53 protein-coding genes and 1 riboswitch (1 of these 54 cut by a window edge) are annotated in these 56,012 nt (G+C 60.1%); of the genes, 18 read left to right on the forward strand and 35 right to left on the reverse strand.

From position 1 onward, the window contains the following. Positions 1-146: 146 nt before the first annotated feature. From dxs to xseB, 3 genes are all read right to left on the reverse strand, one after another. On the reverse strand, positions 147-2,042 hold the full coding sequence (dxs, locus tag QZW03_RS04880; protein WP_296508815.1) for a 1-deoxy-D-xylulose-5-phosphate synthase: 1,896 nt from the start codon (positions 2,040-2,042) through the stop codon (positions 147-149). A 63-nt stretch (positions 2,043-2,105) separates the two neighbouring features. After that, positions 2,106-3,053 (reverse strand): polyprenyl synthetase family protein, encoded by a 948-nt coding sequence (locus QZW03_RS04885; protein WP_296508817.1) that lies wholly within the window; start codon positions 3,051-3,053, stop codon positions 2,106-2,108. Then, positions 3,050-3,301, reverse strand: coding sequence for an exodeoxyribonuclease VII small subunit (xseB, locus tag QZW03_RS04890; protein WP_296508974.1), 252 nt, complete (start codon positions 3,299-3,301; stop codon positions 3,050-3,052). Before xseB ends, QZW03_RS04885 begins: the two co-directional genes overlap by 4 nt. Before the next feature lie 198 nt (positions 3,302-3,499). On the opposite strand from xseB, the gene QZW03_RS04895 reads away from it, so the two are divergent. Both QZW03_RS04895 and QZW03_RS04900 read left to right on the forward strand, forming a co-directional pair. Next, entirely contained in the window at positions 3,500-4,675 is a 1,176-nt protein-coding gene (locus QZW03_RS04895; protein WP_296508819.1) for an aromatic ring-hydroxylating dioxygenase subunit alpha, read from the forward strand. A gap of 78 nt (positions 4,676-4,753) precedes the next feature. Beyond that, positions 4,754-5,641, forward strand: coding sequence for a DMT family transporter (locus QZW03_RS04900; protein ID WP_296508821.1), 888 nt, complete (start codon positions 4,754-4,756; stop codon positions 5,639-5,641). Positions 5,642-5,739: 98 nt separating this feature from the next. On the opposite strand, the gene QZW03_RS04905 is transcribed toward QZW03_RS04900, so the two are convergent. The 4 genes from QZW03_RS04905 to QZW03_RS04920 form a co-directional block, all read right to left on the reverse strand. Further along, complete coding sequence (locus QZW03_RS04905) at positions 5,740-5,964, reverse strand: BrnA antitoxin family protein (RefSeq protein WP_296508822.1); 225 nt, start codon at positions 5,962-5,964, stop codon at positions 5,740-5,742. Next, positions 5,961-6,248, reverse strand: a complete 288-nt coding sequence (locus tag QZW03_RS04910; RefSeq protein ID WP_296508825.1) for a BrnT family toxin — start codon at positions 6,246-6,248, stop codon at positions 5,961-5,963. Before QZW03_RS04910 ends, QZW03_RS04905 begins: the two co-directional genes overlap by 4 nt. 180 nt (positions 6,249-6,428) lie before the next feature. Then, positions 6,429-6,893: a hypothetical protein gene (locus tag QZW03_RS04915; protein ID WP_296508827.1), complete on the reverse strand. Its 465-nt coding sequence runs from the start codon at positions 6,891-6,893 to the stop codon at positions 6,429-6,431. Positions 6,894-6,994: 101 nt separating this feature from the next. Continuing rightward, complete coding sequence (locus QZW03_RS04920) at positions 6,995-7,531, reverse strand: hypothetical protein (protein WP_296508830.1); 537 nt, start codon at positions 7,529-7,531, stop codon at positions 6,995-6,997. A gap of 873 nt (positions 7,532-8,404) precedes the next feature. Between QZW03_RS04920 and QZW03_RS04925 the strand changes: the two genes are divergently transcribed. Continuing rightward, positions 8,405-9,274: a sulfurtransferase gene (locus QZW03_RS04925; RefSeq protein ID WP_296508832.1), complete on the forward strand. Its 870-nt coding sequence runs from the start codon at positions 8,405-8,407 to the stop codon at positions 9,272-9,274. 23 nt (positions 9,275-9,297) lie between these two features. Further along, positions 9,298-11,469 (forward strand): PAS domain-containing sensor histidine kinase, encoded by a 2,172-nt coding sequence (locus QZW03_RS04930; protein ID WP_296508835.1) that lies wholly within the window; start codon positions 9,298-9,300, stop codon positions 11,467-11,469. 25 nt (positions 11,470-11,494) lie between these two features. Here the strand turns inward: QZW03_RS04930 and QZW03_RS04935 are convergent, their stop codons facing one another. From QZW03_RS04935 to polA, 10 genes are all read right to left on the reverse strand, one after another. After that, entirely contained in the window at positions 11,495-12,073 is a 579-nt protein-coding gene (locus tag QZW03_RS04935; protein WP_296508838.1) for a TMEM165/GDT1 family protein, read from the reverse strand. A 7-nt stretch (positions 12,074-12,080) separates the two neighbouring features. Next, a riboswitch (yybP-ykoY riboswitch) is annotated at positions 12,081-12,254 on the reverse strand. 13 nt (positions 12,255-12,267) lie between these two features. Further along, positions 12,268-15,366 (reverse strand): efflux RND transporter permease subunit, encoded by a 3,099-nt coding sequence (locus QZW03_RS04940; protein ID WP_296508840.1) that lies wholly within the window; start codon positions 15,364-15,366, stop codon positions 12,268-12,270. A gap of 91 nt (positions 15,367-15,457) precedes the next feature. Further along, entirely contained in the window at positions 15,458-16,651 is a 1,194-nt protein-coding gene (locus QZW03_RS04945; protein WP_296508842.1) for an efflux RND transporter periplasmic adaptor subunit, read from the reverse strand. Positions 16,652-16,705: 54 nt separating this feature from the next. Beyond that, positions 16,706-18,154 (reverse strand): efflux transporter outer membrane subunit, encoded by a 1,449-nt coding sequence (locus tag QZW03_RS04950; protein ID WP_366481358.1) that lies wholly within the window; start codon positions 18,152-18,154, stop codon positions 16,706-16,708. Next, complete coding sequence (locus tag QZW03_RS04955; RefSeq protein ID WP_296508844.1) at positions 18,151-18,882, reverse strand: CerR family C-terminal domain-containing protein; 732 nt, start codon at positions 18,880-18,882, stop codon at positions 18,151-18,153. Before QZW03_RS04955 ends, QZW03_RS04950 begins: the two co-directional genes overlap by 4 nt. 67 nt (positions 18,883-18,949) lie before the next feature. After that, entirely contained in the window at positions 18,950-19,348 is a 399-nt protein-coding gene (locus QZW03_RS04960; protein ID WP_296508847.1) for a hypothetical protein, read from the reverse strand. A gap of 14 nt (positions 19,349-19,362) precedes the next feature. Continuing rightward, complete coding sequence (locus QZW03_RS04965; RefSeq protein WP_296508848.1) at positions 19,363-20,187, reverse strand: ZIP family metal transporter; 825 nt, start codon at positions 20,185-20,187, stop codon at positions 19,363-19,365. Further along, complete coding sequence (locus QZW03_RS04970; protein ID WP_296508850.1) at positions 20,184-21,092, reverse strand: dienelactone hydrolase family protein; 909 nt, start codon at positions 21,090-21,092, stop codon at positions 20,184-20,186. The genes QZW03_RS04965 and QZW03_RS04970 overlap by 4 nt, the downstream gene beginning before the upstream one ends. A gap of 89 nt (positions 21,093-21,181) precedes the next feature. Beyond that, on the reverse strand, positions 21,182-22,972 hold the full coding sequence (locus tag QZW03_RS04975) for a methyl-accepting chemotaxis protein (protein WP_296508852.1): 1,791 nt from the start codon (positions 22,970-22,972) through the stop codon (positions 21,182-21,184). Between the two features lie 110 nt (positions 22,973-23,082). Continuing rightward, a complete protein-coding gene (gene polA / locus QZW03_RS04980; protein WP_296508854.1) occupies positions 23,083-25,878 on the reverse strand; it encodes a DNA polymerase I in 2,796 nt (931 codons plus the stop codon). A 154-nt stretch (positions 25,879-26,032) separates the two neighbouring features. Between polA and QZW03_RS04985 the strand changes: the two genes are divergently transcribed. From QZW03_RS04985 to QZW03_RS04995, 3 genes are read left to right on the forward strand one after another with little or no spacing between them, the layout of a single operon-like run. After that, on the forward strand, positions 26,033-27,028 hold the full coding sequence (locus tag QZW03_RS04985; protein WP_296508855.1) for a homoserine kinase: 996 nt from the start codon (positions 26,033-26,035) through the stop codon (positions 27,026-27,028). Then, positions 27,025-27,798, forward strand: a complete 774-nt coding sequence (locus QZW03_RS04990; RefSeq protein ID WP_296508857.1) for a BPSS1780 family membrane protein — start codon at positions 27,025-27,027, stop codon at positions 27,796-27,798. Before QZW03_RS04985 ends, QZW03_RS04990 begins: the two co-directional genes overlap by 4 nt. A 2-nt stretch (positions 27,799-27,800) precedes the next feature. After that, complete coding sequence (locus tag QZW03_RS04995; RefSeq protein ID WP_296508859.1) at positions 27,801-28,559, forward strand: iron dicitrate transport regulator FecR; 759 nt, start codon at positions 27,801-27,803, stop codon at positions 28,557-28,559. 21 nt (positions 28,560-28,580) lie between these two features. Here the strand turns inward: QZW03_RS04995 and QZW03_RS05000 are convergent, their stop codons facing one another. Then, entirely contained in the window at positions 28,581-29,024 is a 444-nt protein-coding gene (locus tag QZW03_RS05000; RefSeq protein ID WP_296508861.1) for a tetratricopeptide repeat protein, read from the reverse strand. 130 nt (positions 29,025-29,154) lie between these two features. On the opposite strand from QZW03_RS05000, the gene QZW03_RS05005 reads away from it, so the two are divergent. Beyond that, positions 29,155-31,371 carry a PhoX family phosphatase gene (locus QZW03_RS05005; protein ID WP_296508863.1) on the forward strand — a complete coding sequence of 739 codons (2,217 nt, stop codon included), beginning with the start codon at positions 29,155-29,157 and terminating at the stop codon, positions 31,369-31,371. A 104-nt stretch (positions 31,372-31,475) separates the two neighbouring features. On the opposite strand, the gene QZW03_RS05010 is transcribed toward QZW03_RS05005, so the two are convergent. Together QZW03_RS05010 and QZW03_RS05015 are read right to left on the reverse strand one after the other, a co-directional pair. Beyond that, positions 31,476-31,796 carry an antibiotic biosynthesis monooxygenase gene (locus QZW03_RS05010; protein ID WP_296508864.1) on the reverse strand — a complete coding sequence of 107 codons (321 nt, stop codon included), beginning with the start codon at positions 31,794-31,796 and terminating at the stop codon, positions 31,476-31,478. Between the two features lie 36 nt (positions 31,797-31,832). Beyond that, the gene (locus QZW03_RS05015; RefSeq protein WP_296508865.1) at positions 31,833-34,274 is read right to left on the reverse strand and encodes a UvrD-helicase domain-containing protein; all 2,442 of its coding nucleotides are present in this window, start codon (positions 34,272-34,274) and stop codon (positions 31,833-31,835) included. A 222-nt stretch (positions 34,275-34,496) separates the two neighbouring features. On the opposite strand from QZW03_RS05015, the gene QZW03_RS05020 reads away from it, so the two are divergent. Then, positions 34,497-35,474: a GMP reductase gene (locus QZW03_RS05020; RefSeq protein WP_296508866.1), complete on the forward strand. Its 978-nt coding sequence runs from the start codon at positions 34,497-34,499 to the stop codon at positions 35,472-35,474. Between the two features lie 106 nt (positions 35,475-35,580). Further along, positions 35,581-36,450, forward strand: a complete 870-nt coding sequence (locus QZW03_RS05025) for an NAD(P)-dependent oxidoreductase (protein WP_296508867.1) — start codon at positions 35,581-35,583, stop codon at positions 36,448-36,450. A 98-nt stretch (positions 36,451-36,548) separates the two neighbouring features. Here QZW03_RS05025 and QZW03_RS05030 read toward each other — a convergent pair whose 3' ends face one another. Both QZW03_RS05030 and orn read right to left on the reverse strand, forming a co-directional pair. Beyond that, on the reverse strand, positions 36,549-38,456 hold the full coding sequence (locus QZW03_RS05030; RefSeq protein ID WP_296508868.1) for a DEAD/DEAH box helicase: 1,908 nt from the start codon (positions 38,454-38,456) through the stop codon (positions 36,549-36,551). 234 nt (positions 38,457-38,690) lie between these two features. Next, a complete protein-coding gene (orn, locus tag QZW03_RS05035; protein ID WP_296508869.1) occupies positions 38,691-39,272 on the reverse strand; it encodes an oligoribonuclease in 582 nt (193 codons plus the stop codon). Between the two features lie 36 nt (positions 39,273-39,308). Here orn and QZW03_RS05040 point away from each other — a divergent pair, with 36 nt between their 5' ends. Genes QZW03_RS05040 through rsgA form a run of 3 tightly spaced genes read left to right on the forward strand, consistent with a single transcriptional unit; the run spans position 39,309 to position 41,901 of the window. Beyond that, entirely contained in the window at positions 39,309-40,622 is a 1,314-nt protein-coding gene (locus QZW03_RS05040) for a M48 family metallopeptidase (protein WP_296508870.1), read from the forward strand. Positions 40,623-40,631: 9 nt separating this feature from the next. Continuing rightward, entirely contained in the window at positions 40,632-40,961 is a 330-nt protein-coding gene (locus tag QZW03_RS05045; RefSeq protein ID WP_296508871.1) for a 4a-hydroxytetrahydrobiopterin dehydratase, read from the forward strand. 10 nt (positions 40,962-40,971) lie between these two features. Then, a complete protein-coding gene (gene rsgA / locus QZW03_RS05050; protein WP_296508873.1) occupies positions 40,972-41,901 on the forward strand; it encodes a ribosome small subunit-dependent GTPase A in 930 nt (309 codons plus the stop codon). 36 nt (positions 41,902-41,937) lie between these two features. Here the strand turns inward: rsgA and QZW03_RS05055 are convergent, their stop codons facing one another. The 6 genes from QZW03_RS05055 to rpsP form a co-directional block, all read right to left on the reverse strand. Further along, entirely contained in the window at positions 41,938-42,855 is a 918-nt protein-coding gene (locus tag QZW03_RS05055) for a cobalamin biosynthesis protein (protein WP_296508874.1), read from the reverse strand. A 29-nt stretch (positions 42,856-42,884) separates the two neighbouring features. After that, the gene (locus QZW03_RS05060) at positions 42,885-43,571 is read right to left on the reverse strand and encodes a CoA pyrophosphatase (RefSeq protein WP_296508875.1); all 687 of its coding nucleotides are present in this window, start codon (positions 43,569-43,571) and stop codon (positions 42,885-42,887) included. Between the two features lie 70 nt (positions 43,572-43,641). After that, the gene (gene rplS, locus QZW03_RS05065) at positions 43,642-44,016 is read right to left on the reverse strand and encodes a 50S ribosomal protein L19 (RefSeq protein WP_296508876.1); all 375 of its coding nucleotides are present in this window, start codon (positions 44,014-44,016) and stop codon (positions 43,642-43,644) included. Positions 44,017-44,129: 113 nt separating this feature from the next. Continuing rightward, a complete protein-coding gene (trmD, locus tag QZW03_RS05070; protein ID WP_296508877.1) occupies positions 44,130-44,876 on the reverse strand; it encodes a tRNA (guanosine(37)-N1)-methyltransferase TrmD in 747 nt (248 codons plus the stop codon). Between the two features lie 10 nt (positions 44,877-44,886). Beyond that, the gene (rimM, locus tag QZW03_RS05075; protein WP_296508878.1) at positions 44,887-45,456 is read right to left on the reverse strand and encodes a ribosome maturation factor RimM; all 570 of its coding nucleotides are present in this window, start codon (positions 45,454-45,456) and stop codon (positions 44,887-44,889) included. A gap of 50 nt (positions 45,457-45,506) precedes the next feature. Continuing rightward, positions 45,507-45,758, reverse strand: coding sequence for a 30S ribosomal protein S16 (gene rpsP, locus QZW03_RS05080; RefSeq protein ID WP_296508879.1), 252 nt, complete (start codon positions 45,756-45,758; stop codon positions 45,507-45,509). 117 nt (positions 45,759-45,875) lie between these two features. Here rpsP and QZW03_RS05085 point away from each other — a divergent pair, with 117 nt between their 5' ends. After that, a complete protein-coding gene (locus tag QZW03_RS05085; protein ID WP_296508880.1) occupies positions 45,876-46,409 on the forward strand; it encodes a GNAT family N-acetyltransferase in 534 nt (177 codons plus the stop codon). Next, positions 46,406-46,873: a TM2 domain-containing protein gene (locus tag QZW03_RS05090; protein ID WP_296508881.1), complete on the forward strand. Its 468-nt coding sequence runs from the start codon at positions 46,406-46,408 to the stop codon at positions 46,871-46,873. The genes QZW03_RS05085 and QZW03_RS05090 overlap by 4 nt, the downstream gene beginning before the upstream one ends. Here the strand turns inward: QZW03_RS05090 and QZW03_RS05095 are convergent. The 7 genes from QZW03_RS05095 to QZW03_RS05125 all read right to left on the reverse strand — a co-directional run bounded on the left by QZW03_RS05095 (position 46,854) and on the right by QZW03_RS05125 (position 54,340). Then, on the reverse strand, positions 46,854-47,864 hold the full coding sequence (locus tag QZW03_RS05095; RefSeq protein ID WP_296508882.1) for an inorganic phosphate transporter: 1,011 nt from the start codon (positions 47,862-47,864) through the stop codon (positions 46,854-46,856). The two genes, QZW03_RS05090 and QZW03_RS05095, sit on opposite strands and share 20 nt — an antisense overlap. Before the next feature lie 22 nt (positions 47,865-47,886). Further along, on the reverse strand, positions 47,887-48,534 hold the full coding sequence (locus QZW03_RS05100; protein WP_296508883.1) for a DUF47 domain-containing protein: 648 nt from the start codon (positions 48,532-48,534) through the stop codon (positions 47,887-47,889). Positions 48,535-48,636: 102 nt separating this feature from the next. After that, the gene (locus QZW03_RS05105) at positions 48,637-49,005 is read right to left on the reverse strand and encodes a DMT family protein (protein ID WP_296508884.1); all 369 of its coding nucleotides are present in this window, start codon (positions 49,003-49,005) and stop codon (positions 48,637-48,639) included. Positions 49,006-49,098: 93 nt separating this feature from the next. Continuing rightward, positions 49,099-51,681, reverse strand: coding sequence for a bifunctional aconitate hydratase 2/2-methylisocitrate dehydratase (gene acnB / locus QZW03_RS05110; RefSeq protein WP_296508885.1), 2,583 nt, complete (start codon positions 51,679-51,681; stop codon positions 49,099-49,101). Between the two features lie 68 nt (positions 51,682-51,749). Beyond that, positions 51,750-52,268: a hypothetical protein gene (locus QZW03_RS05115; protein WP_296508886.1), complete on the reverse strand. Its 519-nt coding sequence runs from the start codon at positions 52,266-52,268 to the stop codon at positions 51,750-51,752. Then, a complete protein-coding gene (locus QZW03_RS05120) occupies positions 52,268-53,326 on the reverse strand; it encodes a CoA ester lyase (RefSeq protein ID WP_296508887.1) in 1,059 nt (352 codons plus the stop codon). Before QZW03_RS05120 ends, QZW03_RS05115 begins: the two co-directional genes overlap by 1 nt. Before the next feature lie 27 nt (positions 53,327-53,353). Beyond that, the gene (locus tag QZW03_RS05125; protein WP_296508888.1) at positions 53,354-54,340 is read right to left on the reverse strand and encodes a malate dehydrogenase; all 987 of its coding nucleotides are present in this window, start codon (positions 54,338-54,340) and stop codon (positions 53,354-53,356) included. Between the two features lie 187 nt (positions 54,341-54,527). Here QZW03_RS05125 and QZW03_RS05130 point away from each other — a divergent pair, with 187 nt between their 5' ends. The 3 genes from QZW03_RS05130 to sdhD all read left to right on the forward strand — a co-directional run. After that, complete coding sequence (locus QZW03_RS05130) at positions 54,528-55,325, forward strand: GntR family transcriptional regulator (protein ID WP_296508889.1); 798 nt, start codon at positions 54,528-54,530, stop codon at positions 55,323-55,325. 104 nt (positions 55,326-55,429) lie between these two features. Beyond that, positions 55,430-55,873, forward strand: coding sequence for a succinate dehydrogenase, cytochrome b556 subunit (gene sdhC / locus QZW03_RS05135; protein ID WP_296508890.1), 444 nt, complete (start codon positions 55,430-55,432; stop codon positions 55,871-55,873). A 26-nt stretch (positions 55,874-55,899) separates the two neighbouring features. Further along, a protein-coding gene (gene sdhD, locus QZW03_RS05140) for a succinate dehydrogenase, hydrophobic membrane anchor protein (protein ID WP_296508891.1) crosses the window boundary here: on the forward strand, positions 55,900-56,012 show its 5' end (the start). The gene runs 253 nt beyond the window's last position; the window shows 113 of its 366 coding nt (coding positions 1-113); it begins with the start codon at positions 55,900-55,902; its stop codon lies beyond the right edge, outside the window.

Genomic DNA, 56,012 nt, shown 5'->3' on the forward strand with positions numbered 1-56,012 from the left:
AAGGACTGTGATAGTCAAGCGCGATTGTAGGAACGTGGGTGCAGCGAATCGTGGGGGTTTTCCCTCGACAAGTGCCCTCTTCACACGGGGTCTTCAGCTTCTTGCAAGCCTCGTACAGACCCCTGTGTGGCTAACTGACTGACAACTTACACAACACGCACCAAATGGGTGAGCAAGCTGCCGAAACGCTGGCGGATGGAGGCCTGGATTCCGTCTGCATCCAAACCCTGCAAACGCAGCAAATGGGCAGGGTCGCCATGCTCAATAAATGCGTCCTGCAAGCCCAGTTGCAACACCGGTAAATTCACGCGGGCGGCCTGCAAAGCCTCTAAAACCGCAGAGCCAGCGCCGCCCATGGTGGCACCCTCTTCCACGGTCACCAGAGCGCTGTGGGTCGCGGCAATCTGCAACAGCAAATCGACATCCAGCGGCTTGGCCCAACGCATATTCACCACGGTGGCACCCAAGGCCTCGGCCGCGGCAAGTGCAGGCTGAAGCAGGGTGCCGAAGGCCAGGATTGCAATTTCGCTGCCCTGCTTGCGGATCTCACCTTTGCCGAAGGGCAGGCCCTCCAACGAGTTATTCACCGCGACACCGGCACCGCTGCCCCGGGGGTAGCGCACCGCCACCGGGTGGTTTTGGGCATAGGCCGTGCTCAGTAGCTGACGGCATTCGTTCTCGTCCGCAGGGCAGGCAATGCTCATGTTGGGAATGCAGCGCAAGAACGGAATGTCGTACGCACCCGCGTGGGTGGCGCCATCGGCTCCGACCAGGCCCGCCCGGTCGAGCGCAAACACCACCGGCAGGTTTTGCAGCGCAACGTCGTGGATCAACTGGTCATAGGCCCGCTGCAAAAACGTGGAGTAAATCGCCACCACCGGCTTGAGGCCCTCGGTCGCAAGCCCGCCAGCAAAGGTGACTGCGTGTTGCTCGGCAATGCCCACGTCAAAGTAGCGAGCAGGAAAGCGCTTTTCAAACTCCACCATGCCAGAGCCTTCGCGCATGGCAGGGGTGATTCCCACCAGGCGCTCGTCCGCCGCAGCGGTGTCGCACAGCCACTGACCGAACACTTGGGCGAACGTGGTTTTGCCGGGGGTAGCGGCCTTGACCAATCCGATGGCAGGGTCAAACTTGCCGGGGCCGTGGTAAGCCACCGGATCAGCCTCGGCCAGCTTGTAGCCCTGGCCTTTTTTGGTCACCACATGCAGGAACTGCGGGCCCTTGAGTTGCTTGATGTTCTCCAAGGTCGGAATCAAGGACTCGAGGTCATGGCCATCGATGGGGCCGATGTAGTTGAAGCCGAATTTCTCAAACAAGGTGGCCGGAACCACCATCCCCTTGGCCTGCTCTTCGAGGCGCTTGGCCAACTCAAACAAGGGCGGCGCGCCTTTGAGCACGCTTTTACCCACATTTTTGGCAGCCGCATAAAACTGCCCGCTCATGAGCTGGGCGAGGTAGCGATTGAGCGCGCCCACCGGCGGGCTGATGCTCATGTCGTTGTCATTCAAGATGACCAGCAAGCGGCAGTCTTCCACCCCGGCGTTGTTCAGGGCCTCAAAGGCCATGCCGGCTGTCATTGCGCCATCGCCGATGACTGCCACCGAATAGCGGTCCTCCCCCTTGATGCGGGAGGCGAGCGCCATACCCAGCGCCGCGGAAATCGAGGTGCTGGAGTGGGCGGTGCCGAAGGTGTCGTATTCACTTTCCTCGCGGCGGGGAAAACCGGAGAGCCCGCCGAACTGGCGCAGGCTGTGCATGCGGTCACGCCGGCCGGTCAGGATTTTGTGCGGGTAGGTCTGGTGACCCACGTCCCACACGATGCGGTCATCCGGCGTGTTGAACACATAGTGCAGCGCCACCGTGAGCTCTACCGTGCCGAGGTTAGAGCTCAGGTGCCCACCGGTGCCCGCTACGCTGTGCAACAGGTAGTGACGCAACTCATCGGCCAGGGTCTGCAACTGCGGGCGCTGCAGCTTGCGCATGGCTGCGGGGCTGTCAATGGTCGGCAACAAGGGCGCAGCAGAGGTGTTATGTGGTGACATTTGCTATTCTTTTAGTAGCTACTCGCGCACTATTGATAGGCGCCAGAGGCATTTTTTACATATTTAGTGGGCCCGGTCCACCACCATGTCGGCCAAGGCACGCAGCGCAGCCGTGTCCTGCAGGCCGCTGGCGTCCAGCGCCTGGAGTGCCTGGCGGTGGAGGTCCTGCGCATAAGCACGGCTGGCCTCCAGCCCCATGAGGGACACGTAGGTGGGTTTGTCGTTGTCGGCGTCTTTGCCGGCGGTTTTGCCCAGGGTGGCGGAGTCGGCGGTGACATCCAAAATATCGTCCACCACCTGAAACGCCAGCCCGATGGCTGCGCCATAGGCCTCCAGCGCGGCCAGCACATCAGCAGGAGGTTGTGCGCATTGCGCCCCCATCACCACACTGCCCTGCAACAAGGCGCCGGTTTTGAGCTGGTGCATTTCGCGCAACTGGATTTCAGTCAGGGGCAAGCCTACGCTGGCCAAGTCAATCGCCTGCCCGCCGGCCATGCCTGCGCTACCGGCGGCACGGGCCAGCAAGCCGCACAAGCGTGCCTGCACCACGCAGGGCACCGAGCCGTCGTTTGGCGTCAAAAACTCAAAGGCCAACGCTTGCAAGGCATCGCCCGCCAGCAAGGCTCTGGCTTCGCCAAACTGCACATGCACCGTAGGCTTGCCCCGGCGCAACACATCGTTGTCCATGCAAGGCATGTCGTCATGCACCAGCGAGTAGGCGTGGATCAGCTCCACCGCGCAGGCTGCCCGCAAGGCGCCTGCATCACAGCCATGCCCCAGCGGCGCAACCGCCTCGTGCGCAGCCAAGACCAACAAGGGGCGCAATCGCTTGCCACCGTCGAGCACTGCATAGCGCATGGCGTCGACCAGCGCCGCCGGGGCACCGTGGTCTTCGCCTTGGGGCACATCGGCGGTAATCCAGGCCTCCAGCGCGCGCTCCACGCGGTCGAGGCGCTCGCGCATCCAGGCGTCCAGCCCGAAGCCGGTGCAGAGTTCGGTGGTCGAGTTCATTGTGGTTTCCAGGGTTTCAAGACCCCGTCGTCCAGTACTTTGATTTGCTCTTCTACCGCCTGCAGTTTGTCGCGGCAGTGTTGCAACAAGGCTGAGCCACGCTGGTAGCTGGTCAACAGCTGGTCCAGTGGAAGGTCGCCAGACTCCAGCCGGCCCACCAGCGCTTCAAGCTCCGCCATGGAGGCTTCATAGGTGTCCGGCAGTGGCGGCTTCACAGTGTCGCTAGAGGGGGGGCTGGCCTTGGGCATGAAAGAGGTGTTTATAAACAAAGCGCGATTTTAGGCGCATCAGACCGGAGCAACCGGCACTAGGGATGGGAGCCTAGCGCGCGGGACGGGTACAATCGCGCCTCCCGCTTCCGGCCACCCGCTTCTGGGATGGACGGCTCCCATTCACCGCGCATTTGGGCGCATCCCCCTGTGGGGAGTCTTTAGGTCAGGTCACCCATGTCTGATTTAAGTCTTCAACTGCAGCAGGCGAACAGCCAACTACCAGTTTCAAGCTACTTTGACCCGGCGCTTTACGCGCTTGAAATGCAAAGTATCTTTCAGCAAGGGCCCCGTTATGTGGGGCACTCTTTGAGCGTCCCCCACGTCGGGGACTACTACGCCCTGCCCCAAGAAAAAGAAGGCCGGGCGCTGGTGCGCAATGCCGGCGGTATTGAGCTCATCTCCAATGTATGCCGCCACCGCCAGGCCATCATGCTCAAGGGCAGCGGCTCACTCACGCACAGCGGCACCCAAGTGCAAAGCGGCAACATCGTCTGCCCCTTGCACCGCTGGACTTATAGCGGCGCCCATGCCGGCCACAACGGCAGCCAAAGCGGCACGCTGATCGGCGCGCCCCACTTCGCCCACGACCCTTGCCTGAACCTCAACAACTACAAGCTGCAAGAGTGGAACGGCCTGCTGTTTGAAGACCACCGCGCCCAAGGCGGCGTGGATGTGGCGGCGCAGTTGGCCCACATGGGCCCGCGTGCCGACCTGAGCTTTGAAGGCTATGTGCGCGACAAGGTGGAGATGCACGAGTGCAACTACAACTGGAAAACCTTCATTGAGGTGTATCTGGAGGACTACCACGTAGGCCCCTTCCACCCCGGGCTGGGCCAGTTTGTGACCTGTGACGACCTGCGCTGGGAATTCAAAGACAACTACTCGGTGCAGACCGTGGGCGTGGCCAACCGGCTGGGCAAGGCCGGCAGCCCGACCTACGAGCGCTGGCACAAGGCCCTGCTGGGCTACCGCAACAACGTGCCCCCGCAGTACGGCGCCATCTGGCTCACCTACTACCCCCACATCATGGTGGAGTGGTACCCGCATGTGCTGACCGTGTCCACCCTGTTCCCCATGGGCCTGAACAAAACCATGAACATGGTGGAGTTTTATTACCCCGAGGAAATTGCAGCGTTTGAGCGCGAGTTTGTCGAGGCCCAGCAGGCCGCCTACATGGAAACCTGCATCGAGGACGACGAGATCGGCGAGCGCATGGACGCAGGCCGCCGCGCCCTGTTTGAGCGTGGCGACAATGAGGTAGGCCCCTACCAAAGCCCCATGGAAGACGGCATGCAGCACTTCCACGAGTGGTACCGCGGCAAGGTAGACCTCTCGGGCCTGACGGCCTGAGCCCACAGCACTATTGTTTTTATAGCAGCTCGCGCAATAGATGCGCGGGCTAGAGCCCTATTTGACTGAATAATACCCATGCAAGCCTTGTGGATGGTTCTGGCCTCGTTCTGGTTTGCACTCATGGCCGTGGGCATCAAGTACGCGTCCAACAGCTTTGGCACGCTGGAGCTGGTGCTGTACCGGGGCCTGGTCAGCATGGTGTTTATGGCGATTGTGGTGCGCGCCCGTGGCGCCACGCTGCGCACCCCCGTGCCCATGATGCACGTGTGGCGCAGCACCATCGGCGTGCTCTCGCTCAGCGCCTGGTTTTACGCCATTGCCCACCTGCCGCTGGCCACCGCCATGACGCTCAACTACATGAGCGGCGTGTGGGTGGCCGCCTTCATTGTGGGCGGCGCCCTGCTGTATGGCGACGCCCAAAAGCAAGGCCCATTGCTGGGTACGGTGTTGCTCGGGTTTGCGGGCGTGGTCATGACGCTGCGCCCCACCATTGACCAGAACCAGCTGTTTGCCGGTGTCATCGGCCTGCTCTCGGGCATGGGCGCGGCACTAGCTTATATGCAGGTCACGGCGCTGGGCAAAGTGGGCGAGCCCGAAGAGCGCACCGTGTTTTATTTCTCAGTGGGCACCGCCATCGTCGGTGCGGTGGGCCTGCTGTTCACCGACGTGACGCCCTGGGCGCAAGTGCGCCTGCAGGACGCCCTGTGGGTCATCCCCATCGGCATTTTGGCCTCGCTCGGCCAGTGGTGCATGACCCGCGCCTACCGCAAGGGCGCCACGCTGGTAGTGGCCAGCATGCAGTACTCGGGCATTGTGTTCGCCGCCCTGTTCAGCCTGCTACTGTTTGGCGACAAGATCGCGCCCATGGGCTGGCTGGGCATTGCAGTCATCGTGATCAGCGGAGTGCTGGCAACGGTGTTGCGCTCGCGGGCTATGCCGAATACGCCGGCGGAAGAGCATTGAGCAGCTGGATTTGCTTCGGGCTGTTGACAGTTGCTTAGTCAATACTTAGTTAGCAACGTCAAAACAACCGCGCCGCAGGCTGCGTGTTGATTGTCATGTTAAGCAGCTTGTGGCCATTTGATTTGTACTTTTCGGCTATTGGCAAGACAGTCGCGCAGGTACAAGTTAATCAGACTCTGATAAGGGACTCCCGATTCATCGGCCATTCCCTTGAAGTAGTCCACGACATCCTCTGAAAGACGCATGGTCACAGGCTTCTTCAATTTGGACGCGTATGGATTTTTACGGGACTTCAGTTTGGAAAGATCGTATTCTGCTTTCATGATTGCCCACCTCGATAAAACGCGCTTTCGCGCTTGGTTGCTTTGCGTGCAGAGATGAGGCGAATAACTGCTCCATGCTCTCGTTCGCAATGACAGACGATGAGCAGCTTTGCCCCCGAACTCATACCCAGCATCAGAAAGCGCGCCTCGTCAGATGAGTGATCCTCATCAAAAAACTGAACGCCAAATTCGTCGAAAAATACCGACTTGGCTTCTTCAAAAGACACCTGATGCTTTTTGAGATTTGCAGCGGCTTTGAGCTCATCCCATTCGAACTTAATCATACGTACATTGTATTTACCGTTTGAGGCAAGTCAAGCTGTGAGAAGTGCAGCGGTTTAACGCCTGAGTTAAGCCGCCCCGCAGCGGGGCGGCGGACGCGTGCTAGCGGTAGCGTATGCACGTGGCCGATGCCACGATGCGGGGTCGGCTTGAACGAATTGTTAGGTGCCGCCATGAGAGCGTTACATGGTAAAGGCATAAACAAATATTCTTCCGTCCGGCGAAACTGCTACCCACCCGTTATTGCGCCCGGTCATAGTCATAGGATTGTAAAAGGTAAGATCAAGAAATTCGCTTTGGGTTAGCCACCAAGTACGAATCTTCTTGGGGGTGTAATAGGTGATAGTTGTGCTCTGCGAGTCGATAGGCGTCAGGGCTGAGCGCCATGCGGTGAGGTCAGCAGGTGCTACTTTCAGCGAATAGAAGCCAAAAAAGTCCGACGGCCCCATCATTCCGTCTCCTATCTTCTCCTCAATGAAGTAGGCATCTATTAGCGGAGTTGGCAGCGGAAAGCGTTTCGATAGAATTTTTGAAACTTCAGCAACCCGTTGGGCTTGAGTGCCAGATGCCTCGTATGTTGACTCTGCAGGATGTCTTGGGCTGCAGGCAGTCAAAAAGCAAAGGAGTAAAACAGAGAATAGTTTCATTGCTGAGTGCGCCACCTAACGTTGGAGGCCACCGGCACGCAGCAACTGCCGCGCAGCGGCAACCTGCTGCTGTGTGTCCGAGTGGGCCGACATGTTAGAGCTCACTTTAGACTTTCTCTATTCTTGGAAATCGCAGGTTTTTTCTCAACGGCCCGATACCTTGTCGCCCACGCCTCTCCTTCTAGAGTCATCTCCTTTTGGAGCAAGGCCTTGCTTACGTCCAGATGGTGATCACCTCGCTTTTGCGCGGCGATGCCTCGCTGCGTTTGCGCGTCCAGTAACTCCGGGTTGCACTTGAAGCCGCGTTCAAGTGACGCAACTGGGTCAGGAATGAACGGATTGGGGCCTGGCTCATACATTCCGATGAGAGTGTTCTGCCGATCGAAGACGTAGACCGTGTTCTCGGTCTTGACCATACAGTCACGCACGATCGGTCTATCTGTGGGGTAGGTCAGGGCGAGTGCGAACTCATTCCGCGTGTAAAAGTCTTTTGGGAGGACTTTGTAGAGTTCCATCCGAGTTTGATCTACATCGGTAGTTAGGTGCGGCTTTGGTTTGTGCATGGCCGACCAGACTAGCAGGACATTCACGCCGATAGAAAGGGCAAGAAGCAGACGCAGTCTTAAAACTTGTGTCATGGCAGGGAGCAGCTTGTGAGCTCTAACGTTTGAGCTGAGGGGCCGGAACCGGCATGGTGCTTGGCCCGCGAAGCGGATGATGATAGCGAGCGCTTCGCGGGCCAAGTGCCATGCCGGTGGAGGTCCCTGGCTCGAGCGAAGGGTTAGGCCGCACTGGGAGAGCAGGGCGCGAGCCGGTAGTGTGTGCCGCAAAGTGCATGCCCATGGGTAGGGAACTTCTTGCTCAGCCGGCCTTCGGGTTGCGACGCTTGAACAATGCGTAGGCAATCCATCCGACAACCATTGGCCCAAGGCTTGTCAGTACGCTCAGTGGGCCGAGTCCTCCGACTAGTAGCTCGGTCTCCGAGACGCCGAGTACTCTTGCCACACCCTGCTCCAAGAAGTGACCGGCGATCGCAAGCAAAGGTGGGCCTGCAAGTGCGACGCAGATCCATTTGACGAATTGCTTGCTCTCTCGGTCACTCCAGCGCCAGATCAACACTGGCGGCACAAACCAGCAGGCAACGAAGATGAGTATCCCGAGAACGACGCCCATGTGGTGGTGCGGCCTAACGTGTTATGGACATCAAACAGGTCTTATGAACAACTTTGCGACTCACCATGACCACCTCCCAGCGTTTTGTTTAAGTACTTGATTTATAACTGACTTTGGGAGGTCGGCAGCGAATGCCCACCAACGAAAATGCCGACAAACCCTGCAAACCTGCTTATGAACAAAACCGCTGTCTGATGAACAGGTTCGCGGACGAGTTACTAAAGCAATGATTCCATTTGGTTTTTTGAATGCGGCTCTGTTATCGCCAGGATTAAAAAACCCCGCAAACCCTGCAAGCGTTCTTCTTTATGGTGATGCAAATACATAATCTCCACACCATGCCCTACACCACCCTGATCTCCGTCGCCCAACTCCAAGCCCTGCAAGCCAGCGCCACACCCGCCGTGGTGTTCGACTGCAGCTGCGACCTGATGCAGCCCGCGCAAGGCCCGGCGCAGTATGCAGAGAGCCACATTGCTGGCGCGCTGTATGCGCACCTCGACGACAACCTCAGCGCCAAAGGCGACCCGGCGGTGACCGGTGCTGCCTCCGGCGGGCGCCACCCCCTGCCCTCGCGAGGCAAGTTTGCCGCCTGGCTGGGCAGCGTGGGGCTGAAGAACACCGACCAGGTGGTAGTGTATGACCGCCAGGGCGCCAACTACTGCGGCCGCCTGTGGTGGATGCTCCAATGGCTGGGCCATGCGAATGTGGCGGTGCTCGACGGTGGGTTTCAAGCCTGGCAGGCAGCCGGTGGTGCGGTGGCCAGCGGTGCCGAGGCGCCCCGCGCAGCCACCACTTTTGCCGTGGCCGACCCGCTGGTGACGCTGGTCGGTGCTGACACCGTGCTGCGCAATTTGGGACGCAAGCACCAGCACATCATCGACGCGCGCGGAGCACCGCGCTTTCGGGGTGAGGTGGAGCCTATCGATCCGGTAGCGGGCCACATCCCCGGTGCGCTGAACCGCGTGTTCAGCAGCAACCTCGGCCCCGACGGCCTGTTCAAGCCCGCTGCAGTATTGCGGGCCGAGTTTGAAGCCTTGCTGGGCGAGCGCCAGCCTCAGGACGTAGTGCACCACTGCGGCAGCGGCGTGAGCGCCGTGCCCAATGTGCTGGCCATGCAAATTGCGGGCTTGGGCAACACAGCCTTGTTTGCCGGGAGCTGGAGCGAATGGTGCAACCGGCCGGGCTTCCCGGTAGCGCAAGGCTGAACCACGGCTTACACTGAGCCGCCATGAGCCTGCTCAAACTCAGCCTCCCCGCCCAGCGCATGGCCACCGATGTGGTCCTGTGTGTGGCCTTGGCATCGGCAGGCCTGATGATGACCGCCACGGTCTACGACTACCTCCACGAGGCGGCTCTGCTGCGAAACTTCGAGCAACGCAATGCACTCGCGGAAACCGTAGTAGCGGCCCTGGACCGGGACGCCACGGCGACCCTAGAGGCGGTGCGCGGTACTGCGCTGCTCGCAGAAATGATGCCTGGCATGACAGGCCTCCAGTTCGAGGCCTACACCCGCAGGCTCCAAGGCATTCACTCGTCGATTGCCTCACTGCAGTGGGAGCGGTTTACCAGCCACGGCGGCTACATCTTCCCGCCCAACCGCTCTGGCTGGACTGGTCGGGCTGCTGCACAACTGGAAGAGGCGCAAAAGGACGCACGCATTGTGGGCACCCCGATCGCGACCGGGCCGTTTGCCTTACCGGAAACCGCCCGAACCGGCGTGGCGCTCACGGTCCCTGTGTATGAGCGGATGCCGGGTGTGCCGTGGACCTACCGCCAAATCGGCTTTATCAATGCATTGATCGACACGACAGAGCTGAGCCGGCACGCTACATCCCAGGCCCAGTCTGCGGCCTCCGAGCTGCTCATCACCGAGCGCGGAGCGGAAGACCATAGCTTGCCGGTCTACTCCGGCCTCAGCGACCCTGAACATCGCGCAGGGCATGACAACGAGAGCATGCACCCGGAGAAAGCCGATCACCTCCTGGAGCTGGGCTTTGGCGGCAGGAGCTGGCAGGTATTGATTCACCCCGTGGATGGAAAAGCCGCTGGCCCGCTGCACCGCGAAACTCTGGTCTTGATCGTGGGCTTGATGTTGACCGCGCTGCTCACCTTCCTGCTCGCCCGGAGCCAACAAAGCCGGCGGCAGACAGAAGAAGCGACTGCGCAAGAAAAGCTACTGCGCGACGAGCTGTTGGAGGAGCAATACCGGCTGAAAGAAGTAGTGGAGAGCACCGGTGTCGCCATCTGGGAATACGACCTTGAACGCTGCTTTCTCAGCGTGAGCGACCGCTGGCATATCGTGAGCGGTTACAGCCGGGAAGAGCTGGGAGACAACGTATTGGAGAGCTGGCAGCGTTTGGTTCACCCGGTCGACTGGCCGAACATTTCCCGGGTGTTCGGGCAACTGTCGGTAGATACTAGTGAGCGGTTTGGGTATGAGTACCGCATGCGCCACAAGAGTGGTTACTGGATGTGGATCGATTCCCGCGCCCATGTGATCGAGCGCAACCCGGAAGGTCGGCCCATCAAAATCGCCGGAATCAACCTCGAAGTCACCCAGCAAAGGGACGCCGAAATCCGTATCCAGGCGCTCAACGCAAGCCTAGAAGTGCAAATGCAAGAAGCCTTGGCACGCAGTGAGGCGCGTGCCACTTTGGGTACCCTGATTGCCAGCGTCTCGCATGAGATGGCCACCCCTATGGGCAACAGCATGATGACAGCCAGTACCCTTAGCGCCCAGGCAGTGCAGTTCGATGCACAGCTGGCCGCCGGTAACTTGCGCCGCTCAGAGCTTGCGGCCTTTGTGAATAGTGTGAAAGATGGCAACACCTTGCTGATGCGCAACCTGGAGCGAGCAGTGGCTTTGCTCAAGAATTTCCGCCAGGTGGCGTCGGACCAGGCGAGTGAGCAGCGCCGACAATTTGACCTCCGGCAATGCCTGCAAGAGGTTCTTGCCACTTTGGCCCCGAGCCTGAAACGACACAGCCACCGTGTCGTGCTGGAAGTGCCCGAGGGTCTGACCATGGACAGCTACCCAGGCCCGCTCGGGCAGGTTGTCATCAACCTCATCAACAACGCATACCTCCACGCCTTCGAGGGTATCGAGCAAGGCGAAGTACTCATCGCCGCCACTGCGGACGACCAGCTCATTACCCTCTCATGCACTGACAACGGTCAGGGCATTGCCGAAGAGACACTGGAGAAAATGTTCCAGCCGTTTTTCAGCACCCGCATCGGGCGCGGCGGCACCGGCTTGGGCATGTCCATCGTTGAAAACTTGGTGAAGGCCACTATGGGCGGCACCCTGGAAGTGCAGTCCACAGTGGGCAAAGGCACCACCGTCACCATCACACTACCGAGCACAGCGCCGGAACTCCGCCAGGAAGAGGAAGGCGCCTGAGGCGCTTTCCCCGTCAGTCCCGGTTTTAAAACCCGAAGCCCGAGCCCGCACCCAGCAGGGTCGCCACACCCAGCACCGCAAAAATAGCGGCTGCAATGGAGTGGACCAGTTTCATTGGAATTTTGTTCGCCAACTTGTCGCCGGCGAACACTGCGGGCACATCGGCAATCAACATACCCAGCGTGGTGCCGATCACCACCATCAACGGCGCAGCATAGTGGGCTGCCATGGCCACGGTGGCGATTTGGGTTTTGTCGCCCATCTCGGCCAGGAAGAACGTAATCAGCGTGGCACCGAACACCCCGAAGCGACCTGCGATCTTGGTTTCTTCGTCTTCAATTTTGTCGGGGATCAGCGTCCAGATGGCCATGCCCAGAAAGGATGCACCGAGCACCCAGCGCAACACGCCGGGGCTGATGGCCGAGGTGATCCAGGCGCCCAAGGCACCGGCCAGACCATGGTTGACAATGGTGGCGCACAAGATGCCCAACACTATCGGCAAAGGCTTTTTGAAGCGGGCCGCGAGGATGAAGGCGAGAAGCTGGGTTTTGTCACCGATTTCGGCCAGAGCGACTACACCGGTAGAGACGAGAAGGGATTCCATGTGCACGAGTTCCAAGGCCGGTAAAAAGACAAATGACCACGGCACATCACCGGCCAAGGCGGATGTGCGGTGGTCAAAGGTCTTGCCAAGAATGAACTGCTGGCGCCAGAGTCTGCAGACTCAGTGTGTTGACGCAAGCCACTTGCAGTTGCAAGTGCGGCTACTCCCCAATGACGGGACTCGCATTGTAAAGGCTAAGTCTGTTCGCGCAGCACCCAGCGTTTCATGCGGCCCAACAGGTGTTCCAGATCGTCCACCACCGTAAACACCGAGGGGATCACCAGCAAGCTGAGCACGGTAGAGGTAATCAAGCCACCAATCACCGCGACCGCCATCGGGCTGCGGAAGCTGCTGTCGGCAGCGCCCCAGCCCACGGCCAGTGGCACCATGCCGGCGCCCATGGCGATGGTGGTCATCACAATCGGCCGCGCACGCTTGTGGCAGGCGTCAATGAGGGCATCAAACCGGCTCATGGGCGCAGCCACTGGATGGCCGTCGCTACCATCGCTACCCCGGCGCGCCAGGATGGCGTATTCCACCAGCAGAATCGAGTTCTTGGTGGCAATCCCCATCAGCATGATGAGCCCGATGAGCGAAGGCATGGAGAAGCTCTGGTTCGCGACCAGCAAGCCCACAAAGGCGCCACCCAAGGAGAGCGGCAAGGCCGCGAGGATGGTGAAGGGCTGCAAGAAGTCTTTGAACAAGAGCACCAGCACGATGTAGATGCACAGCACACCGGTCAGCATGGCCAGGCCGAAGCTGGCAAACAGCTCGCCCATGACTTCAGCATCGCCCAGCGCGAGTTGCTTCACGCCGGGTGGCAGGTTGGTAATGGAGGGCAGTTTTTGCACGGCCTCTGTCACATCGCCTAGCGGTGCGCCGGAGAGCTCCACTTCAAATGTGATGTTGCGCGAGCGGTTCAGGCGGTCGATCACCGCGGGGCCACCGGCCATTTCCAGAGTGGCCACCTGGCTGAGCATGACCGGGCCTTTGACACCGGGCACCGCCAGGCGCCCCAGCAGCTCCAGGTCCTGCCGCGCCGCACTGTCGAGCTTGACCACAATGGGCACCTGCCGCTGGCTGAGGTTGAGCTTGGCCAGCGAGGTGTCGTAGTCGCCCACGGTGGCAATGCGCAGCGTGTCGCCGATAGAGGCACTGGTCACCCCCAGATCGGCCGCGCGGGCAAAGTCGGGGCGCACCGCAATTTCAGAGCGAATCAAGCTCGCGCTGGAGGTAATGCTGCCCAGGCCGGGGATGGTGCGCAAATCGCGCTCCACGGCAGCGGCAGCACTCGCCAGGGCCAAGGGGTCTTCACCGGTGAGCACCAGTTGGTATTTCTCGCCACTGCCGCCCAGCCCCACTTTGCTGCGCACGCCGGGCACTTCGGCCATGGCTGCGCGGATGGCGTTTTCAATGCCCTGCTTGCGCGGGCGCTGGCCGCGCTCGGTCAGCAGCACGGTGAGCGTGGCCTTGCGGACTTCGGTCGTACCTGCAGGGGCAAACGGGTCAGACCCCGCAGCACCGCCACCAATGGTGGTGTAAATGCTCTGGATGTGATCGACCTTGCCCAGCAACTGGCGGGCGTGCTCAGCGGCGTCGCGGGTTTGCGCCAGGGTAGAGCCCGGAGGAAGCTCGATGTAGACCTGCGTTTGCGAGTTGTCATCCGGCGGGATGAAGCCGGTAGGAAGCAGCGGGATCAGCATGATGGAGCCGACAAAGAACGCAGCCGCCGCCGCCATGGTGATCCAACGGTGGTTCAGAGCCCAGCGGCTGGCGCGCATATAGGCCGGCATCCAGAAGGGCTCTTTGTGCGGGCGCGGGCTGCGCTTCATGATGTAGGCCGCCATCATGGGCGTGAGCACCCGGGCCACTACCAGAGAGGCAAACACGGCGAGCGCCGCCGTCCAGCCGAACTGCTTGAAGAACTTGCCCGGAATACCACTCATGAAAGCAGTAGGCAAAAACACGGCAATCAGCGTGAAAGTGGTGGCTACCACCGCCAGGCCGATTTCGTCGGCCGCTTCCATGGCCGCCTGGTAGGGGGTTTTGCCCATGTCGAGGTGGCGCTCGATGTTTTCGACCTCCACAATCGCATCGTCCACCAGCACGCCGATCACCAAAGAGAGGGCCAACAGGGTCACGGTGTTGATCGAAAAGCCCAAATAGGCCATGCCGATAAAGGCCGGAATGGCCGACAGCGGCAAGGCCACCGCCGACACAAAGGTCGCGCGCCAGTTGCGCAAAAACAGCCACACCACTATCACCGCCAACACCGCGCCTTCGTACAGCATGGTCATGGAAGCATCAAACTCCTCGGCCACCGGCTTCACAAAGTCAAAGGCCTGGGTGAGCTCAATATCAGGGTGCTGGGCTTTGAGCTCGTCCAGCGCTGCGTTCACTGCAGCGCCCACTTCCACTTCACTCGCGCCCTTGCTGCGGGTGATCTCGAAACCCACCACCGGCACGCCATTGAGCAGTGCTGCAGCCCGAGGCTCAGCAATCGTGTCTTTGACGGTGGCCACTTCATCCAGCCGTACGCGCTGACCGTTGGAGAGCGTGAGCTCCAGACGAGCCAACTCTTCGGCGGTTTTCACGGTGGCCAGCGTGCGCATGGGCTGCTCGCTGCCACCCAGGTCGGCGCGGCCGCCGGCGCTCTCGGTTTGCACCTGTTTGAGCTGGCGCGAAATGTCGGCCGCCGTAGCGCCCAGCGCTTGCAGCTTCATCGGGTCCAGCGCGACTTGCACTTCGCGGGTCACGCCCCCCACGCGGGCCACCGAACCCACCCCCTTGACCCCAAGCAGGCGCCGGGAAATGGTGTTGTCCACGAACCAGCTCAGGGCCTCGTCGTCCATTTTGTCGGAGCGGATGGTGAGCGCCAGAATCGGCGCACCGGAGAGGTTGACCTTGTTGATCACCGGGTCGCGTACATCGCTGGGCAGCTCGCTGCGCACACCCTGCACGGCGCTGCGCACTTCGTCGAGCGCTTCCTGGGTGGGTTTCTCCAAGCGGAATTCAGCGGTGATGGACACGCCGCCGTCCTGCACCTTGGTGTAGATGTTTTTCAGGCCCTGGATGGACGCAATCGCGTTCTCCAGTTTGCGGGCCACCTCCGTTTCCAGCTGGGCCGGCGCCGCACCGGGCAGGCTGGCCGAGATGGTGATGTTGGGCAGCTCCAGGTCGGGGAACTGCTGCACCTTCATGCTGTTGAAAGCCAGCATGCCGGCGAAGGTCAGCATCACAAACAGCATGACCGCCGGTATGGGGTTTTTGATCGACCACGAGGAGACGTTCATACCGCCTCCTGCCGAGCCGCCTCAAAGGAGGCAGGCGCCCCCTCGGGGGGCAATGAACGCAAGTGAATGTGGGGGCTCATGTGCTTGCTCCTTATTTCGTAGCTACTGGCGCAGGTGATACGGGGGCTACAGCCACTTTTGGCTTTGAATCTGCCGCCTCCACCACCTTGACTGTGTCACCCTCGCTCAAGAAGCTGCCGCCGCTGGCAACCAGCTTGTCTTCGGGTTTCACGCCGCTCTGAATCTCGATCTGCTCACCCACCACGCGGCCGGTCTGCACTTTGAGTTGGCTCACGCGGCTGTCGGCACCCACGCGGTACACATAGCTGAAACCATCGCGCACCACCACCGCGGTTTGCGGCACGGTGAGTGCGCCAGTGCTGCCCAGCTCGAACTCGCCACGGGCATACATGCCGGGCTTAAAAGCGGCGCCCAAAGACTGGCCGGCGGTTGTTACGCCCAGCAAGTCCACGTACACCAGGCCGTTGCGAGTGGCAGCATCTACCGTAGGCGCCAACATGCGCACTTTGCCCTTGGCCTGCACGCCGCCGGGCGAAGTGACCAGCACCCCCATGCCGGGTTTGATACGGGCAAACTCGGCAGAGGTGACCTCGCCGCGCCACTCCAGCCGCCCTTGGCGGATGAGCTTGAACATTTCGGTGCCAGCACCCACCACCGCGCCCACGCTGGCGCTGCGAGCGGAGACGATGCCGCTGTCGGGTGCGAGCAATTGGGTTTGTTTCAAGCGCAGCAATTGGGCATCGAGCTGGGCCTGGGCAGACGCCACCCGCGCCTTGGCAGTGGCTTCTTGCGTGAGGTATTGGTTAATTTGCTGGGCGCTCACGGCACCGGTGCCTTGCACGGCGCGGGCACGGTCACCATTGGCTAGCGCTTCGGCGGCATTGGCCTGCGCTTCGTTGAGAGCGGCACGCGCGAGGGCTACGTCCGCCTGCACGCTCTCGGAGGCAAAGACCGCGAGCACCTGCCCGCGCTTCACGCTGTCGCCCACGCCCACCTGCAGCTCGGCCACGCGCAGGCCACTGACCTCAGAGCCCACGCTGGCCTCCTGCCAAGCGGCCACGCCGCCATTGGCAGACAGCTTCACAGGCAACTGGCTGCTCTTGGCCTGCGTGAGGGCTACGGTCAATGCCGCTTTGGCAACAGCGGCGGGCTTGGGGGCATCAGCCGCCTCGGTGCGGGTGGACCACAGGCCCAACGCGGCGACCGACACCACGCTGGCGGCCAGCAGGCTCAGCGTCAGAGGTTTGAATTGAAAACGGTTCATGGGTTTGCTCTCGAAAAAGTGACAACAAAAATCTCAATATTTGAGGCCGGGGCCTCAGGGCTGCTTAGCTGCTGGTGCGGAGGCGCCGCTGTCGTTCAGGCGGTCGGGCTCAAAGCCACCACCCAGCGCGCGGTACAAAGACACCCAGGCGCGCTTGCGCTCCAGGCCCAATGACAGCTGGGCCGACTCGGCCGCCAGCGCGTTGCGGCGGGCGTCCTCCAGCTCCACCAGACTGGCCAGCCCCTGGCCGTAGCGGGCCTGGGTGGCTGCCAGCGATTCGGCGTAGCCGGCAGTGGCCACTTCGGCGTCCTGCCGGCGGGCATCGGTGCTTTGCAGCTGGACTAGTGCCTCTTCGACTTCGCGCACGGCCTGGCGCACTTTGCCGCGGTAGGCCGACACGCTCTGCGCATAGGTCGCCTCGGCCGACACCACGTTGGCCTTGCGCTGGCCGCCATCAAACAAGGGCAGCGTGACTGCCAAGGGGCCAAAGGACCAGGTATCCAGATTCGTCTCGCGGCCCATGCTGCTGTAGCGCAAGGCACCGACCGACCCGTTCAGGGTGAGGCGCGGGTAGCGCTGGGCCTTGGCGCTGCCCACTTGGGCGCTGGCGACCATGACATCGCGCTCGGCGGCAAACACATCAGGCCGCTGGGCCAGGGTTTGCGCCGGCACGCTTGCTATCAAAATAGGAGCTGCTTGCGCAGTATCTACCTGGGCTAGAGCCATTTTTTTCCGCAAATAGGGCTCCTGCAGCCCGGTCAGGGCTACCAGGGCCTTGGTGTCTATGTCACACGCCGCCTGCTGCTGGGTGACGCGGCTGGAGCCATCGGCCGCGCTGGCACGGGCGAGTGCCGCTACCGAGGGGGCCGTGAAGCCGGCGCGGGCGTTGAGCTCGGCCAGGCGGGCGGTTTCCTGCCGCGAGGTAGCGTCTTTGCGGGCAACTGCCAACAGCTGCCGGCAAGTGCCCAGGCTGTAGTAGGTGTTGGCCACTTCGGCGGCCACCGACACGCGGGCGTCGTGCCACTGCGCCTGGGTGCCTTGGAACTGAGCGTCGGCGGCATTGCTCACCGCACGGTTGGCACCCACCAAGTCCAGCTCCCAGCTGGCTTGCAGGCCCACGCTCTGGGTGGTGGCGACCGGCACATCCGGGGTACTCACGCCCCGGCTGGCACTCACATTGGCGCTGAGCTGCGGCAACAGGGCCGCGTTGGCGGTGGTGCGCTGCGCGCGGGCGGACTCGACCCGCGCCAGAGATTGCGCCACCGTAGGGCTCACCGCTTGGGCGGCGTCGATCAACTCCACCAACAGCGGGTCGCCCTGCTTTTGCCACCACTCAGCCAGCGAACCGACGGCGCCGCCATGCGGTAGTGGAGCTTGCCACTGCAAGGCGGGGGTGGCGTCCACCTTGGCGGGCGGCATGACGATGGCACATCCGCTCAACATCAGCGTGAGCGCCAGTGCCACATAGGCGGGCTTGGGGGTTCGTAAATGCATGGGTTTCATGGGGCTTGGAGTGAGGTGGATTCAGGGAAATGGGCCTGAGCCGGGGCAGAGGCTTTAGAGCGGCGTCTCAGCGCTTCAGCATCCACCAGCACCAGGGCATAGGACACCAGTCGCTCCAGATACGCATCTAGCGCCTGCGGCGAGTTGACCAGCCCGAGGCGGATCTGGGTGTACAGGTCATTGCCCACATGGAGCATGACGCCCAAGCCACTGATGGTGAAGGCGAGTCGGTGGATATCGTCATCGGATTCAGCCAGGCCGACATGGCGGCAGAGCCCGCGGGTCAAGGCCATGTGGGCGGGGGCAATATTGGTGTCAATCTCATGCTGCCAGGCGCCGGTGGGCTCCAGCATTTCGCGAAAGCAGAGCTTCATGTACTGCTGCTGGGTAACATGGCCTTGCTTTAGAGGCTCCAAAAAGCTGGACAACAAACCGCGAATTGCCTGCTCCAGCGTGACATCGGTGCCCTCCAGTGCTTCGGGCGGGACGGGGGGATTGGTACGCGGATCGGAAAACACGGCGCGGTACAAGCCGGCCTTGTCCCCAAAGTAATAGCTGATGGACGCCACATTGGCCTGCGCTGCGAGGGCAATCTCGCGGATAGAGGTCTTGGCAAAACCCTGCTCCGCAAACAGTTGCAATGCTGCATCCAGCAGGCGATTGCGCGCTTCTACCCCATCGCTGCGTGTGGGCTTGGTGGAAATGGTCTCAGACAAAGGAATCGACATAGGCGTCGATTCTAAGCATACAAATCAAACGTTTGATTAAAGTACGATGGTGAGCAAGGTTTTAGGCTTAGCAAAACAACGATTCGCGGAAAACGCCCCCCGCTTGCAAACGGCACTCCAGAGCCTGTGCCTGCAAGAGCACAATGCTTGATTGGGCAGGCTCCAGCTCCAAGTCAAGGGGCAAGTCCCACCGGGACGGGACGAAGATGCGGATTTGTGGAGGCTGCCCTTGCACGCGCAAGCTGCCGGATCGAATTCGCCCGAGCAAATCCACGCCATGAACAGGCACGCAACGCTGAAGCACCAGTACGACCCCTTGCAGGAACCCACTCACCGGTGCTTCACCCAGGGCATGCCGGGTCGCAGAAACGGCAGAAAAAACCACATGAAGATCGTCACCATGCCATTGAATCTGGCTGATTTCGGAGTCCGCAAACTCCATCTCCAACACAGCCTGCGGCTCCATGGTCGGGAACCGGCTTAGTGCGCGTGGCCGATGCTGCTGACGAGCGCCACCATCCCGATGCCAACACCCAGCCAGGCAATCTGTGCCGCAGTCTCACGTGCAGAGAGTCGCTTTTGGAGCTGGGGAATCAGGTCCGCCAATGCGACGTAGATGAAGCTGCTGGACGCCACCGCCAGGAAATACGGCAGATAGTCTTGCAGCTGGTCGACCAACCAGTAACCAGTAATTCCGCCCAACGCGGTCACGGCCCCCGCTAGGGTGACCTTGATCAACGCCGCCTGCTTGTTGGTAGAGCCATTACGCAGGACCATCAGATCGCCCATGTGGTGCGGCACTTCATGGGCCAGCACTGCCAAGGCGGCGATGGCACCCAAACGCAAATCCGCTATAAAGGCCGACGCGATCAGCACTCCGTCCCCGAAGCAGTGGACGCTATCGCCAGTGAGGACCGCCCAACTTCCTGCGGGCTTGTCCGTACCGTGGCTATGCCCGTGGTGATGGTCGTGGTGAGCTCGGCCGTGCTCGTCATGCACCTCGTGACCGTACGCGGCAGGACCATGGTGGTGCTCATGGCCGTGGTGCCAGAGCTCCGCTTTGTCGAGTAAAAAGAAGAAAACCAGACCGATCAGGAGCACCAAGAACAAGTCATGGGCGCCGGCCTGGCTCTCAAACGCTTCGGGCAGCAAATGCATGAAGGCGGTGGCCAGCAAGGCCCCCGCCGCCAGGCTCAACATATGCTGGGTGTAGCGGGCGAGCGCACCGAAACTCAGTGCCGCTGCCAACCACACACTACCGATACCGGCCAGCAAGGTGCCGGCCACAATTGCCAAAAGAATCAAACAACGCCCTTTGCCTTAAACCACGCAAGTGTACGTTTGAAACCATCGGCGGCTTCCTTGGCCCGGTAGCTCGGGCGGTAGTCTGCGTGGAAAGCATGGCCTGCATCGGGGTACACCACGAATTGCGAAGCCTTGGCAGCCTTGTTGCCTTTTTTACCGGCAGCCGCCAGCGCTTTCTTCATGTCGTTGACCGTCATCACCGGAATACCGGTGTCTTTGGCACCATACAGGCCCAGTACCGGTGCGTTCAGGCTCTCTGCCAGATCGATCGGGTTTTTAGGGGTCAGGTCGGAGGGTGTGCCCACCAAGCGGCCGTACCAGGCCACGCCGGCTTTGACGTCCTTGTTGTGCGCGGCGTACAGCCAGGTAATGCGACCGCCCCAGCAGAAGCCGGTGATCGCCACTTTTTTGGTGTTGCCACCGTTGTCTGCGGCCCAGACTAGGGCGGCGTCCAGATCGCCCATGACTTGCTCGTCAGGTACCTTGGACACTACTTCGGCCAGCAACTTGCCGATGTCGGTGTACTGGGACGCATCCCCCTGGCGGGAGTAAAGGTCGGGCGCAATCGCGAGGTAGCCCGCTTTGGCGAAACGGCGGCAGGTGTCGGCAATGTACTCGTGCACTCCGAAAATTTCCTGAACCACCAGCACGATCGGCAGGTCGGTCTTGTCGGCAGGGGCTGCGTAGTAAAAGGGGACGCTCTCGCCGGCTACGTCGTAGATTTCGGAGCCGGTGACCAAGCCATCGGCCGGTGTGCTGATCGCTGTTTGCGCCATGATGGGCATGGCCGTGGCGGCATAACCCACCCCCAGCGCGGCCATGATGGCCGTACGGCGCGTAGCACCTGCCTCGGTCGTGCGACCGGGGCGCAAAGAGTCCAATTCGTTCTTTAGATTTTCCAGCATGCGTGTCTCCATGGTGTTTGAAAAGCAGGCGCAAGTGAGAACACTTGCGACGCCACACGCAGACTACAGGAAATCAGCTTCGCCCACTATTAGAACGTTTCCCAATCGTCGTCTCCACCGGCCTGTGTAGACCGGTTTGAGGCGGTGACGACAGGTTTCTGCAAGCTTGGCACGGGGGCTGAAGCAGGTTTGTGGGCGCTGGCCGGCTTGGGTGTGCTGGCCTTGGCCGAAGCCGTGCTGCGGGCCTGGGGGCCTGCTGAGTCACCGGTGCGGCGCTCCGGGCCTTTGAACGAGGTGCTCGGTTTACCTGAGCGCACTGGCACCGGTGCCAGAGAAGGTCCGGACTGGCTGCCTGTAACCTTGAACACTGCCACCGCTTGCTTCATGCGGTCAGCCTGCTCGCGCAAGCTCTCTGCGGCGGCGGCGCTCTCTTCCACCAGAGCCGCGTTTTGCTGGGTCATCTGGTCGAGGTTGCTGATGGCCGAATTCACACCGGCAATACCGGAGCTTTGCTCGTTGGCAGCCGACGTGATTTCACCGATCACGTCCGCCACGCGACGGACCGACTGCATGATTTCTTCCATAGTCGAGCCGGCATCAGTCACCAACTGGGTACCCGACTCCACTTTGTCGACTGAAGTGCCGATAAGGGCCTTGATCTCCTTGGCAGCTTCCGCACTGCGACCTGCCAAGGAGCGCACCTCAGACGCCACCACCGCGAATCCACGGCCTTGCTCACCGGCACGAGCGGCTTCGACCGCCGCATTCAGCGCGAGGATGTTGGTCTGGAAGGCAATGCCGTCGATCACGCTGATGATGTCTGCAATCTTTTTGCTGCTAGCGTCAATTTCCTGCATGGTGCTGACCACCTGGGTCACCACTTCGCTACCGCGCTGAGCCACCTGGGATGCGCTGGCTGCCAAGCTACTGGCCTGACGGGCGTTGTCGGTGCTTTGCTGAACGATCTGGGTCAGGCCGTCCATGCTGGAGGCCGTCGCCTGCAGGTTGCTGGAGGTGTGCTCGGTGCGTTGGGCCAGGTCGTTGTTGCCGGTGGCAATTTCGGCGCTGGCTATCGCAATGCTGTCGGTACCGCCACGGATTTCAGACACCATGCGCCCCAGCGAAATATTCATCGCCTCGAGAGAGTGCAGCAACTGGCCGAACTCGTCGGTGCGATCGGAGTGCACCGAGTGGGTCAGATCGCCTTCCGCAATGCGTGCGGCCAGTTCATTGGCCATGTTCAGGGGTTCGCGGATGGAGCGCACCAGCCAGGTGGTACCGGCAAAGATGACCAACACAATGACCGCCAAGCTCACCAGAATGCCCGTGGTGTTGGTCGCCCGCTTGGCCACAATTTCGGCCTGCAATGCAACCGTAGCTTCCTTTTGCAAGGCCACAAATTTGCGCTGCTCCTCAAGGTAAATCTTCAGTGCAGGTTGGTACTCACCGGTCATGGCTTGCATGGCGTCCGCGTCTTGACCCGCTTTCTTCAGGTCACGGGCTTTTTCGCGGCTCGACAGCACCAGTTTGCGTGCATCGGCAACCTTTTTGAGTTGCGACTTGTCGGCATCCGTTTGGGCCATGCTTTCAATTTTTTTCTGCAGCTCAGTGATCTCCGCAGAGGTGGAGGTCACAACGTCTTTGAACGCATCCGACACCGCGTCACCACTGCTGATGAGGATCGCCGTGTTGCGCGCCGAATTGGTGCTGGTCAACCCATTCCACTCCGTGGCCAGTTGCACCAACTCCGTGGCTACGTCCTGCTTCTGGCGGCCTTCCTGCAAGATGGCGTTGCTGCGCATCAGACCGATCACGGCCACCATACAAATGGCCACGATGATTAACACGATAAACGACCACAGCTTGGTAGCGATCTTCATTCCACTGAGTCCCATACGACGCCCCTGTTTGATTGAATGCATTAATTATCTACGTAAATTTAACATTTGCAACAAATATTAATTCAATCTACGTACTGGTATCGTCGGCATTAATGGGCCTTGTCCCAATTGGGACCTACCCCTACTTCCGCCAACAAAGGGACCTTGAGGCTCGCCACCCCGGCCATCACGGCCGGAATTTCAGCCCGAAGCCACTCCACCTCGGACTCGGGCACCTCAAACACCAATTCATCATGCACCTGCATGATCATGCGCGTGCCCCGATTTTGTGCATCCAGGGTCTGCTGCACTTTGACCATGCTCAACTTAATGAGATCTGCTGCCGTGCCCTGCATGGGCGCGTTAATGGCCGCACGCTCCAGACCGGCCAGCTGCGCGCCCTTGGCGTTTTTGATACCGGCCAGCTGCAAGCGGCGGCCGAACACGGTTTCCACATAGCCCTGCTGGCGCGCCACGGCGCGGGTGGTTTCCATGTATTGCTTCACCCCCGGGTATCGCTCAAAGTAGCGCTGGATATAGTTTTTGGCCGCCGTGTTGTCAATGCCCAGATTGCGCGCCAAACCGAAGGCGCTCATGCCGTAAATCAGCCCGAAGTTAATGACCTTAGCGTAGCGGCGCTGCTCGCTGCTGACCTGGTCCACCGGCACGCCAAACACTTCGGCGGCCGTGGCGCGGTGCACGTCCAGGCCATCATGAAAGGCTTTGAGCAGGGCCGCATCGTCGCTGATGTGCGCCATGATGCGCAGCTCAATCTGGCTGTAATCAGCACTGGCAATCACACAGCCGGGCGCCGCCACAAAGGCCTCGCGCACGCGGCGACCTTCTGCTGTGCGGATCGGAATGTTTTGCAGGTTGGGGTCGTTGCTGGAGAGGCGGCCCGTGACCGCCACTGCCTGCGCATAGTGGGTGTGCACCCGGCCCGTGCGCGGGAGGGCCAACAGCGCCAGCTTATCGGTATAGGTGCCCTTGAGCTTGGCAAGACCACGGTGCTCCAGCAGCTTGGCCGGCAAGGGGTAATCCTCAGCCAGTTTCTCCAGCACTTCTTCATCGGTGCTGCGCGCACCGGTGGCGGTTTTTTTGACCACCGGCATGCCCAGCTTGTCGAAGAAGATTTCGCCGAGTTGCTTGGGGCTGCTCAGGTTGAAAGGTTGGCCGGCAATCTCGTAGGCCTCGGTTTCCAACTGCACGATGCGTTGGCCCAGCTCGTGGCTTTGGGCCGCCAGTGTGGGCGCGTCGATCAGCACGCCATTGCGCTCAATGCGGTAGAGCGCTTCGCTGCTGGCGATCTCCAGCGCATAAATGAACTTCAGCTTGTCGTTGGCCTCGATCTGCGGCCACAGCGCCAGGTGCACATCCAGCGTTTGGTCCGAGTCTTCGCAAGCGTACTCGGCGGCCTTGGCAATGTCGACCTGGTCAAAGCTGATCTGGTTAACGCCTTTGCCGCACAGGTCTTCAAAGCTGATGCCGCTGCGCCCCAGGTGGCGCTCGGCCAGGCTCGCCAGCCCGTGGGGCTTGTCGGCTTCGAGCACATAGCTTTGCAGCATGGTGTCGTGGGCGTAGCCCTGCACTTCAATGCCATGGTTGGCAAACACATGGCGGTCGTATTTGATGTGCTGGCCCAGTTTGTGGGCTTGCGGGTTCTCCAGCCAAGGCTTGAGTTGGGCCAGCACCGTGTCGCGGTCCAGCTGCTCAGGCGCGCCGGGGTAGCGGTGCGCTAGCGGGATGTAAGCACCCTTGCCCGGCTCGGTGCTGAAGCTGATGCCCACGATCTCGGCGCGCATTTCGTCCAGCGAGGTGGTTTCGGTGTCCAGCGCGGTCAGCGGCGCTGCCTGAATGCGCGCCAGCAAAGCAGCCAGGGCGTCTTGCGTAAAGATGGTTTCGTATTCCACCGTTCTCACCCGGGATGCCGGCGCTGCAGACTCCGCAGCCGGCTCGTCAAACAAGCCCGGCTCCGCGCTGCGCGCCGCTGGGGCCTGGGCAGTGGCCGCAGCCTCAGCGCCGCCTACTGACTTGGCCAGCCCCTTAAAGCCGTATTTCTCATAAAAAGCACGCAGAGCCCCCGTATCTTGAGCGCCAGCAGCTATGGAATCCATAGCAGGCAAGCCCTCGACCCAGCCCGTCAAATCGCAATCGGTTTTGATGGTCAGCAGCGTGCGGCCGGTGGGCAACCAGTCCAGCGCCTTGCGCAGGTTCTCGCCCACGACACCGCCGATGTGGGCGGCGTTGTCCACCACGCCTTGCAGCGAGCCGTACTGCTGCAACCACTTCACCGCCGTCTTGGGGCCCACTTTGGCCACACCGGGCACGTTGTCTACCGTGTCGCCCACCAGGGTCTGGTAGTCCAGCATCAGGCGGGCGGGCACGCCGAACTCGGCCTCCACCCCGGCTAGGTCGCGGCGCTTGCCGTTCATGGTGTCGATGATGGTGATGTGCTCATTCACCAGTTGCGCCAGGTCTTTGTCGCCGCTGCTCACAATGACTTCAATGCCTTGCGACGCGGCAATGGCGGCCAGCGTGCCGATCACGTCATCGGCCTCGACGCCGGGCACGTCCAGCACCTTCCACCCCAGCAAGCGCACGATTTCGTGGATGGGCGCGATCTGGCTGCGCAGATCGTCGGGCATGGGGTCGCGGTGGGCTTTGTACTCGGGGTAAATCTCGTCGCGGAAGGTCAGGCCCTTGGCATCAAACACGCAGGCCACGTAATCGGCGGGGTACTCCTTGCGCAGGCTATTCATCATATTGATCATGATGCGCACCGCGCCGGTCTTTTGTACGGTGCCGTCCGGCAGGGTCACGCTCATGCTGTCGCCACCGGCAAAAAAGGCGCGGTACAGGTAGCTGGAGCCATCCACCAGCAGCAGGGTTTTCTTGGGTTCTGTCATAAATAGTATTGTGCCCCCAGGCTCCGCCGCTTTGCGGGTCGCTGCCCCCCGAGGGGGTGCATCCGCCTTGGGGCGGCCCGGCGGCGGATGTTGCGCCCCGCACCGGGCAAGGTCTCCCCCAAGCCGGAGTGCCCCGCCACCCTACAATTGCCCCATGGCGGTTTACACAGAGGTCTCGCTCGACGAGGCCAGCACTTTTCTTTCCTCCCTGCAATTGGGCACTCTCCAAACCATGGAGGGCTGCTCCGGTGGCATTGAGAACACCAACTACTTCGTCACCACTGATCAGGCGCCCTATGTGCTGACCCTGTTCGAGCGGCTGACGGCGCAGCAATTGCCGTTCTACCTGCGGCTGATGAAGCACTTGGCGCACCACGGCATTCCGGTGCCGGACCCTGCCGCCAATCGCGATGGTGACGTGCTGCACAGCCTGAACGGCAAACCGGCCGCGGTGGTGAACCGGCTAAAAGGCAAAAGCGAACTCAGCCCCGGAGTGGAGCACTGCCAGCAAGTAGGTGCCATGCTGGCGCGCATGCACTTGGCAGGCCGCGATTTCGGCATGCAGCAGCCCAACCTGCGCGCCCTGCCCTGGTGGAACGAAACGGTGCCGGTCGTGTTACCCCATCTGGAAGCGCCGCAAGCCGCACTCATCCAGAGCGAGCTGGCTTACCAGAACCATGTGGCCGCCCAAAGCGCCTACACCGCACTGCCGCGCGGCGCGATTCACGCCGACCTGTTCCGTGATAACGTCATGTTCGACAAGGTGAACGGTGAACCCCTCCTCAGCGGTTTCTTTGACTTTTATTTTGCCGGTACCGACGCCTGGCTGTTCGATCTGGCCGTTTGCTTGAACGACTGGTGCATAGACCTGCCCACGGGAGTCGCCGACTTGGAGCGCAGCCGCGCTTTTGTGCAAGCCTACGAGAGCGTGCGCCCCTTGACTGCGCAAGAGCGCGAGCTGTTCCCGGCCATGCTGCGGGCAGGCGCGTTGCGCTTTTGGCTCTCACGCCTGTGGGACTGGTACCTGCCCCGCGAAGCCTCCATGCTCAAACCCCACGACCCGACACACTTTGAGCGCGTCCTGCAGCAACGGATTGCGCAACCCCTCACACTCTCCGACCTGATGAACCCCGAATCTCTCACCGCATGAAACTCCAGATCGTCCCTCCCCGCCAAGGCGTCGTGTGGTTTAAGCAAGGTGTCCGCACTTTCCTGAAGCAGCCGCTGGCTTTCACCGGCCTGTTTTTTATGTTCATGGCGACGGTGTCCTTGTTGAGCCTGGTGCCCATCATCGGGACGCCCTTGGCGCTGGCGCTGTTGCCTGCCGCCACCCTCGGGCTGATGGCTGCGACCCAGATCGCCGACCAGGGCCAATTCCCCATGCCCCAGGTGCTGATTGCAGGCTTTCGCGCCGGCCGGGAGCGGCTGCGCTCCATGGTGGTGCTGGGCGTGCTGTATGCCGTGGGTTTTATTCTGGTCATGGGCATTTCTGCCACCGTAGACGGCGGGCAGTTTGCCCGCGTGTACCTGCTGGGCGGAGAACTCTCGCCGGAAGTGGTGTTGCAGGGAGATTTTCAGACCGCCGCCCTGCTGGCCATGGTCCTTTACCTGCCTTTGTCCTTGCTGTTCTGGCACGCCCCGGCCCTGGTGCACTGGCACGGTGTGACGCCGATGAAAAGCCTGTTTTTCAGTGCAGTGGCGTGTTTGCGTAATTTCTGGGCCTTTACCGTGTTCGGGCTGGTCTGGATGGCCGGTTTTCTGGGCGTGGCGATGGTGGTCGCCATCCTGGTGGGCGTGCTGGGAAGCCCGGAGTTGATCAACGCGATTCTGTTCCCCGTCGGCCTCGCCATGGCCGCCATGTTTTTTACGTCGTTTTACTTCACGTTCCGTGATTGTTTTGACGCACCGCCGGAGACTTGACCATGACCCAGCACACCCTCCAAGGCCGCAGTGAAGCGGAAGTTACCTGGTTTCAGCGCCGCAGCTTTCTGCAAGCGGCCGCCGCCTGGACCGCCATGGGGGGAGCCGCAGGGGCCTGGGCGCAAAGCCGCAGCAATATTGTCCAACTCACCGGCGATGCCACACTCAACGGCAGCCGCTTGCGACCCGAGCAGGCCATTCAGACCGGTGACGAAATAGAAACCGGCCCGGACTCCAGTCTGATCTTTGTGATTGGCAACTCTTCATTTCACATACGCCAGCGCAGCCGGCTGACTGTCGAGCGCGGGGGCAGCCTGAACGCTGTGGGCTTGTTGCGCTTGCTCACGGGCGCAGTCATCAGTGTGTGGGGGCCCGGGCGCACACGGCGCATCGTCACGCCCACTGTAACCGCAGGTATCCGGGGGACCGGGGTGTACACCGAGGTGTTTCCTGACCAGGACCTGCGCAGCTATTTTTGCAATTGCTACGGCACCGTGGACATGGCTGCCGGTCGCGACCGGCTCGTCAGCCGCTCGGACTACCACCAAGCGTTTTGGGGCGAGGTGAGCCCTAAAGAAGGCCGCTTGTTGACCCCCGCCAAAGCGATCAACCACACCGATGAAGAGCTGGAGTTTCTGGCCCGGCTGGTGAACCAGCAAACGGCGTGGCAACGCATGGGCAAAAAAGGGGTGAAAGACGGCAAGGGCTATATGGACGAGCAACCGGGTCAGCTGCACCCGGCCGCCATGCCCCTGATCTAAACGCGGCGGGCGCGTTTTACCTCAACGGTACGCAGCCATAGCGGCTGCCAGGTCCCGGTATTCCTCGCAGTCCCGGTTACCGCAAATTTTTTCCAGATCAGCCAGATGCCGGGCGGCCAACTCAGGCTTGCGGTCCATCAGGTAAGCCTCCCCGATGTACTCGTGCGCGCCTTTGTGCCGGGGGTTGAGCCTGAGCGCAATCTTGTAGTGCTCAAAGGCTTTGGCCAGCTCAGGCTTGTCTTGCTTGCGGTAGGTATAGGCCAGCAGATTATGGGCATCGGCGTTTTCAGGTTCGTCGGCCACTGCTTTTTGGGTTTCGTATTTCGCAGTCCTCCAATCCGACTTTGCAATAGCCGCGCGTGCAGAGGCCATGCGCTGATTTACCGTGGGGACATTCATCACCGGGGTGTCTGCGGCATGTGCAAATCCACTCACCATCACCCAAGCGACCAACAACTTTCTCATAAACGCTCCTTCGTGTCAGGGAGCTCCAATGTAGCGACATTGCAATACCCGAGAGAAGCCCCGGCCTGTCACAGAGTTGAAACATCAACGTCGCACATTACGCAGGCTAATTCAACTTGAGGCACCCTGTATGACCGACAACACCCGCACTTCGAGCGACATCTTCAACAACGAAGACTCCAACACCACCGCTAATCCGCACATCGACCAGATCATGTCCGCACGCCTGAACCGCCGCGGCTTGCTGCTGGGCGGTATGGGCGCTGCAGCCACCTCGCTGTTCGGCGCAGGTGCGCTCACAGGCTGCGCCACCGCTTCGACCGGCACTGGCGCAGCCGCCGCCATGTCTGCCCCCCTGAACACACTGGGTTTCACGGCTGTCGCGAAGAGCCTGGCAGACAAAGTGGTGGTACCCGCTGGCTACAACGTACAAATCATTTACGCGCTGGGCGACCCGCTCAAAGCTGGCACCGCCGCGTTCAAGAACGACGGCAACGATACCGACTGGGACAACCGCTCCGGCGACCACCATGACGGCATGGAGTACTTTGGTCTGGACGCCAATGGCCGCCCCTCGGCCAACGGCACCACCCGCGCCTTGCTGGCAATCAACCATGAAGCCACCACAGACGAAAAACTTACTTCCTTCTTCATCCACGCCAACGGCGGTACTGCCACCCTGCCCCGCCCTGCATCCGAAGTGGACAAGGAACTAGCCATCCACGGCCTGTCTGTAGTGGAAGTTGCAGCCCAAGCTGGTCAGTGGAACTACAAACCGGCCTCCAACTACAACCGCCGTGTCACCGCCATGACCGAGGTACTTATCAGCGGCCCCGCCAAAGGCAGCGAGCACCTGGTGACCAAATTTAGCCCCGACGCCACCCGCGCCCGCGGCACATTGAATAACTGCGGCACTGGCAAAACACCTTGGGGCACCTTTGTGTCCGGTGAAGAAAACTGGTTTGGTTACTTCAGCCGCGATGCCAAGGACGACGATCGCCGCGGCAAAAAGGACAAAGCAGTCGCGGGCTTGGTGCGCTACGGCCGCCCCGCCGGTACCGCCAGCCGCCACGGCTGGGAGAGCGCCGGTGCCGAAGACAAATACGTGCGCTGGAACAACAGCGCGCTGGGCGCCAACGCCAAGGCCGACTACCGTAACGAAATGAACACTTTCGGCTACGTGGTGGAGATGGATGCCTACGACGGCAGCCAGCCCGTGCGCAAGCGCACCGGTCTGGGCCGCTTCGCCCACGAAAGCGTGAGCTTTGCCAAGGCCGTGGCGGGTCAACCCATCGTGGCCTACATGGGAGACGATGCTCGCAATGAGTACATGTACAAGTTTGTGTCTGCCGCCAAGTGGGACGCTGCAGACGCCAACGCCAACAACCGTATCGCTGTGGGCGACAAGTACCTCGACAAGGGCACGCTATTTGTGGCCAGCTTCAAAGACGATGGCACAGGCACCTGGATTGAGTTGTCGATGAACAACCCCATCGTGGCCGCCAACCCTGACTTTGAATTCAAGTCGGATGCCGACGTAGCCATCTTCACCCGCCTGGCCGCCGACGCCGTGAGCGCCACCAAGATGGACCGCCCGGAGTGGGGTGGCATCAACCCCCGCACCGGGGAGTTCTACATGACACTGACCAACAACAGCAATCGCACCGTGGACGGCGACGCTAGCTTGGACTCGGCCAACCCTCGCTTTTACAGTGACATGAAGGGCAGCAAGGAAAACAAGGGCAATGTGCACGGCCACATCATCCGCGTGGCCCAAGGCAACCCGGCCGACACCGCGTTCAAGTGGGACATCTACCTGTTTGCCTCGGAAGCCGATGCCGACAAATCCAAGGTGAACCTGTCCAACCTGACGGACGAGAACGACATGTCCTCCCCGGACGGCCTCGTCTTCAGCGACGTGACCGGCTTGTGCTGGATTCAGACCGACGATAACGCCTACACGGACAAAACCAACTGCATGATGCTGGCCGCCATCCCCGGCAAGGTGGGCGACGGTGGCAAAAAAACCCTAAGCTACAAGCGTGCGGATGGTAGCGAAAAGCGTGTGGACACCTACATGGGCAAGGCGCAGTCGCCAGACATCCTCAAGCGCTTTTTGGTGGGCCCCGTGGAATGCGAAATCACCGGCCTGTGCGAAACACCGGACGGCAAAGCAATGTTCATCAACATCCAGCACCCAGGTGAAGGATCGAAGATGGCCGACATTGGCAACCCCGCCAAGTACACCAGCCAATGGCCTGCCAACGCAGGTTACGGCGCAGGCAACCGCCCACGGTCGGCCACTATCGTCATCACCAAGAAAGATGGCGGCGTGATCGGTAGCTAAGCCACCTGCCACGCCCTGCGGGGCGGCAACACCAGCGGGCTGCAGCAATCCAGCCCGCTATTTTTTTGATAGCTGTTAGCGCAATATCAGCGGGGGCTAGTGGCCTAAAACGCGTAGTCGCGCTCGACCCGGGCAATGCGCGTCTTGAACGCGGCGTACCACTTGGCGTGGCCCAGTTGCTGCGCCACCTGGTGCTCCGCGTTGGCCTTCCAAGCGCGTATCGACTCCAAATCTTTCCAGTACGACACGGTGATACCCAGCCCGTCCCGCGCCGACTCCACGCCCAGAAAGCCGGGTTGCTGCGCGGCGAGCGCGACCATCTTCTCGGCCATGTCGCCATAGCCTTCATCCACCGCAGTGCGCAGGTTCGTAAAGATGACCGCGTAATACGGTGCAGGCGGGGTGTTGGCAATGTCCTGGCTCATGGGCGGTGCTCTCAGAGGGGGCAAGAGGTCAAGGGGTCAAGGGACCGGCGTGAGTTTGGCCACGCTCAGGGCCAGCCACTTGGTGCCGTGGCGGGGGAAGTTGATCTGCGCACGCGCGTCGTCGCCTGCACCTTCCAGCGTGAGCACGGTGCCTTCGCCAAACTTGGCGTGGAAGACCTTCTGGCCCTTGCGCAAGCCGGTGGGCTCTTCTTTGCGCACCACTTCCTTCTGCGGGGCCGAATAAGAGCCAAATGTGCTTCCAGCCCCCGTGGAATATTCGCGACCAGCTCCTGAATTCGTAGCATATCCACCGCCACCCCAACTGTTGCCGGAGCCGCCGCCATAGCCTCCTCCACCAAAACCACCGCCCGCAGGCATAGGCTGCTGCTTGGGCGTGAGGTACTTCAGGCACTCCTCCGGCAGCTCGTCAAAAAAGCGGCTTTTGAGGTTGAAGCGCGTTTGCCCGTGCAGCATGCGCGTCTGCGAGTGGCTGAGGTACAGGCGCTTGCGCGCCCGGGTGATGGCCACATAGGCCAAGCGCCGCTCTTCCTCCAGCCCGTCGTGGTCGCTCATGGAGTTCTCGTGGGGGAACAAGCCCTCCTCGACCCCGGTGATGAACACGCAGTCAAACTCCAGCCCCTTGCTGGAGTGCACAGTCATGAGCTGGATGGCGTCCTGCCCGGCCGCCGCCATGTTGTCGCCCGCTTCCAGCGCCGCATGGGTCAGGAAAGCCTGCAGGGGCGAGAGGGTTTCACCGGTGTCTTCCAGACCCTCATCCGCAGGTGCGGCCAGCAGTTCGCCCGTCAGGCCTTGGCTGGCCGGGCTCTGGCTCAAAAAGGCCTCAGGGCTGCTGAGCAGTGGCGCCATGCCGGGGGCCTCGCGGCCGAAGCCTTCTTGCATCACAAAGCTCTCGGCCGCGTTGACCAATTCGTCCAAGTTCTCGACGCGGTCTTCGCCTTCGCGTTCGTTGCGGTAGTGCTCCAGCAGGCCACTGTGCTCCAGCATGAGCTTGATGATGTCTTTGAGGTTGAGGTTGGCGGTCTGCTCACGGATCACATCGAGCTTGGCCACAAAGCCAGCAATCACGGCGCCGGGGCGGCCGGTGAGCGTGCTCACCGCGTCGTGCAGCGAGCAGCCGGTGGCACGGGCCAGGTCTTGGAGCTGCTCGATGCTGCGCGCGCCAATGCCGCGTGCCGGGAAGTTCACCACCCGCAGAAAGCTGGTGTCGTCGTTGGGGTTTTCCAAGAGGCGCAAATACGCCAGCGCGTGCTTGATTTCTGCCCGCTCAAAAAATCGCAGGCCGCCATAGACGCGGTAGGGAATGGCGGCGTTGAACAGCGCAGTTTCAATCACCCGGCTCTGCGCGTTGCTGCGGTAGAGCACGGCAATTTCTTTGCGCTCCACATCGTCGCGAATGAGCTGCTTCATCTCGTCCACCATCCACTGCGCCTCGGCAAAGTCGCTGGGCGCCTCATACACCCGCACCGGCTCGCCCGCACCTTGTTCGGTACGCAGGTTCTTGCCCAAGCGGCGGCTGTTGTGGCTGATGAGCGCGTTGGCGCTGTCCAAAATGTTGCTGTAGCTGCGGTAGTTTTGCTCCAGCTTGATCTGCTGGCGCACCGCGAACTCGCGCACAAAGTCGGTCATATTGCCCACGCGCGCGCCGCGGAAGGCGTAAATGCTCTGGTCGTCATCCCCCACCGCCAGCACCGAACCGCCGCCCTCAACACTGCCGCCCTGCCCCACACCGGCAATCATCTTTATCCAGGCGTATTGCAGCTTGTTGGTGTCCTGAAACTCATCGATCAAGATGTGGCGAAAGCGCCGCTGGTAGTGCTCACGAATGGGCCCGTTGTCGCGCAGCAGCTCATACGAGCGCAGCATGAGCTCGCCAAAGTCCACCACGCCTTCACGCTGGCACTGGTCTTCGTAGAGCTGGTAAATCTCGATCTTTTTGCGCGTGTCCGGGTCACTCGCCACCACGTCTTTGGGGCGCAAGCCCTCTTCCTTGCAGTTGCCGATGAACCAGGCCATTTGCTTGGGCGGAAAGCGCTCGTCGTCAATCTTGAATTGCTTGCACAGCCGCTTGATGGCGCTGAGTTGGTCCTGCGTATCCAGAATCTGAAAGGCCTGCGGCAGGCCGGCGTTCTTGTAATGCGCGCGCAAAAAACGGTTGCACAGGCCGTGGAAGGTGCCTATCCACATGCCGCGCACATTCACCGGCAGCATGGCGGACAGGCGGGTCATCATCTCCTTGGCTGCCTTGTTGGTGAAGGTGACCGCCAAAATGCCGCCGGGCGAGGTGTAGCCGTTTTGCAGCAGCCAGGCGATGCGCGTGGTGAGCACCCGGGTTTTGCCCGAACCGGCCCCCGCCAGAATGAGCGCATGCTCGGCCGGCAGGGTCACTGCGGCTAACTGCTCGGGGTTCAGGTTGTGTAAAAGGGGGGGAGTGGTGCCAGCGGCGGCGAAAGAATGCATGCTCCGATTGTAGAAAGGCCACGGCGCCTCCACCGCACACCAGACGACTGCCTTGTGCACTACCTTTTGGGGGTCATACGCAAATTCATATACCGCGCCGGACCCAACCTTTCTACAATCAAGCACCGGGCCCAAGCAATTGGCACCCGGTTTTTTTTTGGCCGGTGCCGATCCAAGTGCTCAGTGTTTTAACGATGGAAACTTTGGACAGGAGCTTGGGCCATGGAAATTTTTGACTACGACAACATCTTGCTGCTCCCCCGCAAATGCCGGGTAGAGAGCCGCTCGGAGTGCGATGCCGGCGTGGAGCTAGGCAGCCGCAAATTCCGTCTTCCGGTCGTACCGGCCAACATGAAGACCGTGGTAGACGAAACCATTTGCGAGTGGATGGCGCAAAACGGTTACTTCTACGTGATGCACCGCTTCGACCTCGACAACATTGCCTTTACCCAGGCCATGCATGCCAAGGGGCTCTACGCCTCGATCTCTCTGGGGGTGAAGAAGCCCGATTACGCCACCGTCGACCAGTTGGTAGCCTTGGGGGTGACACCGGAATACATCACGATCGACATTGCACACGGCCACTCGGACAGCGTGCGCGACATGATCATCTACCTCAAGAAACACCTGCCGGGCAGCTTTGTGATTGCCGGCAACGTGGCCACGCCTGAGGCGGTGATTGACCTCGAAAACTGGGGCGCAGATGCCACCAAAGTGGGCGTGGGCCCCGGCAAGGTCTGCATTACCAAGCTCAAGACCGGCTTCGGTACCGGCGGGTGGCAACTCAGCGCGGTGAAGTGGTGTGCCCGTGTAGCGACCAAACCCATCATTGCCGACGGCGGCATCCGCAGCCATGGGGACATTGCCAAAAGCATCCGTTTCGGAGCCAGCATGGTCATGATCGGCTCGCTATTTGCCGGCCACGAGGAGTCGCCCGGCAAAACGGTAGAAGTCGACGGCGCGCTGTTCAAGGAGTACTACGGCTCTGCCAGCGACTTCAACAAAGGCGAATACAAGCACGTTGAGGGCAAGCGCATTCTGGAGCCGGTGAAAGGCAAGCTGGCCGAAACGCTCATTGAAATGGAGCAGGACGTACAAAGCTCGATCAGCTATGCCGGTGGCAAGAAACTCATGGACATCCGCAAGGTGAACTACGTGACCCTGGGCGGCGACAACGCGGGCGAACACCTGCTGATGTAAGACCGTGCCGTGAAGGCTGTCAGCACCTCGACAGCCTTCACGGTACAAACCCTCTCCCCCTGCCGGGGGCCGGCGGTATTCTGTAGGGCAGGAGCACACTGTCACCATGAAAATCGCACTACTCGGCATTGGGCTCATGGGCTTTCCCATGGGCCGTCGCCTTTGTGAGGCCGGCCACACAGTTCATGTCTGGAACCGCACACCAGCCAAGGCCGAACGACTCATCGCATTCGGCGCAACGGTCCACCCCACCCCGAGCCATGCAGTGGCTGAGGCCGACGTCGTCATCACCATGCTGGACCATGGTGGTGTCGTCTCCCATGTGTTGTTTGAGTTAGGGGCGGCGCAGGCTATCCGGCAAAGCACCTTGCTGGTGGATATGTCTTCTATCAAGCCGGTTGAGGCGCGGGACCATGCGGCCAGGCTGAGTGAGTTGGGGGTGGATTACCTCGACGCGCCGGTCTCCGGCGGCACATTGGGCGCAGAGCAAGGAACGCTTGCCATCATGGCGGGCGGCAAGGCGACCAACTTTGAACGGGCTTTGCCGGTCTTGAAGATCTTCGGTCGTCCGACCCACGTCGGCCCCATCGGCTCGGGGCAGCTGACCAAACTTGCCAACCAGATGATTGTGGGAGCAACCATCGGCATCGTGGCCGAGGCTTTGCTGCTTTGCGAACGCGGTGGTGCCCACATGGGCAAGGTCAAAGAGGCCATTACTGGTGGTTTTGCAGACAGCCGCATTTTGCAAGTGCATGGCCAGCGCATGGTGGACCGTGACTTTGCACCCCGTGCCCGCATGACGGTGCAAGTGAAAGACCTGCGCAACGCCTTGGCGACAGCTACCGAAGTGGGGTTTGACGCCCCGATCACCACCTTGTTTGAAAAGCTGTATGCCGAGGGCATTGAGCACGGCCTCTCCGACCTGGACCACGCCGGCTTGTTTGTGGAACTTGCCAGCCGCAACGGGATGGCCTGACGCACAGCAAACTCCGGTCTGTGCCTAGACAGCCATGGACGTAAAAAAGCCCCGCCGGCTCGCGCCGCGGGGCTTTTTGTTACCTGCCGCTTAGCAGATTAATCGAAATTACGTGCGGGGCGCTTCTTAGCGTCGCGGGGCACAAAGACCTTGCCGCCGTTACCGGGCTTGGCAAAACCAGCAGGCTTGCGTGCTGCAAAGTCGCCGCGCGGGGCGCCAAAATCACCACGGGGAGCACCGAAGTCGCCGCGGGGTTGGAAATCACCACGGGGAGGACGGGAGTCACCGCGTGGCGCATCGCCACGGGGAGCACCTTGACCGGCAAAGCGGTCGTTGAAACCACCCTTGCGCTCGTAGCTGAAGCCTTCGCGGGCTGCGCCACCGAAATCACGGGAGTTTTCACCGAAACCACGGCCACCACCGCCACCGCCTTCAGGGCGTCCGCCGAAGCCACGCACTTGGCCGTAACCGCCTTCACGGTTGCCGCCATCGCGCTGTCCACCGCCGAAGCCACCTTCACGGGGACCGCCGAACTTGCGTTCGCGGGGTTGGAAATCGCCACCACGGCCACGGCCACCGAAGCTGGGGCGTGACTCAGGAGCGCGCTGCTGGGGTTCCAAGCCTGGAATGGTTTCTGGCTTGATAGGCTGGCGGCTATAGGCTTCGATATCGAAAATCTTGCGACGATCACGGAATTCCGCAAAGGTCACAGCGATACCGTCACGCCCGGCACGACCGGTACGACCGATACGGTGGGTGTAGTCCTCAGCCTTCATAGGCAGGCCGAAGTTGAACACGTGGGTGATCGTGGGCACGTCGATACCGCGGGCTGCCACATCGGTCGCCACCAGAATCTGCACCTGACCTTGGCGCAGCGCCATCAAACGGCGATTACGCAGGCCCTGGCTCAAAGCGCCGTGCAATGCAACAGCGGAGAAGCCGTCTTGCTGCAGGTCGTTGGCCAAGCCATCGCACTCGATTTGGGTGCTGGCGAAAACAACCGCTTGGTTGATGGTGGTGTCGCGCAACCAGTGGTCCAACAGCTTGCGCTTGTGCTGGGCGTTGTCAGCCCAGAACAGCATTTGCTTGATGTTGGCATGCTTTTCCTGCGGGCTGTCGATTGTGACGCGCTGGGGTTCGCGCATGACGCGGGCTGCCAACTGCTGAATGCGGGGCGCGAAGGTCGCGCTGAACATCATGGTTTGCTTGCGGTCAATGGTGAGCTGGTTGATTTCAGCCAGATCGTCAGAGAAGCCCAAGTCCAACATGCGGTCCGCCTCGTCCACCACCAGGAACTGAACTTGGTCCAGCTTGATTTGCATGGAGCGCTGCAGGTCCAACAAACGGCCGGGTGTTGCCACCACGAGGTTGGCGTTTTGCAGCTTGGCAATTTGCAACTGGTAAGGCATGCCGCCCACGATGTTGGCAACGCGCAGACCACGGCAGTGTTGCACCAAGTCGATCGCGTCATGGGCCACTTGCTGGGCCAATTCACGGGTAGGGCAAACAATCAGGGCGCCGGGAGTCGGGGCTTTGAAGTTGCGCACATTAGTCGGGTCCTTGCGCTTGGGGCGCTTGGGAGCAGGCTCGCCCTTGGCGGCAGCATCAGCACAAGCCTTTTCAAACTCAGCGCGCTCTGTTTCTTCAGCTTCGGCTTGCTGGGTCAGCAGGGTGTGCAACACAGGCAGCAAGAATGCAGCAGTTTTGCCGGAGCCGGTCTGGCTGGAGACCATCAGGTCCACGAACTTGCCTGCTTTTTCGCTACCGATACCCGCCATGGCCATGGGGATGGTTTTTTGCTGAACGGTTGTAGGCTGGGTGTAGCCGAGGTCTTTACAGGCTTGCACCAAGGCGGGGGCCAAGCCCAACTCTACGAAGCCGTTAGGGGCCTCGGGTGCAGCGGCTTCAACAGCCTCGGATTCCACAGAAGTTTCCACGGAAGTTGCGGAAACGGAAAGGTTTTCGGCAGGCGCGAATTCGCCTGTCACTTCAAAAGCGTCAGTCATATTTTTTCTCACACGAAAGCGCCGCAGGTTGTGCGGCTGCTCCGTCAATGGTTAAAAAACATCAACCATCAAACGGAACCTGCTCTGACCCGCCAAGGGGTTTTTCAGTGCTGGGGGCGTATGTCGCTTAAAAAAGCGTGCCCGGTGAATGAAGGGAGATGTACAAATTTCACAAGCCGCCAACACGGCGTTGCTTGCGAAGCCCTCGATTATGGCATGGATTCGGGTTTCTACCTAATTTAATTTCAAGAAGTGCTCGCGGTAGTGGGCCAGCTCCTCGATGGACTCGTTCACATCGGCCAGGGCGGTGTGCTTCTGTTGCTTCTTGAACGACTCGGCAACTCCGGGCTTCCAGCGTTTTGCCAACTCTTTGAGCGTGCTCACATCGATATTGCGGTAGTGAAAAAACGCCTCCAATTTGGGCATGTACTTGACCAAGAAACGCCGATCCTGGCCGATGGTGTTTCCGCACATGGGGGACACGCCTGCCGGCACGTATTGGCTCATGAAAGCGATCAAAGCAGCCTCCGCTTCTGCTTCGGTCACGCGGGAGGCCTTCACCTTGTCGATCAAGCCGCTCTTGCCATGGGTGCCTTTGTTCCATGCATCCATGCCATTGAGCAATGCGTCCGACTGGTGGATGACAAACACCGGGCCCTCGACCCGCTGGGCCAGATGGGGGTCGGTCACGATGACGGCAATTTCCAGCAAGCGATCGTTCTCCGGCTCCAGGCCTGTCATTTCGCAGTCCAACCACACCAGGTTTTTGTCGGATTTGATGAGCGTAACGGGGATGGGGGTGTTTGGTTCGTCCATCTGCGAATTGTCGCCGATGACCTAAACTCTGCCGCCATGCAAGACAACGCGTTTGAATTCTCACCCTCCCTGTGGATGACCACGGTATTTGCCCTCGCACTGGTGGCGAGTGTGGCCCTCAAGTTCTGGTTGGCAACCCGGCAGATTCGCCATGTGGCCCAACACCGTAACGCAGTGCCAGCGGTATTTGCCAGCCATATCGCCCTGCAAGACCATCAAAAAGCCGCCGATTACACCATTGCGCAAGCCCGGTTGGGGCTGCTGGAGCTGGCGTGGGGGACGGTGGTGATTCTCGGCTGGACCTTGCTGGGCGGGCTGCATGCTTTGAACCAAGCCCTGCTGGGCTGGTTCGACACAAATCTGGACTCAAGCCTAGTTCAATCATTGGCCTTGCTGGTGAGTTTTTCAGTCATCGGCTCTTTGCTGGATCTGCCCTTCTCGCTTTACCGCACCTTCGTGGTGGAGCAGCGCTTTGGTTTTAACCGGGTGACGCCGCGCTTGTGGCTGGCAGATGCCCTGAAGGGCTTGCTATTCAGCGCCCTCATCGGCCTCCCGCTGGCAGCGCTTGCTTTGTGGGTCATGGCGGCCACCGGGCCACTCTGGTGGTTGTGGACATGGGGTTTGTGGACGGGTTTCAGCCTGCTGATGATGTTGGTGTACCCGACGTGGATTGCCCCCCTCTTCAACCAGTTCAAGCCCCTGGACGATGCGGCTTTAAAAGACCGCGTTTCCGCGCTGATGGCCCGTTGCGGCTTCGCATCCAAAGGCTTTTATGTGATGGACGGCAGCAAGCGCAGTGCCCATGCCAACGCCTACTTCACCGGTTTCGGGGCTTCCAAACGGGTGGTTTTTTATGACACCCTGCTAGCTCAGCTCAGCCCCGCAGAAGTGGATGCCGTGCTGGCCCATGAGTTGGGGCATTTCAGCCATGGGCATATCCGCAAACGCATGGCGTCCATGTTTGCGCTGAGCCTGGGGGCTTTCGCCTTGTTGGGATGGTTGAGTCAGCAAGCGTGGTTTTTTACAGGTCTCGGTGTAGGGCCGAATATGACGGGCGGTAACGAAGCCTTGTCGCTGCTGTTGTTCATGATGGTGCTACCCCTCGCGGGGAGCTTTACAGGCCCCTTGTTTGCACAACTGTCGCGCAAGCACGAGTTTGAAGCCGATGCCTTTGCTGTAGCGCATACGGATGGCGCGGCACTGTCGTCAGCTTTGCTCAAGCTCTACAAGGACAATGCGTCCACTCTCACCCCCGACCCGGTGTACGTCAAGTTTTACTATTCACACCCGCCTGCATTTGAGCGCCTGGCCAAGATGCCGACCTCTGCACCGGTTGCCACCACAGTTTAAATATCCTTTATGCAATCAGCCACCACCAGAACTGCGCTTAGCGCTACACAAATCATAGCAACGCTGGCCAAGGCAGAGGGCTGGAAATTGCACGGCGATGGCGCGGATGTGGCCATTGAGAAAACGTACAAGTTTGAGAACTTCCTCAAGACCATGGCCTTCGTGAATGCCGTGGCTTATGTGGCCGAGCAACAAGATCACCACCCCGAACTGTTGCTCACGTATGGCAGCTGCAGCGTCCGCTTCAACACCCATGATGTACAGGGCGTGTCGCGCTCGGACTTTGAGTGTGCGGCGCTGGTTGACGCCCTCTACGCCCCGACGAGCCCTTCAGCATGAAAGTTGCCGCTTGAACCGCCCCGGCCTCGAACCCGGCCTTGTCGTAGCCGGACACGGACGCCATGTATGGGTAGAAACGCCCGACGGTCGGCGCCTGATCTGCCACCCGCGCGGTAAAAAAAGCGTCACCGTCGTCGGCGACCAGGTGCTATGGCAGGCGACCCAAGACGAGGGAACCATTGAAAAAGTCCTCCCGCGGCGCAACCTGTTTTATCGTCAAGACGAAATCCGCACCAAGTCGTTTGCGGCCAACCTCGACCAGGTGCTGATACTGATTGCCGCAGAGCCGGAGTTCTCGGAAAGCCAGCTTTCACGCGCCTTGATCGCGGCCGAGGCGGAGCGCATCAAACCCATCATCGCGCTGAACAAAAGCGACTTGGCCGCCCCTTTCGGCCGCGCCTGGGAGCGCCTCAGCATCTACCGCGACATGGGCTACACCCTCGTACCGCTGGCACTCAAACCCAAAGCCGAAGGCTTGGAAGCCACGGAGCTCGACATCTTGCTAGAGCTCATGCAGGGCAAGACCACGCTAGTGCTCGGTCCGTCAGGCTCCGGCAAAAGTACGCTGATCAACCGGCTGTTGCCCGATGCTGATGTACTCACCAATGAGATTTCTACGGCGCTGAATTCGGGCAAACACACGACCACCAGCACCAGCCTGTACTGGGTCGACGAGGCCAAAACTGCTGCGGTGATTGACTCGCCGGGGTTCCAGGAGTTCGGGTTGAACCACATCGACCCCATGCACTTGGCGGGCCTGATGCCCGACATCAAAGCACACGCCGGCAACTGCAAGTTCTACAACTGCAGCCACCTGCATGAGCCCGGCTGCGGGGTACTCTCAAGGATCAAAGAGGGCACGAGCCCAGGTGGGATAAGCGCTAACCGCTATAAAATTTATAGCGATTTGTTTGCAGAGCTATCGTTGACCCGCTACTAAGCGGTACTCTCCGGCAGCCCCGCGGGGCTGAGAGACTCATCCGATCAAGCGCGCCAAAGACAGCAAAGCCAAAAACACCATCCACATTACCACGGTGCGCCACACCAGCCCAACAACTGCGCTGAGGTGGGCGGGCTCCGGTGTCAGGCCTTGGGTGATGCCCTCCTCCCCCAACCGCACATTCACCGCGCCGGCCGTTGCCGAGAGCACTACACCATCATTGTCCAAGGGGTGGGCAGCTGCGTGACGGCGCCAGCTGTCCACCGCATCTTCAAAGCTGCCGACGAACGCAAAACTCAAGGCGGTCACGCGAGCCGGCAGCCAGTCCACCCACTCCCACGCCCGCAATGCCTGCCCGCGTACCGCGTCGCTGACAGGCGGCAACTCGGGGCGCTGCGCCCTTTTGGCCAGCAGCGCCAAGTACTCGCTCACCCGGTAGAAGACCGCGCCAGCAGGTCCGAGACCGAAAGCCGCCAATAGGGAATACCAGACGAACACACCGAACACATGGCGGTGGGCGCTCAGCACCGAATGCTCGATGACATGGCGCACAATTTCACTGCGCGGCAGCTCAGTGGCATCGATCCGCTGCCATCGCGCCAAGGCAGCTCGCGCCGCAAGCTCGTCTCCGGCCAACAGGGCGTCGCGGATCTGGGTGAAATGGTGGCTGAACTGACGGAATCCGAGGGTTGCATACAACACCAGCACATTCCACACAGCAGCTGCCAACCAACCCCACTGCCACACCAAAGCCCAATGGATCGCCAAAACAATGAGGGCAGGTCCTGCTGCCGCCAGAATCCAGGTCAGCCATGCGTGACTGGAGGCCCCGGCATCGAAATTCTTAATGACCCAGCGCACCCAGTTCCGCACTGCGTTATGGACAGGGTTGACTTGTGGCAAGGGCTTGGCTTGCTCCAGCAAAAGTGCCAGCAGGATGGAGATAAAACTCATAGGTCAATCATACCCAGAGCGGAGGTCTTTCAAGCTTGCAGAAAGCGGTAGAGATTGCGCAGCATTCCAGCAGTGGCACCCCAGATAAACCACTCCGCTTGCGGGCTGCTGAAGGGCATGGAATACCACTCTCTGCGAACCCCCTCCCACTCAAGCCGGTGACGCCGGTGGTTCGCCGGATCCATGAGGAAAGCCAATGGCACTTCAAACACATGGGCGACTTCATCGGGATTGGGCTGAAACACCGCCTGAGGTGAGATCAACGCAATCACAGGTGTCACGATAAAAGCACTGCCTGTGGTGTAGTGCGGGAAAGTGCCCAGCACTTCTGCATAGCGGGGGTCGAGGCCCACCTCCTCCTCGGCCTCGCGCAGTGCCGTGGCCACCGCATCGACATCGGTGTCGTCTACCTTCCCCCCGGGAAAGGCGATTTGCCCGGAGTGGCTCGACAAATGGGCCGTGCGCTGAGTGAGCAACACCGTGGGCACATCTCTCATTACCAAAGGGATGAGGACAGACGCGTGTGACGGTGCACGCTCTGAGAAAGCACTCTCAGCACGCAACTCAGGCTCCCATGCCACGGAGCTGCGAAAGCGTTCGCGCAGGGCATGCGGTGTCAAGCTAGCCGACCCGACCGGCGGCAGGTGGGTATCTACCCCTGTAACCGGGACGACGCGCGGGTCAAAGGAAGCAGGTAGCTTGGCTCGGGTAGTCATGGGGCGCAGATATGAAAAAAGCCGCCACAGCTTGTCACCGGGGCGGCTCTCATGAAGAAATAGCTGCGAATTACGCTGCTGTCTTCTTCGCTGGCAGTTTTTCCTTGATACGTGCAGACTTGCCGCTACGGTCACGAAGGTAGTACAGCTTGGCGCGACGAACATCGCCGCGACGCTTGACTTCAATGCTGGCGATCAAAGGGGAGTAGGTTTGGAATGTACGTTCCACGCCTTCACCGCTGGAGATCTTGCGCACGATGAAGCCGCTGTTCAAACCACGGTTACGCTTAGCGATCACAACGCCTTCGTAGGCCTGTACGCGCTTGCGTGTACCTTCAACCACGTTCACGCTCACGATGACGGTGTCACCGGGGGCGAATTCAGGGATTGTCTTGCCGAGGCGGGCGATTTCTTCCTGCTCGAGCGCTTGGATAATGTTGCTCATAGTTTCCTTCGTGATCTTGCACGCGCCGGCACCGGAATTGGTGCCAACACACCAACCCGAGGGTTGGATGCCTGGCCGGGCAGAGGATCGGTTAGCCCTCTATTATAGCAAGTTCAGTTTTGAGTCTTGAGGTAGCGCTCATCCGCTGCCGTCATCAGCCCATTGCTACGCGCCTTTTCAATCAGATCGGGCCGGCTTGCAGCCGTGATCGCCAGGCTTTGCTGACGACGCCAGACCTCAATGCGAGCATGATGACCGGAAAGCAATACTTCCGGCACGCGCTCGCCAGACCACTCTTCCGGACGGGTGTAATGAGGGCAATCCAGAAGGCCATCCAATGCAGGATTGAAACTATCTTGATGGTGGCTCTGCGCATCAGTCAGCACGCCGGGCTGCAAGCGCGCCACTGCATCCAACAGGGCCATGGCGGCAATCTCTCCGCCGGACAAAACAAAGTCGCCCAAACTGATTTGCTGCTCCACATAGCGATCGATAAAGCGCTGATCGATGCCCTCGTAGCGCCCGCACAAGAGAATGGCACCCGGGCTTTGCGACCAGGCTTCGACGCCCTCGTGATTCAAGGGCGAACCGATGGGAGAAAACAAAACCACAGGCGCCTGATCGGAGCGCTGCTGACGAATATGCGCCAGCGTGGCTTCCAAGGGCTCCGCCAGCATCACCATGCCGGGACCACCGCCGAAAGGCCGGTCGTCCACCCTGCGGTAGTTGCCCTGTGCAAAGTCGCGGGGGTTGTGCAGATGGACCTCTACCGACCCGCTTTCATAAGCTCGGCGGGTGATTCCCGCCGTCAGTAACGGGGCAAACAGCTCAGGGAAAAGAGTGATGACGTCGAAGCGCACTTCAAGCGCCTCAGTAGTCCAGTTGCCAGTCCACGCGGATCGTTTTGGTCGGCAGGCTTACATCATCGACGTAAGCAGATACAAACGGAATCATGCGCTCGATGGGCTTACCGTCTTGAACGGCATCGATGACCAACACCGTCTGGGGTCCTGTAGAGAGCAGCTCTTTCACAGTCCCCAAGTTCTCCTGCTCGCGGTTGATAACCTGCAGGCCGATCAAATCGACCCAGTAAAACTCATCGACGGCTGCCGCAGGAAACACGGCACGGGAGATAAAAATCCGGGAGCCTTTCAAGGCCTCTGCATCGGTCCGGTCATTCACGCCTGAGGCGCAAGCCACCACCGAATCAGAATGGACTTTGGATTCTTTGACCGCCATGCTGGCAGCGCCAACAAACGGTTGCGGACCTTTTTCAGTCGGCAATAAAAACCACTGGCGGGCCGCGAATAACGCTTCAGGATTTGCACTGTAAGGCAGCACCTTGAACCAGCCTTTGATACCCCATGCGTCTGCAATCCGCCCGACCTCAATCGCATCTGCCGGCAATTCGGCTACTTCGAGTCCAGGGAGCATAGTCATAGGAGGTATCTACCGGCGCTCTGCTTTGCAGCGCGGCGCCGGATGGATCATTAAGCGGCTTTTTTAGCAGCTTGGTTGATCAGACGCTCTACGGTAGGAGAAGCTTGAGCGCCAACGCCCTTCCAGTAGGTCAAACGGTCTTGAGCGATACGGATGCTCTCTTCATTGCCCTTGGCGATGGGGTTGTAGAACCCGATACGCTCGATGAAGCGACCGTCGCGGCGGGTGCGCTTGTCAGCAACAACAATATTGAAAAACGGGCGGGCTTTAGCACCACCACGAGCGAGTCGAATGACGACCATGATTTATCCTTTGGGTAGCTGAGAGAATTCAGCCTTGAACTCAGAGCTTGAGACACGCAACTGACCACCCGGCCAGTGACACTCTGAATAGCCTTCCATTATAACGTTTTCCGTACCATGACCCAAATCCGCCCCAGCATCGAATCTGACATCCCTGCAATTACCGCTATTTACGCCCACCATGTGTTGACGGGGACCGGGACTTTTGAAACCACGCCTCCCACTGAAGACGATATGAAGGGGCGCCGTGCAGATGTGCTGTCCAAAGCACTCCCCTACTTGGTGGCGGAGGTGGATGGCAAGGTCATCGGCTTTGCCTATTGCAATTGGTTTAAGCCGCGGCCTGCCTACCGGTTTTCAGCAGAGGATTCCATTTACCTTGCCCCTGAGGCTCATGGCAAAGGTTTGGGCACCCTGTTGCTGACCGAACTCATGGCGCAGGCGGAGCGCTGTGGCGTTCGCAAGCTGATTGCGGTGATCGGCGACTCTGCGAATCTGGGATCCATCGGCGTGCACACCCGCTGTGGCTACCGGCATGCGGGCGTGATTGAGGCCTGCGGCTGGAAATTTGAGCGTTGGCTGGACATTGTGCTCATGGAAAAAAGCATAGGCGCCGGACACTCCACACCACCAGTGGACATCGCCCCATGAAGAGCAAAACCTTGGCTGTGTGGTTAACTCTTCTGGTGGGGTGTTTGGGCTTGCACCGCTTGTACCTCGGGCGCTATGACGTCTGGGCCAAACTGCTACCGTTGCCGACCCTGCTGGGCAGCTATGGCGTCTGGCGTGCGCGCCATTTCGGAGTGGATGACCAGGTGAGTTGGCTGCTGATGCCCCTGCTGGGGCTCACCTTGGCAGCCTGCGCGTTGAACGCCATCGTCTACGGACTCAAGAGTCCGGAGAAGTGGAATCAGGAATTTAACCCTGCAAGCCCGGAAGCAGCACAGGGCAACACGCACTGGCTGACCGTAGCCGGCCTGGTAGCAGCGCTAGGGCTCGGAACCACGGTGCTGATGGCCACTCTGGCATTCGGCATTCAGCGCTCGTTTGAGTACCAAATGCAGACCGCTCAGAGCGAGACCACCCTAGAAACTATCAAAAAATCTGCAGACTGACCCAGTAGGCAATGGCCGCCACAAATGCAGCCGCAGGAATAGTCAGGACCCACGCCCACACGATGTTGCCTGCTACGCCCCAACGCACGGCGCTGGCACGTTTTGTGGAACCGACCCCCACAATAGCGCCAGTGATTGTGTGGGTCGTAGAAACGGGCACACCCAAAGCAGTGGCCAGGAACAAGGTCAAAGCACCGCCAGTTTCCGCACAAAAGCCACCCACGGGCTTCAGCTTGGTGATCTTCTGGCCCATGGTCCGCACAATTCGCCAGCCCCCGAACATCGTGCCGGCACCGATCGCCACGTAGCAGGACACGATGGTCCAGGTCGGCGGCGCTGTGTCGGTGGGGAGCACGTAGCCCGTTGCGATCAGCATCATCCAGATGATGCCGATGGTTTTCTGGGCATCGTTGCCACCGTGACCCAAGCTGTAGGCACCAGCACTGACCAGCTGCAAGCGACGGAACCACTTGTCAATCCTTGAGGGGCGCATACGCCTGAAGGTCCACGCCACAAGCACCATCATCACCGACCCCAATGTGAAGCCGAGCAAGGGGGAGACAAAGATGAAGGCGACAGTTTTCATGATGCCCGCAGAAATCAAGGCACCGGCACCCGCCTTGGCGATCACCGCTCCGACAATGCCACCAATCAGGGCGTGCGAAGAACTACTCGGAATACCGTAATACCAGGTGATGACGTTCCAGGTGATAGCCCCAACCAGGGCGCCGAACACCACATGGGTATCCACCACCCCCGGCTGCACAATGCCTTTGCCTACGGTGGCCGCGACACTCAGGTGAAAAATAAAGATCGCAATGAAGTTAAAAAAAGCGGCAAAAAGCACCGCCTGACCGGGCTTGAGTACCCCTGTAGAAACCACGGTCGCAATAGAGTTCGCGGCATCATGAAAACCATTCATGAAATCGAACGCCAAGGCGAGTGCCACCAACAGAGCCACTACCCAAAGGGCTGTCTGGACTTGTTCCATCGTTATGAACCTGTGCTGAAGATCAAGAGTTCTCGAGGATGATGCCCTCGATCACATTGGCAACGTCTTCACACTTGTCGGTAATGGTTTCCAGCAACTCATAGATGGCTTTGAGCTTGATCAGTTCACGGACATCTTCCTGCTCGCGGAACAATTTGCTCATGGCAGTGCGCATGACCCGGTCGGCATCGGACTCCAGCCGGTCAATCTCTTCGCAGGTTTTGAGCGCTGCCTCGGCCGTAGCATGGTCAGCGATATCGGCCAGTAGCTTCACCGCGTCACGCAGGCGCTCGCAGCATTTCACGCTGAGGTCGGTCAATCGAACGATCTCTTCGGTCATGACGCGCACGTCGTACAGTGCCATCGTTTCTGCGGAGTCTTGAATCAGATCCGCCACGTCGTCCATGGTGTTGATCAAGGAGTGGATCTGCTCCCGGTCAATGGGGGTGATGAAGGTGATGTGAATCGCCTTGTTCACCTCATGCGTCACACGGTCTGCAGCGCGTTCGGCGTCATCTACTTCCTGGTTGTATTTCGCGCGAAGATCAGCGTCGCTGTAGTTGGCCACGAGCCGCGAAAAGGCTTGGGCGGCCTCCACGATGCGATCCGCATGCTGATTGAACATCTCAAAAAAATTGCCTTCACGAGGCAACAACTTTCCAAAAAACATGCGGGACTCCTAACGGCTGAATATGACAGTCGGATGACTGATTTATGAACGCCTGCGAGTTTAACCGCCTATGGCCCTGCGAGTTTCAGGGGGTTATCACGCTCACGGAGTCCGGAAAATGAAGTACACCGCACCCACCATGCACAGGCCAGCCCAAACGAAGTCCAGCTTGAAGGGCTGCTTCAGGTAAATCATGGCGAAGGGCAAAAACACCGCCAGCGTGATCACCTCTTGCATGATTTTGAGTTGGGCGATGCTGAAGCCCGCTTGCTGAAACCCGATGCGGTTCGCGGGCACCTGCAATAAATATTCAAACAAAGCGATACCCCAACTCACCATCGCAGCGGTGTACCAAGGCGCCGTGGCGAGACTTTTTAAGTGCCCGTACCACGCAAAGGTCATAAAGATATTGCTGGCCACTAACAAGAGAATTGTTTGGGCGGAAAGAGGTATCTGGGTCAGAATTTGCATCTTTAAATTATCGGGCAGCCGCAAATGAAAAGCCCCGCGGGCAGAGCCGACGGGGCTTCAAGGGCCCGCAAGGGCCATTAAGCGATAGATCGCTTACTTCACTGTCGCTGCGGACTCGGTGTAGTCGCTGATCTTGTCAAAGTTCAGGTACTGGTACACCTTGTCGCTAGCGGCAGTCAACACGCCCATGTCGGCCAGGTACTCTTCCTTGGTAGGAATACGACCCAGCTTAGAGCAGATAGCCGCCAACTCAGCTGAGCCGAGGTACACATTGCTGTTCTTGCCCAAGCGGTTGGGGAAGTTACGAGTAGACGTAGAGAACACCGTAGCGCCCTCTTTCACCTGCGCCTGGTTACCCATGCACAGGCTACAGCCCGGCATTTCCATGCGGGCACCCGCGCCACCCAGCACACCGTAGTGGCCTTCGTCGCTCAGCTGCTTGGCGTCCATCTTGGTGGGTGGTGCAATCCACAGCTTGACCGGAATATCGCGCTTGCCTTCCATCAGCTTCGACGCTGCACGGAAGTGACCGATGTTGGTCATGCAGGAGCCGATGAACACTTCATCGATCTTGGCGCCGGCAACTTCAGCCAATGTCTTCACATCGTCCGGATCGTTAGGGCAGGCCACGATAGGCTCATGGATGTCGGCCAGGTCGATTTCGATGACCGCTGCGTAGTCTGCATCGGCGTCGCCCTTGAGCAACTCAGGGTTCTGGAGCCAGGCTTCCTGGGCGGCAATACGACGACCCAAAGTGCGCGCATCGGCGTAGCCATTGGCAATCATCCACTTCATCATGGTGATGTTGCTGGTGACGTACTCCATGATCGGCTCTTTGTTCAGGTGCACAGTGCAACCCGCAGCGGAGCGCTCGGCAGAGGCATCGGACAACTCAAACGCTTGCTCAACCTTCAGATCCGGCAGACCTTCGATTTCGAGAATACGGCCGGAGAAAATGTTTTTCTTGCCCTTCTTCTCCACGGTCAGCAAACCTGCCTTGATGGCGTACAAAGGAATCGCATTCACCAGGTCACGCAAGGTCACGCCGTTCTGCATCTTGCCCTTGAAGCGCACCAACACCGACTCTGGCATGTCCAATGGCATCACGCCAGTCGCGGCAGCAAACGCGACCAAACCGGAACCTGCGGGGAAGCTGATACCGATAGGGAAACGGGTGTGGCTGTCGCCACCGGTGCCCACGGTATCAGGCAACAACATGCGGTTGAGCCAAGAGTGAATCACACCGTCACCGGGGCGCAAGGACACGCCGCCACGGGTGCTGATGAAGTCAGGCAGTTCGTGGTGCATCTTCACGTCCACGGGCTTGGGGTAAGCCGCGGTGTGGCAGAAAGACTGCATCACCAAGTCGGCCGAGAAGCCCAGGCAAGCTAGGTCTTTCAGCTCGTCGCGGGTCATCGGGCCGGTGGTGTCTTGCGAGCCGACCGAGGTCATCTTGGGTTCGCAGTAAGTACCGGGGCGCACGCCCTCGCCTTCGGGGAGACCGCAAGCGCGGCCGACCATCTTCTGCGCCAGGCTGAAACCCTTCTTGGTGTCAACCGGGTTCTGCGGCAGGCGGAACAGGGTGGAAGGCTTCAATCCCAGCGCTTCACGAGCCTTGGCGGTGAGGCCACGACCGATGATCAGGGGAATACGGCCACCGGCACGCACTTCGTCAAACAAGACTTCGCTCTTGACGGTGAATTCAGAGATGACCTGGCCGTCCTTCAAGGCTTTGCCTTCGTAGGGGCGCAGCTCGACCACGTCGCCCATGTTCATGGCATTCACATCCAGCTCGATGGGCAGAGCGCCGGCATCTTCCATGGTGTTGTAAAAGATAGGAGCGATCTTGGTGCCTAGGCACACGCCACCGAAACGCTTGTTCGGCACATAGGGAATGTCTTCACCGGTGAACCACAGCACGGAGTTGGTCGCAGACTTGCGGCTGGAGCCGGTGCCCACCACGTCGCCCACGTAGGCCACGAGGTTGCCACGGGCGCGCAGGTCTTCAATGAACTTGACCGGACCGCGCTTGCCATCTTCCTCGGGGGTGATGCCGTCGCGCTTGTTCTTGAGCATGGCCAAGGCGTGCAACGGAATGTCGGGGCGGCTCCATGCGTCAGGCGCGGGAGACAGATCGTCCGTGTTGGTTTCGCCGGTGACTTTCAAAATAGTCACGGTAATGCTTTTCGGCACTTCAGGGCGGCTGGTGAACCACTCGGCATCGGCCCAGCTTTGCAGCACGGCCTTGGCGAATGTGTTGCCCTTGTCGGCCTTTTCTTTAACGTCGTGGAACTGATCAAACATCAGCAAGGTCTTTTTCAGGCCTTCAGCGGCTTCAGCAGCCACAGCAGCGTCGTCCAGCAAATCAACCATGGGGCTGATGTTGTAGCCGCCCAGCATGGTGCCCAGCAGCTCAGTGGCGCGTGCGCGGGAGATCAAGGCGCATTTTTCAGTGCCATGGGCCACGGCAGCCAGGTAGCTGGCTTTGACTTTGGCGGCGTCATCCACACCGGCAGGAACGCGGTGGGTAATCAGCTCCACCAAAGTTGCTTCTTCGCCAGCAGGAGGCGACTTGAGCAACTCGATCAGTTCACCAGTCTGTTTGGCAGACAACGGCAAGGGGGGAATGCCCAACGCAGCGCGTTCAGCTACATGGTCTCGGTAAGCTTGCAACATCTTCACTCTCCTTCAGAAAAACAACAAAAACTCAATCTAGCCCTTACAGGTAAAGCGCTAGACGCTATCTATTTAGCAGCAACCGACTCCAACAAACCGGGCGCTGGATCCCGCTCCATTGCCAAAGCAACCGCCTGCTGCGCTGGGCTCATGCAGGCGTCTGCGAGACGGCGCCCCTGGCGTTGGTCCATTAACATCGACTTGTTGGACAACTGCAGCCACACGGCGCCGCGCTTGGTGTCTTCCAAGCGGATAGCACCGGTGGTGGTCACCACCGGCTGCATCACAAACTTTTGCGCACCAGCCTGAACATCAAAATGTCCGGGCCATGTAGGGTGGGGTTGGACAGACACCCGCTGAGCCAACTCGCAAGGCACATGCCCGGTAGTGACCCGACCTGCCAAGTCCAATTGCGCGTCAGTCAACGCGGGTGGCAAGTTCTGCGCATTGACCGGCGACTTTGCCGCGACCGGGGTTTGCGCTCGCTTCACCGGCACCCCACTCCCGGCAGTGTTGGCTGCTGCTGCGCCCGCAAATAGCGCCAGGACAAAAGCACACACCGCGGTCAAAACTCGTTGGAAGACCATCACTGCACCTCCAGGGAGACTGCGGACGCAAAAAAGCCCGCCACTGTGTCTGGTAAAGCGACGCCGGTAGCGTGTGCACGCTCCAGCACTTGCCAAAAAAACCGGTAACTCGCCCGGTCGTGCAGCACACCGCCCACAGACACCGGACCCCAATCTGCACCGGCTGCGGCCTCCAAGATGCGGGCAGCCTGTTCAACCTCACGCTGTTCGGGGGCGAAAGCCTGCACGATGGGACGGATTTGATCCGGATGGATGCTCCACATCCGGGTGTAACCCAAAGCGCGGGAAGCAAATCGCGCCGAGCGAATCAGGGCGGACACGTCTTTGAACTCGGTCACCACACAATGTGACGGCACTTTGCCAAAGGCGTGGCACGCGCTGGCGATTTCGGCTTTGGCACGCACCACCAAAGGATGGTGAAACTGATCCAGAGTCTCTGCATCCGACGCTGCACGCACCCCCATGGCTGCTGCAGGAATTGCACCGCCGTGGCTGGACACAAAGTCCATCAACCCGAAGCTGACTGACTGCACCCGTGGATGGGCAGCGATGTCAAACACCCGGTGAACCGCCGCCGGAGATTCAATCAGCACATGCAGTGGCAAGGCGCGGGCCGCAGCCCCTAGAGCGTCGATGGCGCTTGCCGCCACATCGAGATCCGCCACGGACTCCACTTTGGGAAGCATCACGTAGCTCAGTGCCTTTGCTGCACCGCCCACCACGGTTTGGACGTCTTGCAAAAAAGCCGGGTGATCCACCGCATGCAAGCGGGCACCCACACGGCGAGACAGGCCCGCTGCTATCAAATCAGGAGCTGCTTGCGCAACATTGGCGAGGGCTACAACCATATTTGCATGGTCAAACTCGCCCCCAACCGGTGCCCCGTCTTCGCAGTCCAAGGTGACGTCGAAGACACAGGCACCAAACTCCAAGGTCATATCTGCCTGCAGTTGCAGGCTTTTGACCATGCGGGGTTCCACCCCGCTGTAATGGTCACACACCGGCAATATGCCGGCAGCACCCTGCGCACCTAAAAGGATGTCGCGAGGATGCTTCACGGTGGGTGCCGGTGCGTGGGCCAAGGATTACAGCAGGTGCTTCACGCCGTCTTGTTCGCCCTGGAGCTCAGCCAAGGTCTTGTTGATGCACTCTTGGGAGAATGCGTCAATTTCCAGGCCTTCAACGATTTTGTATTCGCCGTTAGCGCAAGTTACGGGGTAACCGAACATGACTTCCTTGGGGATGCCGTATTCGCCACCGGATGGAATGCCCATGGTGACCCACTTGCCGTTGGTGCCCAGTGCCCAATCGCGCATGTGGTCGATCGCTGCGTTGGCAGCAGATGCTGCAGAAGACAAACCACGGGCGGCGATGATGGCTGCGCCACGCTTGCCCACGGTGGGCAGGAATGTTTCGCGGTTCCAGGTTTCGTCGTTGATCATGTCTTTGACCGACTGGCCGCCGATGGTGGCGAAACGGTAGTCAGCGTACATGGTGGGAGAGTGGTTGCCCCACACGGCCAAGTTTTCGATGTCAGCCACGGCCTTACCGGTCTTGGCAGCTAATTGGCTGGCAGCGCGGTTGTGGTCCAGGCGCAGCATGGCGGTGAAGTTCTTGGCTGGCAGATCAGGAGCGGCCTTCATGGCGATGTAGGCGTTGGTGTTGGCAGGGTTGCCCACCACCAGCACGCGCACGTCGCGGGAAGCCACGGCGTTCAGGGCCTTGCCTTGGGTCGTAAAGATGGCGCCGTTGATGGCGAGCAACTCTGCACGCTCCATACCGGGGCCACGGGGACGGGAGCCGACCAACAGTGCGTAATCGGTGTCCTTGAAGGCAGTCATGGGGTCAGAGTGCGCTTCGATACCCACCAACAGGGGGAATGCGCAGTCTTCCAGTTCCATGATCACGCCTTTGAGCGCGTTCTGAGCCTTTTCGTCAGGGATTTCGAGCAGTTGCAAGATGACGGGCTGGTCTTTGCCCAACATTTCGCCGGAGGCGATGCGAAACAGAAGGGCGTAACCGATTTGACCTGCTGCGCCTGTAACGGCAACGCGGACGGGTTTCTTGCTCATGGTAAAACTCCAGGAAGTGTTGAGAAAACGGTGACTGCGCAGCGCCCGCAACATGCCTTGCTGCGCTGCAGAATGCCTCCGAGTTTACCCTCGAATTTAATGCGCAGTCAATTTGTCTTATGTCTTATATAAGATATGATTAGGCACTTTTTGAGTCTGACTCGCAGCTGACATTTACGCCCTCATCATGCCCGCAAACATCCCCCTTTTGAACGACAGTGCCACTGGCGCAACTGCCGATCAGGGCTTGCCAGCGGGCACACCGGCCTTCAGCCCGCTCTACCAGCAGATCAAAGCACTCATTCTTCAAAGCTTGCAGAGCGGCGAGTGGAAACCCAGCACCGCCATCCCCAGCGAACAAGAGCTGGCCACCCGCTACCGGGTGAGCCAAGGCACCGTGCGCAAAGCCATTGACGAACTGGCGGCAGAAAACCTGGTGGTCCGCCGCCAGGGCAAAGGAACTTTTGTCGCAACGCACGCCGAGCGCCACACCCAGTACCGTTTTTTGCGTCTCGTCCCCGAAGGTGGCGAGCACACCCATGAAGGTCCGGCGGCCCGACGCATCATCGATTGCAAGCGCACCCGCGCTGCGGCGGATGTAGCCCGCGCCCTCTCGCTGCGGGCCGGAGACGCGGTGCTCCAAGTGCGCCGGGTTTTGTCTTTTGCCGGCATTCCCACTATTTTGGAAGATCTTTGGCTCCCCGGCGGGCCTTTCAAAGGGCTGACGGCGGAGCGCTTGAACAACTACGACGGCGCGATGTACGCACTTTTTGAAACGGAATTCGGCGTTCGCATGGTGCGGGCAGAAGAAAAGATCAAGGCCGTACTCCCCGACCCCGAACAACGGGAGTTGCTACACATCGGTGCCTATGCACCATTGCTGAGCGTGGAGCGCATTGCTTATACCTACAACGATTTACCCATGGAGCTCCGTCGGGGCTTGTACTTGACCGACACACACTACTATCGAAATGCGCTAAATTGATGCATTGCACCATGCAAGTCCAATGTCAGATTGGTGCGGTGCAATAGAATTTTGGCCTGCAATTTCCAGAATTACAAACACGTTACAACCAAGAAAGCCCATCCATGACTGAGCTCACCTCCACCTCCAAGCGCGCGCGGCCCGAATTCCGCAACATCAACGCGCTGAGTGACCTTCCCACCTACCGCCTACCGCCTGCCGGCTGGGTTTCCATCCTGCACCGCATTAGTGGCGCCATCATGTTCATCTTGATGCCCTTCATCATCTGGATGTTCGACACCTCGGTTTCTTCCGAAATTTCGTTTGCCAAATTCACCAGCGTATTCAGCATCGGGGTGGGCTTTATCCCCGGCTGGTTCGTCAAGCTCGTGGCACTGGCCATCATCTGGGCTTACCTGCACCACTTCATCGCCGGAATGCGCCACTTGTGGATGGACGTCAACCACGCCGTCAGCAAGGAATTCGGTCGCAGCTCGGCGATCGTGACCCTGAGCCTGGGCAGCGTATTGACCTTGGCTCTCGCGCTCAAGCTCTTTGGCGTTTACTAACCTACAACTAAAAAAGGAACCACCTCATGGCAGTAAATTACGGATCCAAACGCGTCGTCGTTGGCGCGCACTACGGCCTGCGTGACTGGTTAGCACAGCGCGTCACCGCTGTGTTGATGGCGCTGTTCACCCTGGTCGT

The organism is Rhodoferax sp., from assembly GCF_013297935.1.
Classification (GTDB): domain Bacteria; phylum Pseudomonadota; class Gammaproteobacteria; order Burkholderiales; family Burkholderiaceae_C; genus Allorhodoferax.

What these genes read in the sequence shown, in the direction of transcription:
- QZW03_RS04990 (WP_296508857.1), top strand. Translation starts at nt 27,025, where the DNA reads ATGAAACTCCAGATCGTCCCTCCCCGCCAAGGCGTCGTGTGGTTTAAG.
- QZW03_RS05015 (WP_296508865.1), bottom strand. Translation starts at nt 34,274, where the DNA reads ATGCATTCTTTCGCCGCCGCTGGCACCACTCCCCCCCTTTTACACAAC.
- QZW03_RS05090 (WP_296508881.1), top strand. Translation starts at nt 46,406, where the DNA reads ATGAAGAGCAAAACCTTGGCTGTGTGGTTAACTCTTCTGGTGGGGTGT.
- xseB (WP_296508974.1), bottom strand. Translation starts at nt 3,301, where the DNA reads ATGCCCAAGGCCAGCCCCCCCTCTAGCGACACTGTGAAGCCGCCACTG.
- QZW03_RS05100 (WP_296508883.1), bottom strand. Translation starts at nt 48,534, where the DNA reads ATGTTTTTTGGAAAGTTGTTGCCTCGTGAAGGCAATTTTTTTGAGATG.
- QZW03_RS04930 (WP_296508835.1), top strand. Translation starts at nt 9,298, where the DNA reads ATGAGCCTGCTCAAACTCAGCCTCCCCGCCCAGCGCATGGCCACCGAT.
- rplS (WP_296508876.1), bottom strand. Translation starts at nt 44,016, where the DNA reads ATGAGCAACATTATCCAAGCGCTCGAGCAGGAAGAAATCGCCCGCCTC.
- QZW03_RS04935 (WP_296508838.1), bottom strand. Translation starts at nt 12,073, where the DNA reads ATGGAATCCCTTCTCGTCTCTACCGGTGTAGTCGCTCTGGCCGAAATC.
- QZW03_RS05085 (WP_296508880.1), top strand. Translation starts at nt 45,876, where the DNA reads ATGACCCAAATCCGCCCCAGCATCGAATCTGACATCCCTGCAATTACC.
- QZW03_RS04915 (WP_296508827.1), bottom strand. Translation starts at nt 6,893, where the DNA reads ATGAAACTATTCTCTGTTTTACTCCTTTGCTTTTTGACTGCCTGCAGC.
- QZW03_RS05005 (WP_296508863.1), top strand. Translation starts at nt 29,155, where the DNA reads ATGACCGACAACACCCGCACTTCGAGCGACATCTTCAACAACGAAGAC.
- QZW03_RS05115 (WP_296508886.1), bottom strand. Translation starts at nt 52,268, where the DNA reads ATGGTCTTCCAACGAGTTTTGACCGCGGTGTGTGCTTTTGTCCTGGCG.
- QZW03_RS05105 (WP_296508884.1), bottom strand. Translation starts at nt 49,005, where the DNA reads ATGCAAATTCTGACCCAGATACCTCTTTCCGCCCAAACAATTCTCTTG.
- acnB (WP_296508885.1), bottom strand. Translation starts at nt 51,681, where the DNA reads ATGTTGCAAGCTTACCGAGACCATGTAGCTGAACGCGCTGCGTTGGGC.
- QZW03_RS05010 (WP_296508864.1), bottom strand. Translation starts at nt 31,796, where the DNA reads ATGAGCCAGGACATTGCCAACACCCCGCCTGCACCGTATTACGCGGTC.
- QZW03_RS05095 (WP_296508882.1), bottom strand. Translation starts at nt 47,864, where the DNA reads ATGGAACAAGTCCAGACAGCCCTTTGGGTAGTGGCTCTGTTGGTGGCA.
- QZW03_RS05030 (WP_296508868.1), bottom strand. Translation starts at nt 38,456, where the DNA reads ATGACTGACGCTTTTGAAGTGACAGGCGAATTCGCGCCTGCCGAAAAC.
- rpsP (WP_296508879.1), bottom strand. Translation starts at nt 45,758, where the DNA reads ATGGTCGTCATTCGACTCGCTCGTGGTGGTGCTAAAGCCCGCCCGTTT.
- QZW03_RS04885 (WP_296508817.1), bottom strand. Translation starts at nt 3,053, where the DNA reads ATGAACTCGACCACCGAACTCTGCACCGGCTTCGGGCTGGACGCCTGG.
- QZW03_RS05055 (WP_296508874.1), bottom strand. Translation starts at nt 42,855, where the DNA reads ATGAGTTTTATCTCCATCCTGCTGGCACTTTTGCTGGAGCAAGCCAAG.
- QZW03_RS04975 (WP_296508852.1), bottom strand. Translation starts at nt 22,972, where the DNA reads ATGAAGATCGCTACCAAGCTGTGGTCGTTTATCGTGTTAATCATCGTG.
- rimM (WP_296508878.1), bottom strand. Translation starts at nt 45,456, where the DNA reads ATGACTATGCTCCCTGGACTCGAAGTAGCCGAATTGCCGGCAGATGCG.
- QZW03_RS04900 (WP_296508821.1), top strand. Translation starts at nt 4,754, where the DNA reads ATGCAAGCCTTGTGGATGGTTCTGGCCTCGTTCTGGTTTGCACTCATG.
- sdhC (WP_296508890.1), top strand. Translation starts at nt 55,430, where the DNA reads ATGACTGAGCTCACCTCCACCTCCAAGCGCGCGCGGCCCGAATTCCGC.
- QZW03_RS04945 (WP_296508842.1), bottom strand. Translation starts at nt 16,651, where the DNA reads ATGAACCGTTTTCAATTCAAACCTCTGACGCTGAGCCTGCTGGCCGCC.
- QZW03_RS05130 (WP_296508889.1), top strand. Translation starts at nt 54,528, where the DNA reads ATGCCCGCAAACATCCCCCTTTTGAACGACAGTGCCACTGGCGCAACT.
- dxs (WP_296508815.1), bottom strand. Translation starts at nt 2,042, where the DNA reads ATGTCACCACATAACACCTCTGCTGCGCCCTTGTTGCCGACCATTGAC.
- QZW03_RS04905 (WP_296508822.1), bottom strand. Translation starts at nt 5,964, where the DNA reads ATGAAAGCAGAATACGATCTTTCCAAACTGAAGTCCCGTAAAAATCCA.
- polA (WP_296508854.1), bottom strand. Translation starts at nt 25,878, where the DNA reads ATGACAGAACCCAAGAAAACCCTGCTGCTGGTGGATGGCTCCAGCTAC.
- QZW03_RS04925 (WP_296508832.1), top strand. Translation starts at nt 8,405, where the DNA reads ATGCCCTACACCACCCTGATCTCCGTCGCCCAACTCCAAGCCCTGCAA.
- QZW03_RS04940 (WP_296508840.1), bottom strand. Translation starts at nt 15,366, where the DNA reads ATGAACGTCTCCTCGTGGTCGATCAAAAACCCCATACCGGCGGTCATG.
- QZW03_RS04985 (WP_296508855.1), top strand. Translation starts at nt 26,033, where the DNA reads ATGGCGGTTTACACAGAGGTCTCGCTCGACGAGGCCAGCACTTTTCTT.
- QZW03_RS04950 (WP_366481358.1), bottom strand. Translation starts at nt 18,154, where the DNA reads ATGAAACCCATGCATTTACGAACCCCCAAGCCCGCCTATGTGGCACTG.
- QZW03_RS05020 (WP_296508866.1), top strand. Translation starts at nt 34,497, where the DNA reads ATGGAAATTTTTGACTACGACAACATCTTGCTGCTCCCCCGCAAATGC.
- orn (WP_296508869.1), bottom strand. Translation starts at nt 39,272, where the DNA reads ATGGACGAACCAAACACCCCCATCCCCGTTACGCTCATCAAATCCGAC.
- QZW03_RS04955 (WP_296508844.1), bottom strand. Translation starts at nt 18,882, where the DNA reads ATGTCGATTCCTTTGTCTGAGACCATTTCCACCAAGCCCACACGCAGC.
- QZW03_RS04995 (WP_296508859.1), top strand. Translation starts at nt 27,801, where the DNA reads ATGACCCAGCACACCCTCCAAGGCCGCAGTGAAGCGGAAGTTACCTGG.
- QZW03_RS05045 (WP_296508871.1), top strand. Translation starts at nt 40,632, where the DNA reads ATGCAATCAGCCACCACCAGAACTGCGCTTAGCGCTACACAAATCATA.
- QZW03_RS04960 (WP_296508847.1), bottom strand. Translation starts at nt 19,348, where the DNA reads ATGGAGCCGCAGGCTGTGTTGGAGATGGAGTTTGCGGACTCCGAAATC.
- QZW03_RS05000 (WP_296508861.1), bottom strand. Translation starts at nt 29,024, where the DNA reads ATGAGAAAGTTGTTGGTCGCTTGGGTGATGGTGAGTGGATTTGCACAT.
- QZW03_RS05040 (WP_296508870.1), top strand. Translation starts at nt 39,309, where the DNA reads ATGCAAGACAACGCGTTTGAATTCTCACCCTCCCTGTGGATGACCACG.
- QZW03_RS05025 (WP_296508867.1), top strand. Translation starts at nt 35,581, where the DNA reads ATGAAAATCGCACTACTCGGCATTGGGCTCATGGGCTTTCCCATGGGC.
- QZW03_RS05060 (WP_296508875.1), bottom strand. Translation starts at nt 43,571, where the DNA reads ATGACTACCCGAGCCAAGCTACCTGCTTCCTTTGACCCGCGCGTCGTC.
- QZW03_RS04920 (WP_296508830.1), bottom strand. Translation starts at nt 7,531, where the DNA reads ATGACACAAGTTTTAAGACTGCGTCTGCTTCTTGCCCTTTCTATCGGC.
- QZW03_RS05125 (WP_296508888.1), bottom strand. Translation starts at nt 54,340, where the DNA reads ATGAGCAAGAAACCCGTCCGCGTTGCCGTTACAGGCGCAGCAGGTCAA.
- QZW03_RS04895 (WP_296508819.1), top strand. Translation starts at nt 3,500, where the DNA reads ATGTCTGATTTAAGTCTTCAACTGCAGCAGGCGAACAGCCAACTACCA.
- QZW03_RS04970 (WP_296508850.1), bottom strand. Translation starts at nt 21,092, where the DNA reads ATGCTGGAAAATCTAAAGAACGAATTGGACTCTTTGCGCCCCGGTCGC.
- QZW03_RS04910 (WP_296508825.1), bottom strand. Translation starts at nt 6,248, where the DNA reads ATGATTAAGTTCGAATGGGATGAGCTCAAAGCCGCTGCAAATCTCAAA.